We start from the raw sequence: 57,671 nt of genomic DNA, 5'->3' as shown, positions 1-57,671 counted from the left end.
ATCGGTAAAATCTTCAGTACTCAATGGATTTGGAATTGGATTTTTACCTTATACATCCATAAAAAAAGAGCTGTATAACAAACAGCTTAAACAAATAGATATTATAGATTATTCTATAGAATATGACATGTACTTAATATATGATAAAAATATTCAAGATGAAACCCTATATAATTTTGTTGAATACTTCAAGAGGACTGCTAAAAAGAATTTATGTTAATCCTTTGTAATAAAAATTTCCCAAACTCCATTTATGACTTCTTCATGTGATATCTTATATTCTTTAAAGTTATTTACTATAGATTCCAATACACAGCTATGATCTGTAACTACCTTTATGGTTTCTCCAGAGGTAGTTTTTTTTAAGGCTTTTCTTGTCTTAATAATAGGTATTGGACACATATCTCCAAGGCAATCTACTGTCTTCATGGGAACGCTCCCCTCAATATAATGTTACTGTTGCTATAAATATTATAATACAACTTTGCCATATCTACGAGTTATATAATGTTATTTGATGAATTTAATAATGTCTCAATTTCATCTACAGATAAAGGCTTACTCAATAGATATCCCTGTCCCAAGTGACAGCCAAATTGCTTTAGACACAACAACTGTTCATTGGTTTCAATGCCTTCTGCTACCACTGTTAAACTCAAGCTTTTTGCCATTGCAATAATTGATTTCACTAGATTTTGTTTCTTTTTAATGTTCAATAGATCATCTATAAATATTTTATCTATCTTCAGCTTGTCCACCTCAAAGAGATTTATTTGACCAAGGGAGGAGAAACCCGTGTATAATACAAATAAACTCCACTCCGTAATAATAAACTTCGCTCTATAAAAATAAAGTTCGTTCCAAAATCCCGTAGTAAGTGCAAGAGAAATCTTCATTTGCTGCGGGATTTGCTTTTTATTAGGATAAAGGGACATGGGGCAAGGGCTAAGATTGTTATGGTCAAGAGATTGGAGATAAGGCTAAAGCATTGATTTTAAAGGGATTGAGAGTACTATATTGATTTAAATATTGATACCGGAATTGATAAAAAGATTAGAAGAAACACATGAGAAAATGCAACCTTATACCTTTTCCCTTGCACCTTACCCCTAAAAAGAACCAACTTTATTTTAAAAATTGTTACAAGAAATAAGGAATAAAAGTAAATAAATGGGATGAAAATATGGAATTTTAGAGCGGACTTTATTATATGGAAAGAATTAGGGAAATGGGCATAAGGCGAGAAGGGATAAGGGTTTGAGGGATTTCGGTTTGGAGCGGAGTTTATTTTAAATATACATAGTTAGGGGTAAGGATTTTTTGGGATAAGGAATAAGGGGGAAGTTATATAATAATAAAGTTGACTCTGTGATAATAAAGTTGATTCTGTAATAATAAAGTCGGTTCTATTAGTAAGTTAGTTCTGAAATATAAAGTCATGCCATTGAAAGGTTATAAGGGGGCACAGCAATAGGATTAAGGATATAAATTACAGAAACTGGACAGTTGTTTCATAAGCGGTAAAGTTCTATCAGAATGAAAATAAAGTTGTATGTAAAAATAGTTACGGTTATTAGCATTGGTTTAAAAATCATAAGGCATATATGATATTTTATAAATAAGATTTAAAGTATAATGGAGATAGGATGACAGATTATTCTTATAGAATTATATATTATAGGAAGTAACTGTAGACATTTAATGTTTTTGGAGGGAATGAATGTGAATTATTATTTTATGCCTTTAGAGGAACAGCCTGATTATGGGTATGGAATGATTGGTTCTATATATTATGCAGCAGCCAATGATTTGTGTAGTTCGGAGAAGTTTAGAGAAGATTGGTATTTGGTTCTACCAGTTAATTTTTTAAGAAGACATTGTATAGAACTATTTTTAAAATCATGCATCATTCTGTTTCATAAAAAATTCAAACTAAATTTTGATAATGACAAATGTACTGGAGAACCGAAAATAAAACTTAATAATGGAACTTGGATATTATTGAAGACTACGCATAACATAAAGGATTTATATAATTATCTTGATTTTCTTATTAAAAGTAATAAGGATTATTTGAGTAAAAATACTACAACAATATGGAAATTTAACGATGAATTTGAAAAATGGATAGACAAAATAAATGGGTATGATAGTGTAAGTGATTATTTTCGATATCCTATTAGCAAAGACAAAAATAAGGATAAAAATAAGAATTTTTTTAGAGAAAATACAATGCAGGGAATTCAAAAAGAAATAGAACAGGGTAAAAAAACAATTACACTAATTATTGAAGATAGTAATGGAGATGCTAAAAAAATATACTCTAATCATAAGCCTGATAAAATAGTAGATTTATTTAAAATTTTGCAAAAAACATCTGATGAATTGAGTGGATTTCATACGGCAGTGCGAATGGAGTTATTTAATGGTTTTTAATTGCTTCATATTCATAAGTCTTGATAATTATAGTTGTATAACCCTAAAAACTCGTGTCACGAATAAAAAAGTTGTGTTATAAATAAAAAAGTCATGTTAAAAGTCATGGTGAAAATAGGGCAGAAAGCCTTATTGTAGCCATGATTTTTGTTTTAGGATGAGTAGGGTAAAGGGGTAAGGTATAAGGTTAAAAGCATTGATTTTATTGGATTTGAATAGAGTATTGATGAAAGATATTGATAAAAACTTTTCCCTTTTCCCTTGAACCTTATCCCTATTTCTGACACGACTTTTTTATCTAAAATGAGAGGGAAAATAGGAAAATATTAGGAGAAAGAGACAGGGAAAAGGGGTGATTTTTGACATGACTTTTTTATCTGGAAGAAAATAGGTAAATATGGTTAAGGATAGATGGGACAAGGGGTTGAGGGGGTGTTGGGTTTTGACATGAGTTTTTTATGTGTATACAATTACAAGTGTATAATTCAAATAAAGTTGACTCCATTAAAATAAAGTTCGCTCCATAAAAATAAAGTTCATTCCATAATCCCGTAGTAAATGCAGGATAACCCCTGTTTTGCTGCGGGGTTTGCTTTTTTTACAGGGGAAAGGGCTAAGGTATAAGGACTAAGTTATTAGATTTTTCATTAGAATTTTGATTAGAATTATTTGTTGGTTACAGCCTTAAAACTATTGATTTTAAAGGGATTGAGAGAAGTATTGACTACTGTATTGAAGATAATATTGATATAGCAACTGAAAGGGTGAAATAAAACCTTAACCCTTAACCCATGAAACTTATTCCTATTTTCCTTTCAACATATCCCTATTTGGAACCGACTTTATTTTAAAAATTACTACAAGAATTAAGGAATAAATGTTATTAAATGGAATGAAAATATTGAATTTTAGAACCGACTTTATTATATGGAAGAGATTAGAAGAATAGGGTTAATACTAGAAGGCATAAGGGTTTGAGGGAAAGTGGTTTGGAGCGGAGTTTATTTTAAATATACAATAGGACTAAAATAACAATGCTTTTATTGACAAAAGCAAAAATTTACATTAGTATATGCATATAATTGAATATAATCATATAGAGGTGATAAATTGGATTTTATAGAAATCTTTAAAGCATTGGGAGATGAAAACAGAATTAGAATACTCAATTTGTTAATAAGAGGGGAACTCTGTGTGTGCGAGATAGAAACAGTGCTGGATATGACGCAGTCCAATGCTTCAAGGCATCTAAATAAATTAAAAACTTCAGGAATTATAACCAGTGAAAAGAAATCGCAATGGGTCTACTATAGAATAAATAATAATTTTATTGAAGAAAACAACCTACTGTATGAATATATTAAGAACAAGATGGATGAAAAAACACAATTGAAAAGAGATATAGAAAGACTAAAAAAGTTTAAAGAAGGTAACTTTACTTGTGAGCACCTGCGAAATGATAAAAGTCAGGTTTTTAAGTATCTGCAGTGTCAGTGTGATAATACAAGAAATGAGAACTAAACAGAACTTCGTCTTAAACAAATTATATGATTATAATCGAATATAATCATATAAATAAATCATATTTATTATAAACAGATTGGGGGCATAAAATGTGAGTAGTAAAGAAGTAATACAAGAAAACAAGGGATTAGGTTTTTTTGAAAAATATCTCACACTTTGGGTGGCAGCCTGTATAATAGTGGGAGTTGCAATAGGACAATTAATTCCTATAATCCCTGAAACTTTAGGCAAACTTGAATATGCTAATGTATCCATCCCTGTTGCCATTCTTATATGGCTCATGATATACCCCATGATGCTTAAAATTGATTTTTCAAGCATTGTCAGGGCAACAAAAAAGCCAAAAGGACTTATAGTAACTTGTACAACAAACTGGCTTATCAAGCCTTTTACAATGTATCTTATAGCTGGGTTTTTCTTGAAGGTAGTGTTTAGTAGATGGATTGAACAAAATTTAGCGATTGAATACCTTGCAGGTGCAGTACTGCTAGGAGCTGCACCATGTACAGCTATGGTGTTCGTATGGAGTTATCTGACAAAAGGCGATCCTGCTTATACATTGGTGCAGGTAGCTATGAATGACTTGATTATATTGTTTGCGTTTACACCAATTGTCGCATTCCTATTAGGTGTAAGTAATGTAACCGTTCCTTACGACACGCTGGTATTATCAACAATCTTGTTTGTTGTTATCCCATTGGCAGGAGGATATCTTACTAGAAGGAACATTATTAAACGCAAGGGTATAGAGTATTTCGAAAATATTTTTCTCAAGAAATTTGATAATGTAACTATTGTAGGTCTTCTTCTTACATTAATAATTATTTTCTCTTTCCAGGGTGAAATTATTTTAAGCAATCCTTTGCATATTGTATTAATTGCCGTACCATTAATTATCCAGACATTCTTTATATTTTTCATTGCCTATGGCTGGGCAAAGGCATGGAAATTACCTCACAGCATTGCAGCACCTGCTGGAATGATTGGAGCGAGTAACTTCTTCGAACTTGCGGTTGCAGTGGCTATTTCTCTATTTGGACTTGAATCAGGTGCGGCTCTTGCTACAGTTGCAGGGGTCTTAACAGAAGTGCCCATAATGTTGACCTTGGTTAGAATTGCAAATAATACAAGAAAGTGGTTTCCTGAAAAATGAATGTAGGATAAACAGCAAATGAATGATGAGAATAGTAGAAGCAATCGATATACACACAAATATTAAATATGTTAAAAGCAATTATATAAGATTCAAGCAAATAATATTCCGGTTAAAGTGATTAATCATTTTAACCGGTTTTTATATGCCGTAATATCAAGTTTCTCTGAAAACTAAATTAAGAGAGGTAATTGTATTAGATCTATAGTAACACATAATAAAAAGGTCTCAAATAATTAAATAGAAAGTCATAAATATATAGACTAATATCCATATTGCTATTTGAAGAAATATTGACATTATATAGATATAAACATATATTATATATAGATAAATATCAATATACTGAGGTGTTGAGATGAAGTTAAATTATGATGAAGGTGCGAAGATTATTAAAGCTCTTGCAGATCCAAATAGGCTTAAAATAATCGATATTTTATCCTGCGGAGAAATGTGTGCCTGTGATATTTTGGAACATTTTGATTTTACACAGCCGACACTTTCACATCATATGAAGGTTCTGATGGACTGCAATATTGTAGAATGCAGAAAAGAAGGGCTATGGAGCTATTATTCTCTAAATATATCTAACTGCAATAAGCTTATATTGTTTCTTATGAATCTTATAACAGATACTGATGAATGTATCTGTAAAGATAAATCAAAATGTAAATGCTAGTAGAGGAGTGTATGATTATGAAAAAGATGATGATTTTTGATCCAGCTATGTGTTGTCCAACAGGAGTATGCGGGCCAAGTGTTGATCCGGAGCTTTTGAGAGTTTCTACAGTATTAAATAATTTGAAAAAAAGAGGAATAGTGATTGAAAGATACAATCTGACTAATAATCCACAGATATTTGTTGAGAATGAAGAAGTAAATAAAAAATTGAATGATGAGGGAGTGGATGTACTTCCAATTACAATGGTTGATGGAGTTATAGTAAAAACCAAAGCCTATCCGACCAATGAAGAATTTTGCAGTCTATTAGGTATATCAGAAGATTACTTAAAAGCAACTGAGAAAAAAGTGATTAAAAGATGCTGCTGCAAGAGTGGATGCTGCTAATTTTGAAAGAGGGATATGGATGTCAATTAAAGAATTTAGTGTGACAGAAATAAGATTGACAAAGTATATTTTTTTTACAGGAAAAGGTGGGGTTGGTAAAACATCATTAGCATGTGCTACAGCAGTAGCTTTAGCCGATGAAGGCAAAAAGATTATGCTAATCAGCACTGACCCAGCTTCAAACCTACAAGATGTCTTTGATGTTGAATTGAATAACAAAGGTGTTGCTTTAAAAGATGTACCTAACTTAGTTGTTGCAAACTTTGATCCAGTGGAGGCAGCTGCTGAATATAGAGAAAGTGTTATAGGACCTTACCGTGGCAAATTGCCTGAAGCAGTTTTGAAAAATATGGAGGAACAGCTTTCTGGATCATGTACTATTGAAATTGCTGCATTTAATGAATTCTCAAACTTTATAACTGATGAAAATGCAGCCATGGAATATGATCATATAATATTTGACACAGCTCCAACAGGTCATACTCTAAGGATGCTTCAGCTTCCTTCAGCGTGGACTAATTTTATTAATGAAAATACTCATGGTGCTTCATGCTTAGGGCAGCTTTCGGGACTTGAAAATAAAAAAGAAGTATATAAAAATGCAGTAGAGAATCTCGCAAACAAAGAAAAAACTACACTTATAATTGTATCCAGACCTGAAAAATCACCACTAAAAGAAGCGGAGAGAGCATCTAAAGAGCTTCAGGATATAGGAATAAATAATCAGGTTTTGGTAATCAATGGTGTACTGGAAGAGCATGATGACTACCTTTCCAATGCTATTTATAAGAAACAGCAAAATTCCCTGAAGAATATGCCACAAGCACTTAGAGCTATAGAAACTTTTAAATTACCTCTAAGACCTTACAATGTAACTGGTTTGGAAAATGTAAGAGCTTTTTTGAAAAGTGGTAGAATTAATTATGATAATGAAATGCTAAATGATTACGATATACAAAAATTAAAGAATGTAATTGAAGATTTGTATAATAGAGATAAAAAAATAATATTTACAATGGGCAAAGGTGGAGTAGGAAAAACGACAGTAGCAGCTGCAATTGCTTTGGAATTAGCCAAAAGGGGCAAGAAAGTTCATTTAACAACTACTGACCCTGCAGCTCATTTAAAGTTTGTATTAGATGAAAGCTATGGCATTACCATAAGCAATATTGATGAAAAAGCAGAACTTGAAAAGTATAAAGAAGAGGTATTAAGCAAAGCTAGAGAGACAATGAGTGAAGATGATATTGCTTATATAGAGGAAGACTTAAGATCGCCTTGTACTCAAGAAATTGCAGTATTTAGAGCTTTTGCTGAAATCGTGAAAAGGTCAGAAAATGAGATTGTAGTAATTGATACAGCGCCAACAGGGCATACGCTTTTGCTTTTGGATTCCACTCAAAGCTATCATAAGGAAATTCAGCGTTCACAGGGAGATATTCCAGAATCAGTTAAAAAACTTTTACCTAAACTGAGAGATGAATTAGAAACAGAAGTGATTATTGTAACTTTAGCTGAAGCTACTCCGGTTTACGAAGCATTAAGACTTCAAGAAGATTTAAACAGAGCTGGAATTCATAGCAGATGGTGGGTAATAAATTCAAGCTTATATGCTGCGAAAACAACCAATAGTATTTTAAAGGCAAGGGCAAGCAATGAAGTAAAGTGGATTAATAAGGTAAGTGAAATATCAAAAGGGAATTTTGCAGTTATAGAATGGATTCCAGAAGAAGTAAAAGGCGAAAAACTTAAAGATCTTATAGATTAGAATAGTAAAGGCATTACATTGAAATGTAATGTCTTTACTAATTACGAAGGAGTCTGGTTTTGAAGATGTAAATATTGAAATTGCACATATATACACTAAGGATGTAATAGAAAGCATTCTTTCTAATAAAGAGATATTCATAGATCCCGATGATGCATCAAATATTGAGTCCTTAGATGGAGCATATGCAGGTGACCTGATAAAGGCCAGAAAATAGGGGGTATTTATTGTTAACTATAATGTAAGAATAGCACATCAACATGATATACCTTTCATTACTAAAATATACAACGAAGGAATTGAAGATCGGATAGCTACACTTGAATCAAAATTAAAAACAGAAGAAGAAATGCTTGATTGGCTGAAGGACAGAAGTGGTAGGCATAAAGTATTGGTAATAGAAGATGAGAAAAATACAGTCCACGGGTGGGCTTCACTAAATGTTTTCAATTCAAGATGCTGCTATTCTGGCGTGGTGGATATATCAATATATATTTCGAGAAAAATGCGTGGCAAGGGATTAGGAAAGCTGCTTCTTAGATCGCTTATACAAACAGCTAAAGATGAAGGTTTTCATAAGCTTGTTTTAAGCACATTTAAGACCAATGAAGCAGGACAAAAACTTTATAAATCTCTTGGATTCAGAGAGGTTGGAACTTATGAAAAACATGGAATTTTGGATGGTAAGTGGATTGACATTACAATAATGTAACTAATACTTGATGACTAGTTTATAGTTACTATTATGCATAAATATTCTTTCGGATAGTATGAATGGAATGTGAAATTCTCTTGTAGTCAACATATTCATTGTTCCTTTTGTATTCGATCAAGAATCTTGAGCCAGACCTTCTGTCTCTAAATTTAGCATTATTCGTGTAAAGGTAGTTACAAAGTAGATATTCTATATAGATTGTTACTTGTAATACTGCTATGACAGGCGGAGGTAATAGTATAGAAAACAGGCTGAGGAGAAGATTAAGATAGTGTTAGGAGGGTTCGATAAAAGGTGGCTGGTTAAAGTAGGTGCTATTATGAGTTATAAGTGCAAAACAAAGGTAAATAGTGCGAATTTGTATTTTATAACGAAGGAGTTAGAGATTATTTAAGCGTTGGAGGATGGAAAATGAAAAATCTCATTTTTATAAATGGAACTATGGGGGTAGGAAAGACAGTCACAAGCAGAGAGCTGCAAAAACTATTGCCAAATTCTGTTTTCCTCGATGGTGATTGGTGCTGGGACATGTCACCTTTTATCGTGAATGATGAAACTAAAAAGATGGTAATAGACAATATTAGTTATCTATTAAATAATTATATTTCGTGTTCAGTGTATGAAAATATAATTTTTTGTTGGGTAATGCATGAACAAAGTATCCTTGATGATGTATTATCTAGGCTAGACAAACATAGTTGCATATTATATAAATTTTCTTTGGTATGTTCAGAGCAAGCGTTAATTTCACGAATTAGAAAGGATATAGAAATGGGAATAAGGACTGAAGACGTTATTAACAGAAGTATATCAAGATTAAAAAATTATTTTGAAATGGATACAGAGAAAATTGATGTAAGCAAGGTTTCTGCTAAAGAAGCAGCTAAAATAATATTTGGGTACATTAAGAAATAGTTTCATAACACGCTATGAAGAGATTGTGGTATGACAAAGCATGAGTCTGTAATAATAGGAGATAACGTGTATGAGCAATACACTGATTTGTTATTATTCACTATTGGGAACTATAAATTATCAAGAAAATTAAGTAATAAATGTTATTAAGTGGAATGAAAACATTGAATTTAGAGCCGGAAAATCCCTTAATAAATGCAAGAGAATTCTTCATTTGCTAAGGGATTTGCTTATTTTCAAAAAAAATACATCTGGATAAGATTAACATAACAATATTTACATAATCCAATTTTCTGCTTTCCAAATGGAATGAAAAAAGGTAAACTAATATATATCAAGCTATAATTATGTAAAATAAAATACTGACAGCACATCTATATCATCCAAGTAACATTTTTCTTTAATTCATTCTATTAGTACAGGAGGATTCAGCTTTGAAAAATTTAATTAACATGTGGAAACGGTTAAGCCTGGTAAAGCAGATAATAGTAGGCTTGATTATCGGTATTATTTTGGCATTAACAATTCCTGAACAAGCAAAATTTGTTGTTATTTTTGGGTCTTTATTCGTTGGCGCTTTAAAGGCATTGGCGCCTGTACTGGTTTTCTTCTTGGTTTCATCAGCTCTTGCTCAGCATAAAAGCGGTCATAAAACCAATATGAAAGCCATTGTTGTGCTTTATGTTGTAGGAACATTCCTGGCTGGTGTTGTAGGTGTTCTTGCAAGCTTTATGTTCCCAATAAAGTTGACACTAGTATCAGGAGTTGAAAGTGTGTCAGCTCCGGGCGGAATTACAGAAGTCCTTAAGAGTTTGTTGATGAATCTGGTTGACAACCCTGTAAAAGCGATATTTAATGCCAACTACATTGGTATATTGGCATTTGCAGTATTATTCGGCATAACATTAAGAAAAGCAGCTGATTCAACTAAAACATTTATGGCTAACGTTTCTGATGCATTGGCAGATATGGTAAGAATAGTTATCAGCTTCGCTCCACTGGGTATCATGGGATTGGTATTTGACTCCATTGCAACAAGCGGTATAGAGGTATTATTAAGCTATGGACAATTAATATTAGTGCTTGTTGGCGCTATGGCCTTTGTAGCTTTAGTAATGAATCCTATAATTGTTTTCTTAAAGATACGTCAGAACCCATATCCCCTTGTGCTCAAGTGCCTGAAAGAAAGTGGTATAACAGCGTTTTTCACAAGAAGCTCAGCTGCCAACATTCCGGTTAACATGAGCCTGGCTGAAAGACTTGGTTTGGATAAGGACACCTATTCAGTGTCTATTCCTTTGGGAGCTACTGTTAACATGGCAGGTGCAGCTGTTACAATTTCTGTATTGACCCTTGCAGCTACTCATACACTTGGAATTTCTGTAGATATACCTACTGCAGTAATACTAAGCGTATTATCAGCTGTAAGTGCTGCAGGTGCTTCAGGGGTAGCAGGTGGATCATTGCTTCTTATTCCTTTAGCATGCAGCTTGTTTGGAATTCCCAATGACATTGCGATGCAAGTAGTTGGTGTAGGATTTATAGTTGGTGTTATACAGGACTCATGCGAAACAGCAGTCAATTCATCAACAGACGTGCTGTTTACTGCAGCTGCTGAATTTGCTGAATGGAAAAAGCAGGGCAGGAAAATAGTAATCAAATAGGTAAGAATAGAGCAATAATATATAATCAAGATAAGGGCGGTTATTTAATGAGAACCGTCCTTCATTTTGCAGACATATTTAATTTAATAAATTTCCAACAGAATCAAATTGCACTTATATTGAACTCCTTTGGATGTTTTCTTCACAATTACATTTTAGAGGCTTTTTAATGTTCCAAAATCCCGCAGCAGATGGAAGAGAAATTTTTATTTGCTTCGGGGTTTTGCTTTTATTGTGATGTTTGCGACACCATGATTAAAGCCTTTAGTCTGGATATAGTTGATATTATAGGTAATACATATAATAGATTGACAAGCTATAGAATTTATCAATTTAACATAGAAATAAAGCTCTAGTATAATTAATTACATTATCGAGAGCAGGAGGTTGTATTATGAAAAGCAATAATAGAATACTTATATTTTCAGCTTTAGGTATTGCTATAAATATAGTCCTTGGAACAGTATCAGGGATGTTAAATATTCCGCTATTGTTTCTGGATACCATAGGAACTATATTTGTTGCAGTAGTATATGGACCTTTTTATGGTGCCTTAACAGGAGGACTCACAAATGTAGCCTTGGGAATTATACAGAATCCAAAAAATATACCTTTTGCATTAGTAAATATTGTAGTAGGAATTGTAGTTGGTTTAATTGCAAAGAAGTGGAAGTTTGATCTGAAGGCTGCGATTATTACAGGAGCAATACTGGCTGTAGTTTGTCCGCTCATAGGAACACCTATATCAGTATATGTATATGGAGGACTTACCGGAGACTTTAACGATGTATTCTTTACCTGGTTAGTGCAGACAGGACAGAAAGTTTTTACAGCTGCATTCATACCTAGAATAACAAGCAATATAGTAGATAAGATTGCAAGCTGTGTAATAGTTTCATGGATTGTTGCGAGAATTCCAAAAAACTATATACAAGGAGTCATGTAATGGAGAGAAGCAAAAAGGTAATCTTTACATCTCATTGCATATTAAATCAAAATACTGTGGTACCTCCTTTAGCAAGGGCAAAGGGACCTTATAGAGATATAGTAGAGGTTATATTTAACAATGGGATAGGTATACATCAACTTCCATGTCCGGAATACAGATACCTAGGATTGAAAAGAAAGCCTATGACCAAAGAAGAGTATGATAATGAGGAATTCAGGAAGTTATGTAAAGACATATCAAAAGATATTGTAACTGTAATGAAAGAGTACTTAGATAATGGTTATTATATTATCGGTTTAATAGGTATAAACGGCAGCCCAACCTGCAGCATTATAGGTGATAGGGGAATACTTATGGAGGAGCTATTATCTTCATGCAGGGAGGCAAACATTGAACTCAATTTAATAGATGTGCCAACGGATTATCATGATGGTGAAAATGAAAAAGGTTTTATAGATAGATTTAAGGAGTTTATAAGCAACGCATGTTGATATATTATGCAATTCCAGTCATGATAATAAACTTGGTTCTAAAAAAGTTCGTTGAAAAATCCCGCAGCAGATGCAAGAGCCATCTTCATTTGCTGTGGGAATTTTGCTATATGGGATAGGTAAAGCTGGGTATAAAGGTTTAAGATAAATCATGCAAGGAACTTATAATGGTTACTAAAGTTTATGGATAGAGTTATGTTGACAAAAATGTTGTTACATAGTATTCTAATTATATGCATTAATAGCAGATTATCATGTTCTAATATGTAGAACCATGAATAATTATGTGTTTCGTTTTTGTTTTGTAAATGGCGATACACTGATATTTAAGTCATGCTTATTTCATGATGGAAAACGGGGGAATAAAAATGAACTATACAGTTATTACTGCTGCTGAAAAACCGGAACATAAGAAGACACATGATCATATAACATGTGAAATATGGCCTGAATTTATTTTAAATGATCCGATTTCAAATGCTAATTTTAAAAACATATACAAAACGTTTGCTGAATATCAATTTTCCATATTAATGGATGACAGTATAGTTGGATTTGCAAATGCTATTCCCTTTTATTGGGATGAAGATTTAGGCAACCTGCCGGAAGAAGGATGGGATTGGGCATTACTTAAAGGGTTTGAAGATAACTCAAATAATAAGAATCCCAATGTTTTGTGCGGTCTTCAAATTGGCATAGACAAAAAACATCAGGGGAAAGGATTAAGTCAACTGATAGTTAAGGAGATGAAATCCATCGCTATTAGAAAAGGATTTAAATATCTGGTTATTCCTGTAAGACCTAATATGAAAAGCAAATATCCTTTGATACCCATTGAAGATTACATTCAGTGGAAGGATGGCAATGGACTGCCCTTTGATCCATGGCTAAGAGTACATGTTAGACAAGGTGCAGAAATAGTAAAAGTATGCCACAAGGCCATGTATATTCCGGGAAAGATAGAGGATTGGGAAGAATGGACAGGTATGAAATTTATGAGCAGTGGAGATTATGTAATTGATGGAGCGTTAGTTCCCGTTAAGGTTGATGTAGAGAATGATATTGGCGAATATGTTGAGCCCAATGTATGGGTTTCATATAAGCTAAGTGAGTGAGAGAAAAAAGAGTAAACAATTTTACATGGAAGGCATATGTTTGGAAAAAAATATTGCATGGTATATTAATAAGAGGGTTGAAAGAACCGTGGGAGATTCCATGACTCTTTTTGAAACAGGAGTCATGGATTTTTTTCGAAAAGGCAATTTTGTCTTTATTGATAAATATAGAGAAGGTATAACCATTGAAGAAAAATTGACATTTACATAAAAAACTTTTCTGCCGATATCTTAATGTGCAGTACGAATGCTATAACTGAGAGTGGGGAATTGCACAATATTGATGGCAATGGAAGCAGAGTTGCACCAATTATATATGGCCCAAAGCAAGTTATATTAGTTACAGGCGTCAATAAAACAGTTCGCGGTATTGAGAAGGCAGAAAAAGAATTAGACAATATGCTGCTCTCATAGATGCAAAAGATTGGGTAAGGATACGACTTGTACTACTTTAGGTTACTGTATAGATTGCAATAAGTCCAAATAGAATATGAAATGATTTTGTAATCATAAGAGGGTAATTTACCAAAGGAAGGATAAAAGTAATCATTGTCGGAAAGCAATTGGGATATTAGCAAATTGGTCTACACAATCCCGTAATGGATTAGTTATAAATTCTGATCTATTACGGGATTTTTATAATGTTTAGGACAGTATAAATTTAATTTCTTACAGGAATGAAGCTGTAAATATGATATTAAGGCGAGTATATGTATAAATTTGATGGATATTGAAATATAAAACAATGAAGTAAAATATTATAAATTACCAATTAATATAGTAAAATTTACTGGGAGGTATATGAAAATTCAAATTGGGAGGGTTGTATATGACATTAAAAACTTCAGTAAATACAGAACTGCAAAGGAAACCGGATATCATGGCAAAGTTTATTTTACTAAATCTTTTGGGTATTTTTATGTTTTTTATCCCCATCAGCATTGGAGGATCAAAGTCCATACCCATTGATCACATTGTTACATTCATTCGTCAGATTCCTCATTTTGGTGCCATTTATGCAGGAATAGTGATCATCATAGGAGCCATATTGCCTTTTATAAGAAAAACATGGAACAAAGATGTAATCACTACGATCTTTTCGGTTTTTAAGGTATTAGGAGTTGTTGTGTATTTTATGGCTGTATTTGAACTGGGGCCTGAGAGAATACAGAGATCAGATATGCTGCCCTTCGTCTTTGATAAAGTAGTTATTCCTGTAACCATGTTGGTACCTGTAGGAGCTGTATTCCTTGCATTTTTGATTAACTATGGACTTATGGAATTTATAGGTGTATTTATGAAGCCAGTTATGCGTCCCATATGGAAGACACCAGGGCGGTCTGCTGTTGATGCAGTGGCATCCTTCGTAGGAAGTTATTCAGTAGCGTTGCTTATAACAAACAGAGTATATAAAGAAGGCTATTATACCAATAAGGAAGCCTGCATTATAGCAACAGGTTTTTCCACGGTTTCTGCTACCTTCATGGTTGTTGTAGCTAAGACACTTGGACTTATGGATAAATGGAATACTTACTTTTGGGGCACCCTTGTGATAACCTTTATAGTAACAGCATTGACTGCCAGGATTTATCCACTGTCTAAAAAGTCCGATGGAGGATATAACGGCATGGAGGTCATACCCGAGCCAATTCCTGAGAAAGGCAAATTGTTTTTAACTGCTTTGCATGAGGGTCTTAAAGCTTGTGCAGCAGCTCCAGGGGTTGGGAAAGGTATTGTAACCAATTTCAGAGACGGTGTAAGATTGGCCCTTTCTATAGGACCTACATTGATGTCCATAGGTTTCTTTGGCCTTGTGCTGGCTGAATACACCCCTTTATTTGATGTCATTGGGTATATATTTATGCCCTTTACGATGCTTTTGGGATTTGGAACAGAAGCAGCACTTCTTGCCAAGGGATGTGCCATAAGTCTTGCAGAAATGTTTCTTCCTGCAAGCATAGTTGCTTCTGCTTCTCCAGCAGTTCAAGCAGTTGTAGCCGTTGTATGCGTGTCTGAAATACTGTTCTTCTCTGCTTCAATTCCATGCATTTTATCTACAGATATAGATATTGACATCAAGGACTTATTGATAATATGGATTGAAAGAACTGTCTTGTCGCTGATTTTGGCTACTCCTTTTGTTCATTTGCTTGTTGTATAAAAATAAATATGTATTCGTTTAAAGTGCCCATATAATGGGCATTTTTTCTTTTCAAAATCATCTTATTTGGCTATATATGCATATACATTCTTTACTATGAAGTACATCTGTGCAGATTTAGTTATGTGGAATTTAAAAAGTAGGGAAAAAGAACTGGATTAATATAAATTGGTTGGTTACAAAATCTCATAATGGATGGGTACAGTCAATACATAAATTGTTATTATAACCAGTGTAATGTCATTGAAGAGGAGGAAAAACCATGAAAATAAATGATTTTAGACTTGAATGCTATTTTGAAAAGTATGAGTTCACAGCACCTTATCTATTGACCCAATCTGATTGTGAATCTATGACAACTAAGGAACTGCTTTCTTTAGAGCCTGGCGCAGAAGAAGCATATCTTAACCAATGGTTGGGTTATACAGAGACTTGGGGAGACCCGGAGCTGAGAGAAAAGATTGCTTTATTGTATAAAAACATGACCGCTGAAGATGTGCTGGTTTTCCATGGAGCTCAGGAGGCTATTTTTGGATATATGAATGTGATGCTAAATGAAGGAGATCATATGATTGCCATGTATCCAAACTATCAATCCGCTTATGAGATAGCAAAATCAGTTCCAAACTGCGAATTGTCCTTGTGGCATATAAGGGACGATGGAACTAAATGGGTGGTTGACTTTGATGAACTTGAAGCACTGATAAAGCCCAATACTAAAATCATTGCCATTAATTCTCCCAACAATCCGACGGGATATACTTTCACAAATGAAGAAATAAAGAAGTTATGTGAAATTTGCAGAAAACATGATATATACCTTTTCTCTGATGAAGTGTATAAGGGATTGGAACTGGATGGGGATAAAAGAGACTGGATGGCGGACCATTATGAAAAGTGTGCATCATTGGGCGTTATGTCTAAAGCATATGGCCTTGCCGGACTCAGAGTAGGTTGGCTGGTATCAAAAGACCATGAGACATTGAAAAAGGTTGTTAAATTCAAACATTATATGAGCATTTGTGATTCAGCTCCAGCTGAATTCTTGGCTAAAGTTGCCCTTAAGCACAGTGATGAGCTGTTGGAGAGAAGCAAAAATATCATAAGAAATAATATGAAGATAGCTGATGAGTTTTTTGACAGATATCCATATCTATTTGAAAAGAAACCCATAACTTGCGGCCCTGTTGCATACCATAAGCTGTTGGTTGATATGCCTGTTAAGGAATTCTGCCAGCTTGCAGTTGACAGAAAAGGAGTGCTATTGCTGCCTTCCTATATTTATGAAATGGATGGGCAATACTTCAGAATGGGATATGGCCGCAAGAATATGCCTGAAAGTCTGGCCAAATTCGAAGAGTTTTTGATAGAAGAAAAATTTGCTAGGTAATTATGCTGCGGCATATAAGCTGATGCTGTTTGGCTTATTTGTCGCATTTACTTATCAGGAGGTAATTATGGAAACTTTATTGTTGAGTTTAAAGGATGTAAGACAAGCACTGTCAATGAAAGAAGTTATAAGTGCCATCGAAGAAGGTTATATAGCATATTATCGAGAAAAGGTGCAGCAACCAGATATCGTATCTATAGAAATACCGAGAAACAATGGGGAAACTGATATAAAATCATGCTATAATGAATTAAATGAGATCATATCCGTCAAAGTTGCTTCTGGGTTTTACAATAACGGGAAAATAAACCATCTTCCATCAATGATTGGCACCATACTGTTATATGGCGGAAGAACAGGTGCTCCTCTGTGCATTATGGATGGCAGTTTAATCACCGGGATCAGGACGGGAGCGGCAGGAGCCATTTCATCTAAATTACTGGCAAGAAAAGACTCAAAGACTGTAGCAGTGTTTGGAGCCGGCGGTCAGGCAAGAATGCAAATTTATGCTCTATGTGAAGTAATGAATATAGAAGAAGTAAGAGTCTATAGCAATAATAAGGAAGAACTTCCTAAATACAAACAGGACATTGAAGAAAATACAAAGGTAAAAGTTATCTTATGTGATACAGTAGAAAAGGCTATGGAAGGAGCAGATATTGCAATATCTACTACGCCTTCAAAGAAATATTATATAGATAAATCTTGTGTGAGAACGGGTATGCACATTGTAGCTGTAGGAGCAGATATGCCTGGGAAAAATGAATGGGAGCCCGAAGTGTTTAGGGGAGCTAAAATTGTGAATGACAGCATTGCTCAATGCATCAGCAGAGGAGAAACCAGAAATGCAATTATTGCCGGGGTAATTAAAGAAAGCGATATATATGGAGAAATAGGTCAGCTTCTGGCAGGTGAAAAGCCACTAAGAGAAAATGATGATGAAATCACTATTTTTGATACCACTGGAATGGGAATTCAAGATAATGTAACTGCGGTAATGGTTTATGAACTGGCAAAGAGAAAAGGGTTAGGAGAATATTTTGAGTTTATTTAATATAGAAGAGGTGAGTCGGATGAGATTTTATATTGTTGATGCTTTTTCAGATCAAATTTTCGGAGGTAATCCTGCCGGAATCGTGTTAATAGATGAAAAGGATGACTTTCCAAGTGAAGATATCATGCAAAAGACTGCCGCTGAACTGCGTTATTCAGAAACTGCATTTATAAAAAAAGTCAGAGAAAAAGAATTTCATACCAGATACTTTACACCTGCGGCGGAGGTGGACCTTTGCGGCCATGCAACCATAGGTGCTTTTTCAGTGTTGTTGAACAAAGGTATTGCACGGACTGGGGATACATATATCAATAACACAATAGCTGGAGCATTGAATATTGAAATAGGTCAAGAGGCTATTTATATGGATATGGGAGAACCAAAGGAAATTTTTAAAATATGTGAAGAAAAAGATTTAAAAGAATTATATGATATCATGGGATTATCCCACGAAGATCAAGGTCTGTTCAATGGTAAGAAACTGATTCCTCAAGCCATATCCACAGGATTGCCGGATATCATGCTCCCTGTTAGGGATGAAAATCAATTGAATGCCATTTCTCCCGATTTCAAGGCCCTTGCAAAGCTTTCTGAAGGATATAAAGTTGTTGGGGTACATGCCTTTACATTGAATACAAAAGATGGAAATATCCATTGCAGAAATTTTGCACCACTGTACGATATTGATGAAGAAGCGGCAACAGGTACATCCAATGGTGCACTAACCTATTACCTATATCTAAACAATATTATTGGCAACAATAGCGTCAATCAATTCATACAAGGTGAAGCCATGGGGCGTCCTTCAAGAATCATCAGCAGACTTTTATTAGATAATGAAAAGGTAAAGATACAGGTTGGAGGAAATGCTGTGATTCTTGCGTCTGGAAATATAAATATTTAGGCAGGAGTATGTGGTATGGCAGACAAATCAAAAGAGAAAAAAACCGTTGTCATTGACTGGACTCCGGATAAAAACGGCAAAGTGCCTATGTACAAGCAAATCGTTAATTATATAAGTTCAAAAATATCAAGCGGTGATTGGACCATTGGCAGCATATTGCCATCGCAGCGGGAATTGGCAGAGATATTTGGAGTCAATAGAAGTACAGTTGTAGCTGCTTTGGAAGAACTTGAATCTTTTGGAGTTCTCAAAGGCGAAACAGGAAAAGGTACTACAGTCATCAGCAATACCTGGTCCCTTCTGATTTCGTCTGCTACTCCTGACTGGGGAAAGTATTTGCGATCAGGTATTTTTAAGGAGAATATGCCTACGATCCAAGCCATCAATAAAATGGAATTTGAAAAGGGAATTATCAGGTTGGGGACGGGAGAATTATCGCCTGAGTTATATCCTACTGAGATGATGAAGGATATCTATATGAAGTTATCTCAAACAATTCCATCCTTGAACTATTTGGAACCTCTAGGATTGTTGGAATTAAGAGAAGTGTTGTGTGAACGGCTTAAGGAAAAAGGCATTGAATGCAAACCTTCAAATATTGTAATTACATCAGGATCTTTGCAGGCTTTGCAATTAATTTCAGTATGTATGCTTAAGCAAGGATCTACAGTATATTGTGAAGCACCTTCATACATTAAATCATTACAGATATTTCAATCGATGGGAATGAGACTTTTGGGAGTTAACATGGATTGTGAAGGAATTCAATACTGGAACATGGGAACGGTAAGGAAGAGCGGAGAAGATGCTCTCTTATATACTATACCATCCTTTCATAATCCAACAGGTGCTCTCATGTCCGAAGCCAGGCGGAAAGATTTATTTAAATTTTGCAGTGATAACAGGTTGCCTATTATTGAAGATGATGCCTATGGGGATATCTGGATAGATGAAGAGCCTCCGAAACCGTTAAAAAGTATGGATGAAAACGGAATGATTATTTACTTGGGTACTATCTCCAAAGTCTTGGCACCTGGACTTAGAATAGGATGGTTAGTAGGTTCTGAATCTGTAGTAGAGCGTTTAAGCGATGTTAAAATGCAGACGGATTATGGGGCAAGTTCTGTTTCACAATGGATGCTGAGGGAAATATTATTAAGTGCTCATTATGATCAATATTTGGATGAGGTTCGCAGAGTACTGAAAACAAGAAGGGATTTAATGATAGGAGCCCTAGAAAAATGTTTTAGTAAGCTTGCTGTCTGGGAGGTTCCAAAAGGCGGTTTTTACATATGGCTTAAATTTAATCAAGATATTGCCATGGAAAAGCTGTTCCATTTAGCTCTGAAAGAAGGACTTCTATTGAATCCAGGCAGTATTTATGACTTTAAGAAAAACAATGCACTTCGTCTATCATACTCATATATCAAAGAGCAGGATATAATGGCCAGCATCGAAAAACTATCTCGTATAGTTTTATTGTTAGCAAAAGATAAATAACAACAATTAAAAAATGTAATATTGAGTATTAGTTTGAGCCATTCACTTAAAGCTACCTGATGGTTCAAGATTCTCATGTCAATGAAGTATTCCTCCTAAAGTGTTTGATAGTGTTTGTTAGTTACAAACACTATCAAAGTCTACTAATATCAATTTTTACACTTTAGTTAGGAATTGTGAATATATCTATAATTGTATGCTATGGTCTATATATAATATTGTGATGCATCTACATGTAAATTCACTTCTTGGTGTGGATGTTTTCCATAATAATAACTTGGAACATCTCTAGCTATTGTTATCACTGATATAGCATCTAATGCAGCGTTTCTTCTACTGTTGCCGCATTTGCAAAGCCTGAGCAGCATTAACACGGATTATTACAAGTGACGTTCATATAACACACTTTAATTTTCATTAATAAGTTTGTTAATATAATCAAATCCAATTAAAGCTGCATTTTGAGGCGGTGCCATACGATATTCAAATATTAGATATTCCTTGTAATTTATCTCTTTTAACGCCTTTATTAGTGAAGGAAAATCAAAATGGTTTCCATCAGGGCACATTCTGTCTACATCAGATATATCAACTTGCCCAATTATATCCTTGTTTTTTACAATAGATGTATAGGCATCTTCATTTTCACTATATAAATGTATTGAATCCAATTGTAATTTGAAGTAAGGTGATTCAAATTTACGAATATATTCTGCCGTCTCTTCGACTTTTACAAATACATCTGAAAGATTATGGCTCATTTGCTCCAATATAATAACGACATCTCTTTCAGCTGCATAGGATAGAATTTCCTGCATGCTCTTATATAGCTGCTTATCATATTCTTCTCTATTAGAAGCATCTGAAGTCCTTCCACGAATTGCACCTATACCTACTTTTGCCTTATCAAGCGTATACGCTAAGTCTATATATTCTTTCATTCGCTGAACGGCCTTTTTTCTGTTATCTTCATTTCCTGATGCTATACACAAACCGTCTTTGGTATAACTTAAACCAGTTGCTATCGAGGAAACTGATAATCCATGTTTTCCCAATATATTCTTGATTTCTTCAGCATTTTCTTTTGAAGGTTCATGTATAGTTAATTGCAGAGCCTCATAACCAATTTTAGCTGCAATTGGTGCTACGTCTTCCAGTTTTCCTTGTAATGGAGCCGTTAAGCAATCAAATGTTCCATCGGCATGGACAACACTTTTTTTCATTTAATCACTCCTTTCAGATACTATATAATTTATTTGCAATTGGATTATATTGTAAAGTTACCGATCTTTTATAATCTATTTCTTTTAGTGCCTTTGCAGCTTCTTGGAAATTAAAATGCTTATCATCTGGAAGTAATCTTCCGAAATCAGATAAATGGAAAAAAATCTGATATATGGAATAAAGTCAAGCACTCTTTCGGATAAATACGCTAGCTCTGTAGTTACGGCTAGAACTTTTAAATTATATTTAAAATAACTCTAGGTCATTCTATATAACTTCCTCATACATAAAAGGCATATTTAGATTAATAGGAGTATCTGTTGATATTACACTAAATTTCATGCTCAATTATCTTTTAGGTATATCTTATGTTACCATAGTTTCTAGAAGGTTACTCTTCTACCTTCTTCAGCAGATACATAGGCAGAGTACAATACTTTCATTGTCTCATAGGCTAAATCAAAGCCTGATTCTGGCTCCTTATCATGCGCAATTGATTCTGCAAAGGATTGAAGCTCTCCCGTATAACCTCTTATGATTTCATCAGAAACAAAAACTTTATTCCATCCTAATTTAGATGGTAATAGTTCAGCATAGTACACGTTCTCCAGTCCTTTTTCATCTGCCATATATGCATCCAACAAATCATTTTGTGTTAGATGACATCTCATACTGCTGTCATTTGTGAATATCTCTATTTCATTTTTGGAACCACCTAAAATAGAATCTGATGAAGTTGCAAGACATTTAGTGCCATCACTGAAGGTAATCATTACACTTGCTAGATCTTCAACATCCTCTGGATGAGATTTTACATACTTGTGTTCTTCCTCTGTTAAGCATTCAGTTATAAAACCACAATCAGCTACTATGCTTTTAATAGTTATATTTTCTCCACGAGCTTCTGCTTCTTTTTTCTTTAGCCACAACATTGCAGTAATTATATGGGTAGCATTTCTCATCATAGTACCGCCGCCAAATTTGTTCCATTTTCCTGCCAATGGTGAACTTGAACCTATAATGAATTCATCTCCACGCATAAATGTTATTTTGCTCTTCTTATTGGTTAATATTTCAGCAGCCCTTTGAACAGGTGTGGCAAATACAAAGTTTTCAGCATAAAAGAATTTCTTTTTGCTTTCCTCAATTACTTTTTTTAACTCTTCCATTTCCTGTAAAACTTTTTCATACATAACTGATTTAGGAACTGTTTTTCCGACATTTTCTTGGCCAGGCTCTCCAAAATAGCCAGTTAATGGTTTTTCACAAATTACATGTTTTCCAGCCTTTAAAGCTTTTATTGCCATTGGTATATGAAGATTAGTTGGGGTTAAAATATCAATTACGTTAATCTCTGGATCGTTTATTAGTTCATCAAAATCTGTGCAGGCTTTCTCAAAGCCATATCTATCCCTTACAGCTTCTGCCTTACTAAGAGTTGTTCCACATATTGTCTTTAGACGAATAGGTAAGCCACATACCTTTTCAAATCCATTTCCATGCAAGAATGCAGCATAACCACATCCAACCATACCAATTACAATCTTTTCCATATAAATATCCTCCTTATAGTTTTATATTTATAATTAACTCGTTGTGCTAGCTTTCAATTACAAAAATCTAGGCATGAAAAAGCTCCAACATATTATTTAACGCTATCATTAATAGCGATAAAAATGATAGGCTGTTACATATATGTTGGAGTATGATAGAACGTATTCTATCGAATAAATTAAAGATTTAGGAGACTATGTAACTGTCGCTTATGTCATAATTGACGACATTTACCGGGAAGTAACTCCAACACATATTAAAAATCGTTGTAAATCAATACTTCAGATATGAGTGATAGTGAAATAAATACCTTTAGCATGGTTTCTGTAATAAGAAGAATATGAGAGACTTGTTTCCAAGGCTCTACAGTACAATCAAATCTTACTATCTAGCACTAGAGGTTAATTATTGTTGCTAAATCATCTGTGATATATCACAGAATTAATTATATCATATGCTTTAGTTTTTGTTAATTACATTTTGTATATTCATAATTTTATTTTTAAACCCAAATTGATTGTTGATTTACAAAAAAATTGACAACTAATTTATGAGTAAAACGGAGCACCAATAGATAAGAAAGGTGTTGCCCATAATATGATACTTTGATTAACTTTACTAAATTTCTTCTAGTAATACAATGTCAAGGGTGAAGCTGGATTCTCTAATGTTATCCTTGACATTGTAAGTCAGCCAGCTGTACAATGGTTTAAATGGAATAAAGTCAAGTATGTAAGGTTACCGTTTGTTATAATATGGTATTCATAAAGATAATCAATAAGATGAATATTATCAAAAGATAGTAAAGTACAAGGATAGGAATCTATGACAACTGCATAGTTGCGAGTTTATGGCATTATTGTGCAAAGGAGGCGAAGACGCATGATAGAACAACTTGATTTTGCAGAACCGTTTTTTAGTGTTGATTATGTAGAAAATGAAGATGAATATTGGGTAGAAAAAAACAGTATAATTATAAATCTAGCTGAGCGCAGTCAGACAATTATGTATATCAAGGGTATTCCAATTATGCCTCTTAAAGGCACGATAGCAAAAGGCGTATATGTGAAAAATATTGGACAGGCACTTGTTGTGAAGGATTACGAAAGATGTGATTTAAACGATATACAAACTATACAGGCAATAAAGAGAACGTGGAAATCCCTTTATGAGTGCTCAGGGTTAGAAAGGCATAAAGGACTTCCTTATTACAAATCCCCAAAATTTAAGGTTGGAGAAGGAAGGAATCATATAGAAGTTAATTTTTGCTTTGTATCCGAACCACTTGCACCATCCGGTCTTCACCAGTTGCATGACCGGGATTTTGACGAGGTTCATGCACAAATAAGAGGATTCGGAATGATGCAGAAATTTGTGGAAAATGACCCGAATACCTATTTCGGTGAGTATATTATGGCACCAGGAATTGTGCACGACAAATTCTATGACGAAACAGGATATTATCCCTGGCACCAATATCAGAGCATAACTCCTTGCGTGTATTGCCCAATAGAGATAGATAGGTAGAAAAATAGATAAGAAAAATATATATGGAAAGAATAAAAATAAACTGATAAAAGAGGTTTTGTTATGAAGTTTAGTGTATATGCAATAGATCGCGATCTTCCACCAAGTTTCCCCTTTCCTTTGCGTGGGAGTTCTTATGAGCAATGTGCTGCCATAGCGAAGGAACTCGGATATGATGGTATTGAACTCCAAATCCAAGATCCGAGCTTCTACAATGGTCGCCAATTGAAATCAATGTTTGATTATTATGGAATTCAAGTTTCAGCAGTTACAACGGGATTGGCATATCTGTTTGAAGGAATGAGTATGACTCATCCTGATAAAAAAATACGTGCGGCAACAGTTGAGAGACTCAAGCGTCAATTAGACTTAGCAAAAGAACTAGATTCTCAGATACTGGTTGGATTTATTCGAGGTCGAAAGCAACCAGACTGGACGGACGAAATCTTCGAAGAAATACTTACTGAAAGTGTTGCCCAGGTTTTAGAATATGCTGAGGAAATACAGACCGTTTTTGTTATGGAGCAAATTAATCGTAATGATGGTGACGTTTTTTGTTCTACTGAGCGTACTATGGAATTTCTAGAAAAGTTTAATTCTGATTGGCTAAAGTACAATGGAGATACTTACCATATGGCAACAGAAGATTCAGATATTCCTGCAGCGGTGAGACGATCATTGAGTAAATTGGTGTTATTTCATGTATCAGATGTGGGAAGAAACCTGCCTGATGATAAGCACTTTAACTTTTATGAACCAGCAAAAGTTCTTAAAGAAGTAGGGTATGACCAATGGGTCTCCATTGAATGCAAGCCATTACCGACGAGTTACGAAGCGTGCAAACAGGGCATTGAGTATCTTAGGAGAGTATTCCTTTAAAGCTATTTCAATAAATGATTTTAATTGATATGAAAAATGTAACAATGTATAGAGAACCCATAAAATGTTTATCATTTTAATCTTAATAAAGTATTAACGAGAAGGCGAAATGATGTCATGAGCTACTTTTTTCCTTGACATTATTTCGCTCGTTTTTTTGTAATTGTAAAGAGTTGGAATACGGTTCTTAATCAGTTTTTTATTACCTTTTGACTTACCAGATTCTTATGGAAACATACTATTAGCCTTTGTTATTTTCCTTAGCTGCCATTGAAAGTCTTATATTATGTTGGTTGTATACATTATAGTTTTCTTTTCAGGATACTTAAAGAATGTAGATAATATATCCTGATTCATTTATCTTTTAATCCTTTGTTTTTCAGATCATTCAGTCCTCTTGCCAAAATTCTTAAAATATTCTCAGAACCATCTATATTTACCCCTAAAATTACATTTACAGCTTTACTTTTTAAAGGGATTATTTTATTATGCAAATGTCAAGAAAACGAGAAAAAGTTAGTAAAATCAATGATTTTATAATATGAAATGTACTCATTAAGCAAAATAATTTTATACTTGACTACATGCTATAGAAAATGTATTGTTAAAATGTATGTTTTATATCATAACTGTTCATGAATCGAGGTTATTCAACATGTCTAAGCGAAACGATAATAAATTAATTGCTTTAAATTATATAAAAGATCAGATAATTACATGTGCTTTACCTCCAGGGTCTGTAATTCGAATTGATGAAATTGCTGCTGAACTTAATTTTAGTAAAACTCCTGTTAGGGAAGCTTTATTAGAGCTTCAATATGAAAATTATGTTACAGTTGCTCCTAGGAAAAAAACCTTTGTTTCACCTATATCTTTGGAAGACTTAAAAAACATTTACGAAGCAAGACTTATTAATGAAGTTGCACTTTTTAAATTACTCGATATTAGTAATGTAGCCAATAGTAAAGACAAACTATTAGAATTGGTAGAAAGATGGAACAGTATGAACTTATCCGATAAAAACAAGGATACTTATACAATGTTTTTAAGGGAAGATTTAGACTTTCATGTTGCGCTGATTAACTTGTCTAAGAACCCTCATTTATCCCATTTTTGCCAAGAGTTACTCTATAAATCCCAACGATTTTGGTACTTAGCTTTATATAAAAATGATTTGGATTTGGTTCGTAAGCAACACATAGCAATATTAGAAGCACTTCTTGAATACGATTTTAAAAAAGTTTCTAATTTAGTAGAAGAGCATATACTGATTTCTAGGTCAATGTTAAATAAACTCTAAGCCTACAATAGTCTTATGGATTCAGTTGTGTCTTGCAATATGAGATAATTACTATTTTTCTTTAGCCAAGATATAAGGCAGAGAGATTAAATTTGCTGGTATTATATGTTATTCAAAATAAGAGACATAACAGTAAAATATGTGTAGTAAATGTTAATTTTTTACGGGGAGATGGATTTGATATCAGGAATCAGCCATATTACTTTTATTGTTGAAGATCTAGAGAAAGCAACAAAATTTTTTAAAAAGGTATTCGATGCTGAAGAAGTGTATTATAGCGGAGATAAAACATTTTATGATATGTACCTTGAAAGAATACAAAGGCTGGGATTGGAAATAAAAGAGGGAAGAAATAGAATTGATGAAGAAGGCCGTTCGATATATTTTTATGACTATGATAATCATCTCTTTGAACTTCATACAGGAACATTGGAAAGCAGACTTCTTAGTTATAAGGAGAGGCAAACAGATTAATTCATAAATGAGTTATATAAGATTATGATGATTTAAAGGGGGATTAAGATGGCAAAGCATGAGTTTGGAATAATAGAATCATTTGAAGAAAATAAGTGGTATAGCCATTATGAACCTGAAAAATATAACTGTATTTCTGTCAATGGTTATTTAATAGAAGAATTAATTGCCATGTATAACGAAGAATTAAAGGCAATAAAAACATATTTTCAGGTTACAACACAACCGGCTGCCGGATTAGATTATTGCGGTGTGACGATTATACCCCCAGAATCTCTCATAGAATTTAGAGATGTAATAACAAAGGCCAATAATTGTTTCAAGTCAAAAGAATTTCAACTTCTTATCGAAAAAATTACTGAGGCAATAAAAGAAAACAAGTATTTTATTCATTATGGAATTTGACAGCTTAGTTGGACAATGGGGAACAGGTAATTATGGCATATTACTTCCCACAGCAAATACAGTGTTATTACTGTTTTGCTGTGGTTTTTATTTACAAAAATAAAACACCATATTATAATATACATATACCCCGTTATGGTATAAAAGGTTATAGGAGGTATGCCATGAATAATTACTACATTAAAACCAATAGGACATTTACTAACATAAGAAAGCATGGCTGGTTTTTCACAGTATTAGTAGCCTTAGGTGGTCTGTGGGAACCCAAATTAGGCTTGTTGGTAATCTTAATCATGTTAGGCCTAACTATTACTTCTTTTTTTGCAGGAAGGTACTGGTGCGGCAATTTTTGTCCCCATGGGTCCTTATTTGACAGGATAGCAATGCCTATAAGCCTAAATAAGAGGATACCTGAATTCTTAAAATCCAAATATATGGTTATAGGTTTTTTCATATTTTTTATGTTCAATTTTTCAAGGAAGATAATCGATGTTTTGAAATTATGGGGAAGTTATGATTTTCTTGATAAACTGGGCTTTGTTTTTGTTGCAACATATTTAATGGTATTGATAACTGGGGGGTTATTTGCAGTAATAATTAACCCAAGAACTTGGTGTCAATTTTGTCCAATGGGTACAATGCAAAAACTTGTTCATAAATTGGGAAAAAACACTAGGATCACGGAAAAAACAGAAAAGAAAGTCACCATAAAAGATATAAGCAAGTGTCTCGCTTGCGGCAAATGCACAAAGGTGTGTCCATTCCAGCTAGTACCCCATCTTCAGTTTGGCGAATATAATCAGTTTCATGATATAAATTGTATAAAATGTAGTACGTGTATTAAAAACTGTCCTGCAAAAATTTTATCATTGAAAACAAAGGAAGAAGCAATACACATGATAGATGAATGACGAGCTTGACAAGTTAAAGACCCAGCAGTAAATAAATTAAGATGTGTTCATTTACTGTTGGGTCTTTTTTTGCTGAAAATTAAGTATAGGGACTAAAATTCTAGTTTTATAGTTATTATAAAATGGGAGCATAGAAGTAAAATGCAAGAGGTAAATGTAAATTCTATTTTATGAGATAATGAGTTCGAATCAGAGATTAGCCTTATAACTTTTATTATTAAGGATTTAGAAAAAGCAACAACATTTTTTAGGAAGATATCTGACACCAAAGAAGTGTACTATAGCGGAGAAAAGTAATTTCTCATGGCATATATTAAATAATTATCCCTGAAAGCATAAATCAAACTCTAGCTATGGAAAACTTCCTACTTCTCAAAGAAGAGTTAAGTGATGAGAAAGTAAGGGTTGATTGCTTAAGAATATTACTGGCTGGAAGTATAATTATCTACTTGAAAACATAACAATTAAGATTACAAATAAGAAAAGCAAGTGTGCAGATTTAGCTATAAAATTCATTGAAAGATAAGATTTGATAAAGAGGTTGGTTTTAAGATAAAAGAGATGTTATCTTTCTTTCCATGGCTGCAGCTCCAAATATGAAGGTGGGAGCGTTAACCAAAAGATCAGATTACAGATTATCAGAGGTTTAATAATACAGCTAGTAGAGCAAGAGATAATATGTTTTGTATCTCTCCATTCAACAGGGCGATTTGGATTCTCAATGTGTATGCTATCGTTTACTACAACAAGATATGGGACGTCAAAGGATTCTTGAAAGGTTAAGGTGGACTTTCTGGAGAGTAAGAGGAAGATCTTTCTATAGAGATCCAGAAAAAGCTATGGCTTAATTGTGGTCAAAGTCGGATGAGATGGGTATAGAACCGATTTCTTATATATTTTGGAACTTAAAGGACTTATAAATTTATAGTATTAATATGTATTTTGCAGGCGTTTTATTATTAAATCGTTTACTCAATGGACCTGAAAATATATGATATAATTATTGAATAAAACAAAGTAAAAGTGGAGGCAATTATGATAACAGGTGAATTAAGAAATAAGGTGGATAGAATATGGGAGATATTTTGGACAGGCGGTATTACTAATCCATTGGAAGTAATAGAACAGTTTACATATCTTCTTTTTATTAAGCAATTAGACGAGATAGAAGCAATAAAAGAAAATGAAGCACACTTTTTGGGTGTAGAACACAAAGAGTTATTCCCAAGCGATTCACCATATCTGCGTTGGAGTAAGTTCAAAAATCTGGAAGCATCAGAAATGTACAGAATAGTGCAAAATGAAGTATTTCCTTTTATAAAAACTTTACATCAAAATGGAAATTCAGCTTATTCTAAGTATATGGGAGATGCTATATTTAAAATTCCAACACCTCAAATGTTATCCAAGCTTGTTGATGGTATTGATGGCTTGAATATGCAAGATAGAGACACTAAAGGTGATATTTATGAATACCTTTTATCAAAAATAGCTACTGCAGGTACTAATGGACAATTTCGTACACCTAGACATATTATTAAAATGATGGTAGAACTGGTTAAACCAACACCAAGTGATATTATTGTTGATCCTGCTATGGGAACTGCAGGATTTCTTGTTGCTGCACAGGAATATTTAAGGGATAATCATGCCGATTTGTTTTTAAATGCAGGACTTAGAGAACATTTTAATAACACTATGTTCTATGGATTTGATATGGATAGGACTATGCTGCGTATTGGTGCCATGAACATGTTGTTGCATGGTGTGGACAACCCTAATATCGAATATAGAGATAGCTTATCTGAACAGAATACAGATAAGGAAAAGTATACTCTTGTACTTGCTAATCCTCCATTTAAGGGATCTTTAGACTATGAAGCAGTAAGTTCAGACCTATTAAAAGTAGTTAAGACAAAGAAAACGGAATTACTTTTTTTGGCGCTAAATTTAAGGATTCTAAAAAAAGGTGGTAGAAGTGCTACCATTGTCCCTGATGGGGTTCTTTTTGGCAGCAGTAACGCTCATAAAGAAATCCGCAAGGAATTAATAGAAAATAATAAATTGGAAGCCGTTATTTCCATGCCCAGTGGTGTGTTCAAACCATATGCAGGTGTGTCTACAGCTATACTCATTTTTACTAAGACTGGTACTGGTGGCACGGATAAAGTTTGGTTCTATGATATGAAGGCTGATGGCTATTCCTTGGATGATAAGAGACAGCCTGTTGCAGAGAATGATATTCCTGATATTATACAAAGATTTAATAATCTTGATGGCGAAAATGATAGAAAACGCACAGAACAAAGCTTTTTTGTTGATGTTGAGGAGATAAGGAATAATGGTTATGATTTGACTATAAATAAATATAAAGAAATTGAGTACGAAAAAGTGGAATATGATCATCCAACAGTGATATTGGCGAGGATAAAAGATTTAGAAGAAGAGATTATAGCAGGTATTAAACAGTTGGAGGATATGATTAATGAATAAAGTTAAAGATTATTTTACTTTAATTAGAAATGGGGCAAGCATTAAACAGAATAATAATAAAATAGGTTATCCCATTACACGTATTGAAACTATATCAGATGGCTATGTTGATAGAGAAAAAATGGGTTATGCCGGAATAAAAGATCTTTCCAAATATGAAGATTATATATTGGAAAGTGGTGATATTTTAATGTCACATATAAATAGTGTAAAACATCTTGGGAAAACAGCACTTTATGAAAAAATAAATGATGAAAAAGTAATACACGGAATGAATTTACTTGTTTTACGACCGAATAAAAAACTAATAACAAGTAAATATGCGTATTATTACTTTAGAACCCCGCATTTTAAAAGACAACTTCCCAATATTACAAAAAATTCTGTTAACCAATCTAGTTTTACTGTGACTGCTTTAAAAGAACTATATATGTATGTACCTTCTATTGAAAAGCAGAATAAAATAGTAGAAATTCTTGACAAAGCTCAACTTCTAATAATCAAGCGTAAGCAACAGATAGAAGCCTGCGATGAGCTAGTTAAATCCCAATTTGTTGAGATGTTTGGTGATCCAGTTACTAATGAATACAAGTGGAAAGTCAAAAAGTTAAATGAGGTATGTACGAAGATTACTGATGGAACACATGGTACACCACCTAGATATCCTGAGGGATATCTGCTTATCACAGGTAAAAATATTAGAAGTACAGGAATTGATCTTAATGATGTTGAATTTGTATCAGAAGAAGACCATAAGATTATTTATGCTAGATGTAATCCTGAATATGAAGATGTACTTTATACAAACATTGGTGTAAATTATGGAATAGCAGCTATAAATACTTTAGATTTTGAATTTAGTATGAAGAATGTTGCTTTATTGAAACCATGTAAAAGTGTTTTAAATCCATATTATTTGTGGCAAGTATTAAATTTATTAAGAAATGGTATATTAGAACAAAACAAATGCGGAGGAGCACAAACATTCATGGCACTTTCAGCAATTAAAAATATTTCTATACCAATGCCAGATTTGCAAAAACAAAACCAGTTCGCTGCATTTGTCCAACAAGTTAACAAATTAAAATCTTCATTACAGCAAAGTCTTACCGAACTGGAAACTAATTTCAATGCTCTTATGCAAAAAGCTTTCAACGAGGAATTATTTTTGTAAATACAATAGCAAAGGAGGGTATATATTGCCTACGAACTTTGATTTTCTGAAAAACAAACAGCAATATAATAGTTTTGCTGATAGCGCTATTGAAGCAGAGAAAAGCTTATTGGTTTCTCCTGCCACCTGTGCTATCTTAACTAGGCGCGCCTTAGAATTAGCAGTAAAGTGGGTTTACAGCTTTGATGAGGATCTAACCATTCCTTATCAAGATAACATATCAAGCTTAATACATGAACCAACCTTTCGTCAGATTATTGAACCTAAATTGTTTCCGCTGCTTAAGTATGTAATAAAGCTTGGTAACACAGCAGTTCATACGAACTCAATCATTACTAGAGATGAAGCGATTCTATCTTTAAGAAATCTTCATGAATTTATACGATGGATAGACTATTGCTATTCAGACGAATATACCTGTGGAGATTTCGACGAGTCATTACTTGTGGAAAGTACAGAACAGCGTAAGAGACCAGAAGAGCTGCGAGATTTATACGAACGTCTTAGCGCAAAGGATAAAAAGTTAGAAGAATTGCGCAAAGAAAATGAAGAGCTTCGTCAAGCTATGACAGCACATCGAGTAGCTGCTTATAGAAATTATGATTTTAAAGTTGATGAGATAAGCGAAGCATTAACGAGAAAAAAGTATATCGATGTTGAATTAAAACATGCTGGTTGGAACATTGGTTCTGATTGCTTGAAAGAAGTTTCTGTGAAGGGTATGCCAAATCCTAGTGGAATAGGCTATGCAGATTATGTGTTATATGGAGATAATGGTAAACCATTGGCGGTAATTGAAGCTAAGAAGACAAGCGTTGATTCAGTAGTCGGATCACAACAGGTAAAACTTTATGCAGATTGTTTGCAAAATGAGTATATGCAACGACCCCTCATATTTACAACCAACGGCTATGAGATTTATTTTACAGATGATGTGGATGGTTGTCCGAGCAGAAGGGTTTCTGGGTTTTTCACAAAAGACCAGTTACAGCTTATAGTGGACAGAAGAACTTTAAGGAAACCGTTAAACAATGTTGTTATCAATGATAATATTACAGACCGCTATTATCAGAAAGAAGCTATTATGGCTGTATGTGATGCTATTGAAAAGAAGTATAGAAAATTTCTATTAGTCATGGCTACCGGTAGCGGTAAAACCAGAGTTGCAGTATCAATTGTAGATGTTCTCACAAGGCATAATTACATAAAGAATATACTTTTTCTTACTGATCGTGTAGCTTTAGTGAACCAGGCAAAAAAGAGCTTTAGTAGCTTGTTACCTAATCTTACTCTTTGTAATTTGCTTGATAGCAGAGATAATCCAGAACAGGCAAGAATGGTATTTTCAACTTATCCAACTATGATGAATGCAATAGATGAAGCAAAAACGAATTATGGCAGTAGAATTTTTACACCAGGACATTTCGACTTAATAATTATTGATGAAAGTCATAGAAGCATTTATAAGAGGTATAAGGATATATTTACTTATTTTGATGCTATGCTTCTCGGTTTAACAGCAACACCTAAAGACGATATTGATAAAAATACTTACTCAGTTTTTGATATGGAGAACGGAGTTCCTACTTATGCTTATGAATTGGAACAGGCAGTTCGTGACGGTTATTTGGTGGATTATCGTACAATAGAGATCAAGTCAAAAATAATGGAAGAAGGTATACATTACAACGATTTGACAGAAGAAGAAAAAGAACAGTATGAGAAAACTTTTGAAGATGATGAAAATATCGATGATACCATTTCAAGTAGTGCCATAAATGAATGGCTCTTCAATGCTGATACTATTGATATGGTACTAAATCAGCTGATGGAGAAGGGAATTAAAGTTGAAGGTGGGGACAAATTAGGTAAAACAATTATATTTGCAAAGAATAGTCTTCATGCTCAAGCTATTGTAAACAGATTTAATGTAATTTACCCTGAATACGGAAGTGATTACATAAAGCAGATAGATTATAGTATAAAGTATGTAGATGCACTGATAGATGATTTTAGTGCCAAGGAGAAAATGCCGCAGATTGCTGTTTCTGTTGATATGCTTGATACAGGTATAGATATTCCTGAAATTGTAAATCTTGTATTTCTTAAAAAGGTTCGTTCGAAATCCAAATTTTGGCAGATGATTGGAAGAGGTACAAGATTATGCAAGGATCTATTTGGAGTAGGTGAGGATAAAGAGGGATTCCTTATCTTTGACTATTGCAATAACTTTGAATTTTTCCGTGTTGATCCTAAGAGTAAAGAAGTTGGGATAGCCGAATCACTTACTGAAAAGATATTCAATACTAAGGTAAGTATAGTTCGTGAACTGCAGAATATAAAATATCAAGAAGAAGAGTATATCAAATATCGAAACCAATTGGTGGAAGATTTACTTTGCAGTATCAGAGCTTTGAATGAGGATAGTTTCAGGGTAAAACTTCATTTGAGATATGTGGAGCAATTCAAAGATAAGTCAGCATGGCAAGCATTAGATGTAACTAGTGTTAATGATATTAAAGAGCACGTTGCTCCGCTTGTCATGTTTAATGGGGATGAACTGGCAAAACGCTTTGATTATCTTGTTTACACTGTTGAGTTGGCCTATTTGCAAAACAAAAATGCTACAGTTCCCATTAGATCAATCATCAGTACGGCAGAGGAATTATCCAAGCTTGGTACCATACCTCAAGTAAGAGAGCAGAAACACGTCATAGATAAAGTGCTTAGAGATGAGTTCTGGGAAAATGCAGATATCTTTGAACTGGAAAAGGTACGTGAAGCTTTGCGCGAACTTATTAAATATTTAGAGAAGAAGAAGCAAAAAGTGTACTATACCAATTTTACTGACCAAATATTAGAAGTAAAGGAAGGAAAAACTATCTATTCTGTAAATGATCTCAAAGATTACAGGAAGAAGGTTGAGTACTACTTAAAAGAACATGAAGACGTATTAGCTATTTATAAGTTAAGGCATAATAAACCACTTGCAAAGAACGACTTAAGAGAACTAGAAAGAATTTTGTGGGATGAACTTGGATCAAAAAAAGACTATGAAAAAGAGTTTAAAGATACTCCGATTACTAAGCTTGTAAGAAAAATTGTCGGCCTTGATAGAGCTGCTGCAAATGAAGCGTTTAGCCAGTTTCTAAATGAAGAACGGCTAAATGTTGACCAGATTAAATTTGTTAAACTTATCGTAGATTATGTTGTAGCTAATGGTATGATAGAAGATAAAAGAATTCTTATGGAGGAACCGTTCAGAAGCCTTGGAAGTATTACCTCATTATTCAAAAATAACATGGATTGCGCTAAGGCTATTATGGACGTTATTGACGAAATAAACAAAAACGCAGAAATTATAGCTTAATATGATTATTAATGAAAAAGCCACATAACTTCTAAAAGTGGCTTTTTTCGTACTCGAAATAAAACCAATCTAATGATAATTTATATTTAAAATTTGCATGTTCAAATTTATGAGAATGATTTCTCTTGTAGAAAACAATTATGATATATGGAAGTTAGGATCTCGAGTTACTGGCAAATCTCATGTATGTAATGAGATATTTCCATACAGCTTCTTGGTAACAGAGGGCAAACAACACTAACCAATATATACCCAGATGTGAAATACCGAAAATGCACACTGAATTTTTACAGATGAATATGGATTTATTGCAGAATTATATATCTGGGTTTATGAGAAAGATAAGGAGACACTCTTTTTCAGATACATTGGAATAGCAAAAGGAATTATTGTTGAAATTAATAGAAGTAAAAAACTAAAGGAATTTATTAGTGAAAGTTACAAGATAAATTAACAGCTTAGTTTTGATAATGCACTTATGTGAGTTAATATGAAAAAATTAATTGCGATATAATTGAAAGAGCATTTAGTCCGTATACCTAAGAAGAAGTAGAAAGAAATTCAGAATTAAAATGCCGTTATTATACTACTCAGATGGTTTCTGATGAAAGATTCACTATGAAGATAGAAAAATTTTAAGGCGGAAAACTGATGATTTTGAAAAATGTGAATATGCTTTTGTAGCAGTTTAGAATTGTGGAAAAGATGTCTTGGTACAAATATATAATTTTTAAGTTTATAAGGTTGTTTGATATATTTTATTCTAATTCATGACAAAAATTTAAATTTGGTTTCCGTAGGTAAATTAGAAACTACATATTTGGATTGAAAGGTCAATGATTGCTTTATGTTCAGTATTGACAAGAATTAATTCAGTGATTGGATAGCAAGAAATAGATAGCCATGATGTGTTATGCTTTTTTTGGATATTTTGTTGCATTGTAATCTAGTACAAAAAAATAACATAGAGTATGAATGCTTTGAATAAACACGTAGTATTCGCATAGCATAATTTTTATTTAAGAAAATTACCTATTGACTATCACCTTGGGAGTTGGCTTATGATTATTATGAGGTGATAAGTATGCTGATTAAAGATGTTTGCAGAGAATGCAAACTGACGAAGAAAGCAATTGAATATTACGAACAGCAAGGATTGATATCTCCAAAGGTTGAGAATAACGGTTATCGAAATTACAGTAAAGAAGATATAACTGTTTTAAAAGAAGTTGGCGTTTTAAGAAAGTTAGGTATTAGCATTGCTGAAGTCAAAGATATACTTGACAGCAGCAATAAATCTGCTGCCATAGCAAGATGTAAATATAAGCTGGATCTGGAAATAGAAAGAGCAATGGCTAGAAAGAATTGTCTGGAAGGGCTTATAGAGGATTATGACATTGAACGAGCAATAACCTATATTGAAGAAAACATTGAGAAGCATTTCACGGTAAAAGAGAAACTGTTGGAAGCATTTCCAGGGGAATATGGCATATATGTATGTGTACATTTTGGCTATTTCCTCAATGAGAAAATAGATACCGAGGGAAAAAAAGGGGCATATTATAAAATTGTCGATTATTTGGATGAACTTCGAGAAGTAAAGCTACCAGAAGAATTGAAGGAATTATTTAATCAAAGTTTTGGACAGCTGAAAGAAGTAAACATGGAGGGAATGAACTTATCCATAATAGATTCAGTAAACAATATAGATGTATATTTGGAAGAAAACAGGGAGGTTATTGGGAAATATTTGGAATATAGAAACTCGGATGAATATAAAAGCTCGCCGGCATATAAAATACGTCAATTGCTATTAAAGTATCTGCAAGAGAACGAATATTACGATATATTTATTGAAAATCTAAAAATATTGAGTGATTCTTATAGGGAGTATTTTGAAAAACTCCAGGTTGCTAATGAGGTAATTATAAACAAATATAATACATCATTTTTATCATGAAATTAAACATATAGGTTCTAAATATAATGTTATATAAAAGAAGATTTATATATAGCCATTGAGGATTAAGGAATATGGTAAATTATATCTTAATCCTTAATTTTTTTTGCTTAAAACATTATTTGCAAAGCCAAAATCATTTCTGATACATCTAATTATATAGAAAGGGGAAATGATGGTGGTTACTGAAACTGAGACAATAAAACTTGTTAAAAAAGCGCCAAAAGGGGATGATGGCGCCTATTTGGAATTGTTTGTGAAATATGAAGAGATGATTTATCGTACTGCTTACTTATATGTTAAAAATGAAGAAGATGCTTTGGATGTTGTTCAGGAAACTGCATACAGGTCTTTTAAATCTATAAAGAATTTGAAAAAACCAAAGTATTTTAAAACTTGGCTTACCAGAATAGCAATTACCTCTGCTCTGGATGTTCTTCGCAAAAGAAAAAATATGGTTTTCATAGATGAATATAAGGAGGATATGGCAAGTGTTGAAGATGAGACAGCAGAGATTACTACTTCTGTTTCATTACTTGAGCTGCTTAAGTCATTAAAAGATGATGAGAAGTCTGTTGTAATTCTAAAATACTATTATGATTATACATTCAACATGATATCAGAAATATTGGATATGCCATTGGGGAGTGTAAAAACTATTATTTATAGAGCCTTAAAAAAGCTTAGAATTGAAGGGAAGGAGAATCTCTATGAGTAATCAGATAAAAAGAGAAATTGACAATGTTCCAATACCAAGCGATATAAGAAATAGAAGTGTATCAGGAATCCAAATGGCTAAACAGGAGTTAAAATACGAAAAATCAAATAATAAAGCTAGAGGTACAAGAAAAAAGTTAATTGCAGCGGCTTTGTCAGCAGCTATAGTTACAGTAGGGATAGGCAGCAATTATACAACGCTTGCCGGAATGATAGGAGGATATTTTCAGGATATAAGGAACTGGAAGGGTGCAGTAGTTGGATTAAAATATATTGATGCCACAGAAGAAATATTAATAGAAGCAGATGAAATAAATATGGATTCTGATAATATTACTGTTGGTATGAAGGTTAAACTATTAAAGGATGATGTTGCTCCTTACAATATTACACAGGTAATTACATTTGGAGAATACAGTGTTGTAACCGGGTCGGGCTAAAAAATAAATAACGAGGATATCAGGATTAAACCAAGAAAAGAACAATCATATACGTTTGAAATATCAGATATGGATAAACTTTTCTCACAGAAAGATGATTCAGAGACAGATGTAAAGACATTTGAAGGTGATTTTATATTTGACGCTAAATCATTGGAATCGGAAGATTCAATCGTGATTAATGTAAAATCATTATATAGTCAGGCAAAAGGAGAAGCACCATTAGAAATCACAGGTAATTGGACAGTACAAATTCCATTAATAAAGTAACCGTTTCACAAATAACTGGATGTATATATACTTCCGGTTATTTGTCGTTATTTTTACTCATCATGCGTCAATTCTTTTTTAAATCTTGTCATTTTGCTGCCATTGCTCCATAGAAGCATCACAGGCGGAAAGTTTCTGCAACCCCACAAATATTTCTATGGCAATACTGAAGGCCAATTACTTTGATTATGTTGGCAAGAAAGTTACAGAAGCTTGTAGAGATAATCCATAAGATTCTACCGGGTCTTTTGATGTAAGTTTATAATATGTTGGATGAAGTGGCTAAATGAAATCAAATTATTATAATAATGACTGGAATATAGTGGCGATATATTGTATAATTTTTTCATATGAGGTAAAGATTATAGTTTTTATAAATGAAGTTAATATTACTGTTAACATCTCGTTTTACTTCCAAGATTTTCGGCATGACTTAAATTGCTTTGTACAAAAACCCTAATGAAACACTGGATGAGGTAGAAATCATAGGTTGTGATAATGGAATTGATTGGACTGTTTTGTATGAGGATTGGATGGTCAAGCTTATTGCTGAGAAGGAAAATATTGTATATGTCGATTATCTTCATTACAAAGGAGAAGTTTTGCGTTTTGCTGATATAGTAGAAAGCTATTATAAAAAGTCTTTGAACAATAATATGCCGGAGAATGAATTTGAAAGAAAAGGATATATAGCGTTCTGGAATGAATGGAAAAGGAGGAAAGCTGGTGGAATATAACATATTATTTATGGTCCATAAGAATGCTGTTGCATCTAATAGTATGGCACCAATTTTTGATAATTATGAATGGTGGCTAGATTTGGCTGGAAAAGCCCTTGATGAAGCAGAAGAGTTTGAAATGAGACTTTGGAAAGATGATTTGGAAGGCATTGAATCCGGCCAAAGGTTTGGTGAGAAAGTACCCAATTATGAAACCAAGGAAGTAGTTTTTAGAGGAAAAATAACTCCTCAATTTAAGCAAGAGATTTTAACTAATTATTTAGCTAAAAAAGGGCATATAAAATGGTTTACCTTATTTCTAAAGAAGGATAATGAGTATATTTTCTCCAGTGAACACTATGGAGATGAAACCTACGTTTCCGCTTATACAGAAGAACAGGTGCAAGCTGTTCAGGAATGGGCTAAGAATTATCCGATTATTTGGAGAGTAGATGTTTTTGAATGTGAATAAATGATACATTGTGTAACATTAAATTAAGTAGTAAGGGGAGAAAGAAGTGAATTTTAAAGAAGTATTAAATCTTCATCTAAAGGCTATAGAAAATAAAGATTTGGAGACTTTCATTACAACAATCAGTAAGGAAGACGTCACACTAATTATGCCAAATGGAACATTGATTAATGGCAGGGAAGAGTTTATTGAGTTTCATAAAGATTGGTTTTCGGATAAAGATTGGACCTTAAATTACGAAATATTAAAAATAGAAGAGGGAGAAGAAGCATCATTTGCATTGTTGAAAGTAAATTACAAAGATATTGATTTTAACGGCAATGAATACTCACTGAATTACTATCTTACATTGCTATTTAAAAAGATTGATGGGGAATGGGGTCTGATTTATGATCAAAACACTCTATTCAACAATAAATAGCAAAAGGATAGGATAATTATTTAGTCAACGGAAAGGTAATAAAACATCATACACTTGCAAATGGTGATAGTTTGACAGGACATGAAAGCCAATGGTAAGTGATTTGTATGCAAAAGTAGGTTCATCTCAAAGCCTCGCATTAAATATGAGAGAAAATCTCTATTTATATCGAGGCTTGTATTTTTTATAAGCCATAGACCAGCTAATTAATGTCAGGCATATTTTAGAAAGTATAATTTTACCTTAATATTAGTTTTCCATAATGGGTTTCGAGAAAGGCTTCCTTAATTGTTATAAACGCTCCCAAAGGAAGCCTTTCTTATGTCCCAAAATTTTTTGTACAAGTGTTAACATTTTTGTACATGCATCAATATATTGTACTGAGAGATGAAGCAATAGCTTTAATCTCCAGAATAAAAATTGTTTTGAAAGGAGGGATATCATGACGCCTAACGATAAAGCTTTTGAAAAGGATCAACAGATTCTCGTTGATAAAGAATATGAGGAAGAAGAGCAGGAAATTGAGCAGAAGCAAGTAAATAAGCAGATAAACTACAATCCTTTTGTTCAGAAAATAGTTATAAAGCAGACTCAGGGTCAGAAAGCAGAAAACGAGGTAGAGAGTGAAGCAGAAGCTAAAGCAGTAGCAGAAGCCGAAGTTGAAAATGAGGAAGGAAAGCATGGAAGACCATATTGATAAAAGAGAGAATAAATAAGGAATATAACAAGTTCATATTATGAAAGGAGGGTAAATGGATGGTAGAAATTAAAGATAATAAGCTTAACCTTGATTTGGCTAAGCAGATTGATAAGGATATAGATGTTGAGAAAGAATTTGAAAAGGATAGTCAATTCAGCAAACAGAGGCAATTCAATAAACAATACAACTACAACTGGTTTGACCAGAAAGTTATAGTGAAGCAGCTTCAGGGTCAGAAAGCAGAAAATGATGCCGACAGCGATGCAAATGCCAAGGCTGAAGCAGAAGCTGAAAATGAGGGAAAAAGATAATTAATTATATTTTCCTCTCCTAATATAAGTGATATTTGAGCTAGCGCTAGCTTCACAAGGAGATGAGCAATGCTATGAAGGATATATATGAGCCGCTTTTACTTGAAGATAATGCAGATAATAATATTGAAAAAAGAATAGTCAGCACCGGAACCAATAACAAGCTCCAACATCAGCAGAGCTTGCAAAGTAATAAACAGGATTTGGACCAAGCGGTGGAACTTGATGTAAAGCCTTCACAGCTCAATTTGCAGCGCATAGATGTGACAATAAATAATAAAATTGAAAATTATTCGGGGAAAATAATTGGTTCCGTACTGAGAGAAACTGATGGGCAACAAGTGGCAAATGCGATTATCTTATTGTACTTTGGATCTGGTACAGAGTTTCCTGTTTATAGAACCACGTCAGATGAAAACGGGAACTTTTTTATAAATGACCTACCTCCTGGATTTTATACAATTGTTGCCACATTTAACAATATGCAATGCATATCCCGAAATTTAAAGGTTCTTCCGGGTGAAACATGTGAACAGTCTTTATCATTGGTACAAAGAGTAAATTATACTTATAATCAAAGCAACTGGTAGGGCGATATAAACATCTTCTTTTGTTAGAAAGTACAAGATAAGGACAGTTTCAACTTACTATAATTATAAATTACCTTTTTATCTACTTTCCTTCATGATTTGTCGAAAGGTTTCCTTAATTTGGAATTATCCTATAGGAAACCTTTCTTGCTTATTATATGAATCATCACAGTAAGAGGATACATAATTTGATGTGATTTAAAAATATTTAGGGGTCAATAAAGCTCTGATTGACATGACAAGATATACAAGTTGTGGACAGCATTGGAAAAAATATTGGAAATACTTGACTGAAAATTTCAACAAGTTTATAATATGGATAACAATTATTAATAAGAAAGGCTATTATTGTAATTTTTAATAATAAGGATTCTTTTTTTGCAGTACATTATGTCAAGCCCATATAAAAGTAGAATTTTGCTTTTATATGGTTTATAAAAAGTTGCCAAAATGCTATATTATCCCTAAGAATGATAAATACTATATTGAGGTTGATTTGCATCCAATGGGCACTTAAATATTGCCATTAATATATTAAATAGGAGGATGAGAAACATGCCTAATTTCGCAAATCCATTTCAGGGCAATGTTAATCGTAAACTCACCAAGGAAGAGCTTATACAGGCAATTCGTTTAGATATTGCCGGTGAACTTGAAGCCATCTATCTTTATGATGCGCATGTTCAAGCAACAGATGATGAAATAGCTAAAAAAGTCATTGCAGACATACGTGATGAGGAGAAAGCTCATGTGGGAGAGCTGATGGAACTTCTTAGAATCCTTGATCCTAAAGAAGCTGAGTTGTTTGCTTCCGGTCAGGAAGAAGTTAGAGAGATGCTTGAAGATTTAGGAATTACCCTATCTAAGGATGAAGAAAAGAGCAGCAATTCGATTTCTCCTACCGTAGGAAGTCTTATTGACAAGTAAAAACATAAGATATCGAGAAGGAGGTTTATATTATGAGTTATTTATCAAGGGAAGCTTCTACCCTATCAGATAAACTCTGGGAAAAGATAGATTCAGCAGTTATTGACGCAGCTCGTAGGGCCCTTGTTGGCAGAAGATTTCTTCATATATTTGGACCTCTCGGAGTTGGAGTAAACTTCATAGCAATCGATGATGTGGATGAAATAGATGAAGTGTCACAAGATGGTATAATTATTACAAAGGGTAGAAGACTCGTTGAAATACCTACTATTTATGATGATTTTACATTGCTTGCAAAGGATTTGGAACACAGCGACAGAATGGGATTTCCTGTTGATCTTTCAAGGGCAATGGCAGCAGCAGAAGCTTGCTCATTGAAGGAGGATAGATTAATTTTCTTTGGGGATAGTGAACTTGGCTATGAAGGATTATTGACTGCTCAAGGTATTAATAGGATTTCTAAAAAAGAGTGGGCAGAGGGAGAAAATGCTTTTACCGATGTAGTTTCCGGAATGCAATTATTGACAGAAAATGGCATATACGGTCCATATGCTCTTGTAGTAAGCCTTGATCTTTATACTCAATTGCAGAGATTGCAACCTGGAACAGGATTATTGGAAATAGACAGGATCAGTAAGTTGGTGGACGGAAGAGTATTCAAATCTCCTGTATTAGGAAAGAATAAGGCTATACTTGTATGCCCCGAGTCAAGAAATATGGATCTTGTCATAGGACAGGATATGGCAGCAGCATACCTTGAACAGAAAGAACTTAATCATGTAATAAGGATATTGGAAACTGTTTTATTGCGCATTAAACGCAAAAAAGCCATAGTGGTTTTTGAATAGATGATAAAATAAAAAAAGGAGTCCATAATCATGGCCATGATAGAAGCCATGATTTGGACTCTATTTTGCTAAGTTGATTATATAATAGAGTCTATGTTTTTGGAAAATATATCCAACAATTCATTATCAAATTGCCCATGAGAATTTTTCATAATATCTAGTGCTTCATCTATAGAAAATGCTTTTCTGTAAGGCCTGTTAGAAGTTAATGCATCATATACATCACATATGCTTATGATTCTTGCCACGAGAGGTATTCTTTGCTTCTCCAACTTCATGGGATAGCCATTTCCATCCCAGCGTTCATGATGATATAATGCTGCATGTTGCATTTCGATGGGCATTAAATGCTTTTTCAATAGATTATATCCTAATTTGGAATGTTCCATCATTATACTGAACTCATCTATATCTAGACTACCTTTTTTATTTAAAATGTTTATATTAACTTCAGTCTTTCCAATATCATGCAGCAATCCTGAGTAATATATTGTCTCTGAATTTATGTTGGCAGCTATGATTTTATTGAACCTATTTGAGTATTTTGCCACACTCATGGAATGGCGATATGTATTATCATCAAATTTAAGCCTTTCTATCAAGCTGTGAAGTTTTGACAAAGAAACACCTTTCAACTGTGGGATGTCATTAACAACCTCCAAAAATATTCACCTCAAAATCAATTATTGTACTCAGTTATGGTACGTTCCTATAAATTATTAAAACCATGGCGCTATATTTAGCCATGGTTTAAAAAACCTATCTTGGCAACCCGACTGTCATAGTGTTATAACACCTTAGACTCGTAGCTTTGCGTCCCTACCTTTCGATAGGTTTGCCTTTATCATATAGCTTTACCTATATATATTAAATTATGTTATGTTTTTTCTATATTATCAGTATTTACATTATATTTCCATTTCTTTATTTTGTCAACACATGTCTATGATTGCTAGACAATGTTTTAATTAGCATTTTTATGCAAAGAAATAAAAGTGAAGTATAGACATTGTAGAAATCATGCTATTTTAGTAGAATTAGAATTAACAGTATCTCGGTATAGAGCTTATAATATACGCAGAACTAAAGATAATAGCAGGGGGAGCATATATGACAATAAAGATTGAGAAACAGCACAATATTCTTTTGCATAGATATGAGACTCTTTTTATTAACAGCCCCGATGGAATAGCCTGCTTCGACAAAAATCATATTATATTAGATGTAAATGATAGTTTTGTGAAAATTTTTGGCTATTCAAAAGATGAATGTATAGGCAGGAATTTGGATGACTTGGTAGTACCTAAAGAGATGAAGCGGGAAGTACTAAATATGACTAATGAGTTGTTTGAAAAAGGCATATTAAATTTCGAAGCTACCAGATATACAAAGACGGGACATCCAGTTATTGTCAATATCAGAGGTATACTCATGAAGTTGGATGGTGAAATACTTGGAGGTTATGCTATATATACTGATATAACGGAAAAGGTAAAGTATAAAAATGAGTTGGAAGCCACTATAGACCAATTAATGTCCAGCGAGGAGGAGTTAAGGGCTCAGTATGATGAGATACAGGAATATACTGAGAAAAATGAAGAGCTGAGGCAAAAATATGAGATTGCTATAGAAGCTACTGGCAGTTTTATATGGGAGGTTAAAATCCACCAAAAAACTATCAACTTCTCCAAGAACTTTATAGACTTGGTGGGATATGATGCCATTCAAAAAGAAAGCATTTATGAAGTTATAGAGAAAGTCGTATATGAGGAAGACAGGTGTATATTGATTGACAGTATCAACCGATATTTAGCAGTAAAAGATGGAAATATAGACACCCAAATAAGAATCATAGATAAAAATGGGCAAATTCATTGGTATCTGGTAAGAGGGAAAACCATAAAGGATAGAGATGGGAATCCTAGAAGTGTTCATGGAGTATTGGTGGATATTACAGAAATAATGCTAAAAGAAGAATGTGTTACATACATGGCAGATAGGGATCCTCTCACCGGGCTATATAATAGAAGGAAGTTTTCGGAAGTTCTAAGAGATGAGCTGAATAACAGCAGAAAAGGTGCTATTTTTTTATTGGATATTGATGATTTCAAAAACATTAATGACATATTGGGACATGTTTATGGTGATGAAGTGCTAAAAAGAGTGGCTAGCATGATGAAGGATACGTCATGGGAGAACATGATTGCCTTTAGGTTTGGAGGAGACGAGTTTCTGGTCCTTCTTAAAGAACATGAAACTCACAAGATAGAAGAATATGCGGAAAGGCTTATAGGTTTCTTTAGGGACAGGATAATTGTGGATCAGATGGAAAATAGCATAACAGTAAGTGTAGGGATAGTTCAATATCCAAATGACGGTAATAACATTGATGATCTTCTAATTAAGGCAGACATAGCCATGTATAATGTAAAAAGAAAAGGTAAGAACAATTATTTATTTTTTGATGAAAAAATGAAAGAGAAATTTAATAAAAAAATAAGGATAGAAAATATATTGAGAAAAGCTCTAAAAAATGAAAGCTTTGTATTGTACTATCAACCCATAATAGAAACCCGTACAGGAAAAGTTGCATCCTTTGAAGCCCTTCTGAGAATAAAGGATTTCAATATTTCCCCAGAGGTTTTCATTCCAATAGCGGAGGAAACAGGTCTCATAATACCGATAGGCAAATGGGTAATTAAAGAGGCAATAAAACAAATGAGAAGATGGAGAGATAAAGGTCATAATTCTTTACCTATATCAATAAACCTATCTCCAAGGCAGTTCTTTGATATAAATCTCATTGATTATATAAAGAAAACTCTTGAGGAGTATGATGTAGATCCATCCTTTTTGGAAGTAGAGATAACAGAAAATGTTTTTGCAGAGAAAAAGTTTGAGACTGTTAATATATTAAACAGGTTGAAAGCTTTAGGAGTGATGATTTCCTTAGATGACTTCGGTACAGGTTATTCTTCTTTAAATTATCTGACCTTTATGCCTTTAGATAAGGTAAAGTTGGATAAAAGCCTCAAAGATAAATTTATAGAGTTGGAAAATATAAAGATAATGGATAGCCTCATAGCTCTAGTTCATGGATTAAATCTGAAGGTTGTTACAGAAGGGGTAGAAGAGGTGGAAGAGTTTAGAAGGATGAGAAGAGCAGGCAGCGATTATCTTCAGGGATATTTGTTCAGTAAACCAATAACAATAGAAGAAATTGGAGAAATTCTTAACAAAGATTATACTAAATTACTGCCTAAATAGAAGAGAGAAGTGCCTTATTTGTGACATGCTATATGTTGTATAGGTGCATATGGTCTAAGGGATATTGAGACTTCATATTGGTAATTTTAATATATGAGGAATTGAACAAAAGCATTAATAAAAAACAGAGATAATATTCAATTATTTTAAGGTAATGAGAGTATTGAATAATATAGGGGTGTAAACTATGCTTGATATAACATTGCTGGGAAGCGGGGGAAGTATGCCTATGCCTCATAGATTTCTATCATCCCTCCTTATCAGTTATAAAGGACGAAAGATATTAATAGATTGTGGGGAAGGCACCCAGGTAGCCATGAGAAAGATGAACACAGGATTTAAAAACATTGATATAATTTGTATTACCCATTTACATGGAGATCATGTATTCGGTTTGCCAGGACTAATATCTACCATGAGAAACAGTGAAAGAACAGAGAAGATTGTAATAGTAGGACCGGAGGGGACTCGCGGAGTTCTTAGGGATCTCTTGAGTCCCATTACATATATGCCTTTTGAGCTGGACATAATTGAGAATCCCAAAACTCCTCTGGAGATCATTAAGTCTTCAGTAGGGCTTCAGTTTCACGAGTATCATGAATCAGAAAATCAGGAGATAATATTCTCAACTTTGGCTCTTGAACATTCATCACCATGTTTGGGATACTCTTTTTATTTGAAAAGGAAACCGAAATTTTCTGTGGAAAAGGCAGAATTAAATAAAGTACCCATGGAAATATGGGGAAGGCTTCAAAAAGGGGAAACAGTTGTATATGATAGCGTGGTCTATGAGCCACATATGGTTTTGGGAGAGAAGAGAAGAGGTATAAAAGTCAGTTTTGTATCTGATACAAGGCCCACGGAAGCTATACCTGATTTTATCAGGGATAGCGATCTATTCATATGCGAAGGAACCTATGGAGATGATATGGACAGCGAAAAAGCCCAACGAAATAGGCATATGACATTTAAAGAAGCTGCAATGCTTGCAAAAGACGGGGAAGTAAGAGAATTGCTATTGACTCATTTCAGCCCGTCCATGGATAAGCCCGAAATGTACAGGCAAAATGCAGCAGAAATATTTGCAGATGTGATAATTGGCTATGATGGATATATGAAGACAATATCATTTAAGGACGAATAATAAGAATAGATTTACATTTTTTAAGGTGTAACTTTTGCACAATTCCTAAATAGGTTATTAGTGAGGAAGGCATGTTTCCAAACAATAATCTATAAACATGTAAAACAAAAAGAGCAATTGATCTGATTCTGACCATTTGTCATGTTGCATGCGACAGCCTTAAGGCAACAGCAATCATTCGTGACTTTAAGGCACAAGCTACACAAGGATTGTTAGAATGCAGAATCAGACCAATTATTGTATCTTTATTAGGAGAGCATGTACTAAGAGAGGCCAATCACTATCTTCGACTGTTGAAAATCTATTTGCATAGTTCTATTAAGTCACTGCTGCATCATATGATATTATATGTTTCAATGGTACGACAGTGAGTATCTTATTGAAATATTTTGTCATTTATTTTATATTCTGTTTTTTCTGTTATGATTGATTTTCATCTATTTTGTCATTTTATATATGATTTTGCGCAAATTTTGCCATTAAAAGCAAGTTTAGTATAAAAAAAGCAAGATATATGTTATAATGAATACATTATAGGGGTTAAGATGAATGATAAAGGGGTGAATCATGATTGAAAAATCTACATAAGCGAATGGTGGCTTTTATGCTGGTTTGTTTCTTGGTACTGGCTTCGGGTGTATATGCAGCTGATGCATTGTATCGTTTAATGCATAATGACCATGATGCATTAGTAATTGGTGAAATAATAAGCATAGAAGGAAATAATACAATAGTGAAAGTAGAGAAGAGCATAATAAGTTCTAAAGATATAAATGCGAACAATCCCAGAAAGCAGTTGCAGCTTAAGGAAGCAAAGATAATAGAACCCTTTGGGTATAACTTCTTTTATAATGAGGATGGGAGCAATATGATTGATCCATCTGTTGGGGATTATGTGTTGATTTCACTTATGAAGTCAGGAAACGGTCTTAAGGTGGCTTGGGGTGCCTATAAGGTGGATAGTTTGGATTATAAAAGCTTATCTATAGTTTTACCTGAAGGGTGTCCCGTATGGGCTAAGATGGATGCTGCCGCCATTAAAGCTTTTGTTAACAGTGATGGAAAAATAACCGAGTTTTCATTTGACGGTGATGCAAATATAGTGCGTTCAGGCGAGAATATTATTTTTGACGGAAGTAAAGAGGATGCAGCAGATGCTATGTCCGAAGATATAAAAGACACTGACAAAGACGAATATAATGATGAATTCCAATCATCCATAAACATAATTGGTGGATCTGACGGACCGACATCAGTATTTATTTCCGGAAATCCATTAGTAGCATTGATAATACCTATAGTTGCAATTGTTATTTTATGTTTAGCCGCAGGATATGTGGTGAAGAAAAAAAGAAAATGATAAAGTAAAAGGTCAGGCTTCAAGGGCATGTTAAAATTACAACCTGACCTTTTTTATTGCTTTACATCAAATATCATCAATACTGTATTGAGTTTTCTTCCGGGAGATGTGATCATTTTGCCTTTGGCATAAAGAGCAGACGAAGCTCCACCGTCAAGATTCATGGCCTTTACGCAGCCTAGATCTAGCATCACTTGAGCCAGCTCAGTCATGTTCAAACTGCCACCGGTTACCAATTTAAGTCTGTTATCCTTGGTAATGCCTATGGCAGATCTTAGAGCTCTGTTAACAGTTATTTTGTCCTCCTTAAATCCTTGTGCTGCTGCATCTGCTATAATCATTCCATCTTTCACCAGGTATGGTCCTGCTGAAATCATATGCTCAATTTTTTGTATATCTATTATTAGTGTTTCCATATTTTCGGTTATTGCTTCCGCTAAAGCAGCACTGTTATCTGCAACAGCTTTCTTAATTATATTATCAGTATCTATAACTAAAGTATCTTTATGATAAAAGTCAACTGTTTTACCTACGTCGAACCTTTGATTTATATAATCGTCATTGGCTGCATCCTTGCCATAGTATATAACAAACCCATCTTTAGGTATGGAAATACTTGTGGTTTTTAATTCTATTTTACAAACCTTTTTATTTGAAATAATTATTGCTTTTCCCTCTGGCACAGATAGAGATTCTCCTCTTTCCGGAGTATATAGATAAACTCCTGTAGAATCTATAGGTTTAGAGTTTATATACCAGACATTAAAAAGGTTAAAGTCCATACCGTTCTTGGCATTATCCCAATAGTTTTTAGTTTCCCTGTCCACACATCCATACAGAAGAGTCTGTTTAGCTGATAGCGTAGAGGAAGCGGTTTTTTCTTCTTTTTTTTCTTTGCCATCTTCCAAGGCAGGTATGGCTTTATAACTTAGCTCAACGGTCCTTCCTATTCTGAATCTGTCGCTTATGTACTTATCATCGGCGGCATTTGGTGCATAATAAATCAAATATCCATTTGAAGGTATCATGATTTCTTTTGGGTTTTTTGCTATCTTTGTAATCTTGTTGTCTATAACTTCTATGGCTGTGCCCTTTTCAAGTCTGATACTGATGCCTCTTGCAGGAGTGTAGATATATACTCCTGTGCTGTCTTTTGGAAGATTATTGACATACCACACCTTGAAAAGATTGAAATCCATGGCTTGCCTAGTATTATTCCATTCGTTTTGCCTTTTGCCATCCAAGTATCCGTCTATTTCCACTTTGAAATAATCCATATCCACTTTATTTTTATCTTTAATAAAAAGTGATGCATTTTTACCTTCCATGTATGTAAATTCATTGTCTTTAATAATAGAACCGTAGGGTTCCAGTGAGCTATATGCATCGAAGAAATTAGCGTTTATCGCTGCTATAGGCTTTTTTCGATTTATCATAGATATAAAATCTTCGGATCCGCTTACTTTGTCGTTTGCAGTAACTACCTCAAGCACTATATCAGGGCTGTTTAAATCTACGGTAACTACATTCACTGTTTTGTATGAGTTGCCTATTTTATATGTATGAGTGCCTATCCCAATATTTTCCGGAGCAGAATATACAGTAGTTTGAGTTGTGACTATGATTGATGTTGCCAAAACAAGAGCGAAAATTTTCTTCATAATAGCCCCCTATGATTATCTTAAATATTTGATTATAATTATACCATATAAAAAAGAAAAACAGCTCCTAATGTCGAAAAATATATATTGTTGTAAAAAAATGAATGCAGACTTGAGTTATTAATATTATATGGATATAATATTGCCAAAATATATTGGGGACACTTGATGAAAATACTTCATAAAGTCAATGAAACGGAGGCGGAGAAAATGATTAAAGTTGTATCCAAGCATTATGTCAAAGAAAATAAGATTCAGGAGTTTGTTGAGAATGCTGCAAGAATGGTTGAAGCTACAAGGAAGGAAGAAGGTTGTATCAGCTATGGATTGTTCCAGGATGACAATGACCCTAAGATACTCACATTTATAGAAGAATGGGAGTCTAAGGAGGCATTGGAAAAGCATAAGACTACAGAACACTTTACAAACATTGTGCCTATTTTAAAAAAGCTTGATGAAAAGCCGGGCGAACTCAATATATATAATCAAGTGCTATAGGAAAGACATTGGAGAGGAAAGATTATTAATGAAGCCATAGATGGCATGGTTGATAGAGAATTCAGTGCTGATGCAGGTCTTAATTTGCTCCAATTTCATTAGGAAGAACAAGGATCAGATTTGAATAAATAATTTCAGTCTGATTCTTTTTTTGATCATAAGAAACCTTTCATAGATAATGTATTGAAAAGTTCAGCAATATATATTACATTATAAAATAGTTTAATAATTAAATTATTTAGAGGGTGAATTAATGAAAATATGCATTGATATGAAGGAGTTGGATAAGGTAGCCTATGAATTGCATAAGAAGCTCTTTGCCAAGATCACTGAAGGCATTGACATTCCTGTAACAAGTACCCAGATATACATGTTGTTTTACATAAGAACCCAAGAGCAGTGCATGGTAAGCGACATTGCAAACTATTTGGGAGTTACTATGGGAGCTGTCACAAGCTTGGTTGACAGATTATTCGATTTTGGTCTGGTGAACAGGTATAGAAGTGAAATAGACAGGCGACAGGTGATAATAAAACTTAGCGAGAAGGGAGGAGATTTGCTGAAAAAAATTGATATGAAACGAATGGAATTATTCGACTATTATACAAAAGATGTAGATAAAGAAGATCTAAACTATCTAAATGATGTTATGGATAAGATAATCATGAAAATTCTCAATTCATAGAAGCATTGTTGGATATAAGCATATGTGTAAAAGGATTAGGAGGACATATACAATGAAAAGAAATTTATCACTTGCTGTACTAATTGTATTAAGCATTAGCCTAAGCATAGGATGCAGCTCTCAAAAAGAAGTTGAGACAGCTGATGTTATAATGGATCAGCCTATAACAGTAGAAGTAGAACAAGTTACCATTGGAAATATTGAAAATTATATAAGTTATAGTTCGAAAGTTAAGCCGGTTCAAGAAATAATGGTGCTGCCAAAAGTACCAGGTAAGGTTGAAAAAATCAACTTTGATTTAGGTGATAGAGTCAAGAAAGGGCAAGTATTGTTCGAACTGGATAAGACAGACGCATTGCTTCAACTGAATCAGGCTGCGGCAGCAGTTGAAATGGCAGAATTGAATCTGAAGATAATGTCTGGTACTGCCCATGAGCAACAGATGCTACAGCTTAAGTCTGCTGTGGCTTCTGCAGAGATTAACTATAATGATGCCAAAACAAATGTTGACACAATAAAAACTTTATATGAAGCAGGGGCAGAAACAAAATTTAACTATGATAGAGCCCTGTCTCAGTTGGAACTTGCAAGGCAACAATATGAGACTGCCAAAGCAAATTTGGAATTGATAGAACAGAAGAGTCATGCTGAAAGTGTTGAAACAGCTCAAGCCCAATTAAACCAGGCTAAAGTGTCCTATGACATTGCAAAAAATGCTGTGGATAATATGAGTGTCAAATCTCCTATAAGTGGAGTTGTATCTGCTATGAATATCAAGGTTGGGGAGTATGTAAGTACTGCATCTCCATCATTTATAATTATCGATGATTCTAGTTATATTGTGGAAGTGGATGTAAATGAGGATGTTATTGGCAAAATTCATGTAGGAGATAAAGTAAATGTTTCCATAGGAGCCATATCGGAAGGAACATTGTCTGGAACCATAACAGCAACAGCGCCTTCTGCGGATATATCCAAACAGACCTTCTTAGTAAAAATCACCTTGGATAATCCGCCAGACGCCATAAAAGGTGGAATGTTTGCCCAGATTCAGTTCATTGTGGACAGGGCAGAAAACTGCACATCAGTTCCTCTGACTTCTGTTATAGAGGAAGAAGGTAAAAAATACGTATTTGTAGTCGATGGTGATAAAGCTAGAAAGAAGGAAGTTGTTACCGGCATTTTTAATGATAAGGAAATCCAGATAATAGATGGACTGACTGAGGGTGAAAAGGTTGTCGTAAAAGGTCATGATTTCTTGAAAGACGAATCAACAGTAGTGATTTCAGCTAATTAAGAGGTGTAAATATGAGAATACATGAAGTATCTGTAAAAAGACCGGTAGCCATACTGATGTGTGTGTTGATAGTGCTTGTGTTGGGTGGGGTATCTCTTTCCAAGATACCTGTTGACTTATTGCCTGATATCAGCTACCCTATTGCAATTGTTTCGACAACCTATTCAGGTGTTGCACCCCAAGAAATTGAGAGCATTGTGACAAAGCCTATAGAGAATGCCATCGCTACCGTAAATAATGTGAAATCTATTCAATCCATATCCAGTGAAGGCAGTTCCACAGTCATAGTAGAATTTAACTCTGGTACGGATATGGATTTTGCCACTTTGAACATGAGAGAAAAAATTGATATGATCAAGGGTTTTCTTCCTGATGATGTAGGGGATCCGGTGGTAATGAAGATGGATCCTAGTATGCTTCCAGTAGTGACCATAAGTGTTACCAACGGGTCAGATGAAATCAAATTGAAGAGCTTTACAGAGGAGAATATCAAACCAAGACTGGAGAGACTATCTGGTGTAACTTCCGTAAGCCTTGCAGGTGGAAGAACTCAGGAGATACAAGTAAATGTGGATCCTCAGAGAGCTTCAGGTTATGGAATATCTCTAAACCAGATTATGACCATATTGCAAACTGAAAACCTTAACCTTCCTGGTGGAACTGTAGAGTATGGAGGGAAAAAGCTTTTGGTCAGGAGTACAGGGGAGTTTCACAGTATTGAACAGATTAAAAATATCCCTATCTCCATGGCCAATGGGACCACCATATATGTTCGTGATATAGCAGAAGTGGTGGATACCACCAAACCAATAGAGTCCTATAGCAGAACCAATGGCAGAAACAGTATCAGCCTTAGTGTTCAGAAGCAGACAAATGCCAATACTGTCACTGTTGCGAGGGCAGTAAAGGAAGAAATAGAGAAGATTATAAAGGAGTACCCTGATTTGAACATCGATGTAGTTTTCGATCAGGGACAGTATATTGAGATGTCAGTAAGCAATGTGGCAAACAATGCAATATTGGGTGGAGTACTTGCAGTGCTCATATTGTTTGTTTTTCTAAAAAATATAAGAACCACACTGATAATCGCTACTGCTATACCCATATCCATAATAGCCACATTTGTAATGGTGTATTTTGCAGGCATATCCCTCAATATAGTTTCCCTTGGAGGTCTTGCCCTTGGAGTAGGAATGCTGGTTGATAATGCCATAGTTGTATTGGAAAACATATATAGACATAGAAGTGAAGGTTACAACAGGATAGAGGCTGCATTATATGGGACCAAGGAAGTAGGCAATGCCATACTAGCTTCTACAATGACCACCATAGTAGTATTTCTTCCTATTGCATTTACAGAAGGAATTGCAGCTCAGTTATTTAAGGATATGGCTCTCACCATAACCTTTTCATTGGTGGCCTCTTTAATAGTAGCATTATCATTTATACCTATGCTAAGCTCGAAGTTTTTAAAAACAATTGAAGCTAATGAAGGTTCAAGAAATAAGCTGCTTAATATAGTCATGAACAAGTGGGATAATGTAATAAACAGCTTAGATAAATTCTACCAGAGGATATTGAAATGGGTATTGAAACATAAGGCAATGACGTTGGTTATAGTTCTTTCAATATTCATATTCAGTCTTACTCTAATCCCTTTTATTGGTTCAGAGTTTATGCCTGCAATGGATCAGGGAATGTTCACAATAGATATTGAAATGCCAAAGGGAAGCTTACTTGAGAATACCAATGAGATTGCAGAAAAGCTGGAAGATATGCTTTCTAAGATACCTGAGGTGGAAACTGTTTATGTCAGTGTCGGTGGTTCAGGAGTTATATCAATGACAAGCGGTTCCAGCAGTGATACGGCTTCCATAAGTGTCACTTTGAAATCTTTAAAAGATAGAGAAAGAAGTACTTCTGAGGTTGTAGAAGAAATACGAAACTCTGTTAAAAACATTGCTGGTGCCAATATAAGCATAACAGAGCTTTCTACAAGCTTTGGGGGAATGTTTGGAGGCGATTCAGTTTCCATACAGATAAGTGGTCCTGATTTAGAGAAACTGGAGGATATTTCTAAAGATGTTGTACAAATTGTATCAGCTACTAAGGGTACCAGAGAGGTGGAGTCCAGTATTTCCGAAGGTAGACCGGAAGCTCAGATATATGTAAATCGTGACAAGGCATCGGCTTACGGACTATCTACTACCCAGATTGCATCTGTTATAAGGACTGCAGTAGAGGGTAATGTGGCTACCACTTACAAAGTAAATGGTACAGAAATAGATATAAAGGTTCAATATCCGGAAGACAAAAGAAATACTTTGGAGCAACTGAAGTCCATATCCATATTGTCTCCATTAGGTATGAAAATTCCATTGCTGGATGTGGCCCAAGTCAAGCTTGAGCAAGGCCCTACAAGCATAAGCAGAGTAGATCAAGAACGCTATGTGACGGTTACAGCTGATGTTTTCGGTAGAAGCTCGGGAGATGTAAATGAAGAGCTGGAAGAGAAGTTAAAAACCTATAGTTTGCCAGAAGGTTATTCCATTAAGTTTACAGGTGAAAATGAATTAATGGTAGAAGCTTTCCAGGATCTCACCTTGGCTTTGATATTGGCAGTAGTATTGGTGTACATGGTAATGGCAATACAGTTTGAATCATTGGTTCATCCATTGACAATAATGTTTTCAGTGCCTGTTGCTTATTCTGGTTCCTTATTCGGTCTCGCTATTACAAGAACGCCCATCAGTGTTCCTGGATTTATCGGAGCAATAATGCTGGCAGGTATAGTTGTTAACAATGCCATAGTTTTGGTTGATTATATAAATACTTTAAGAGGAAGAGGATTGGGAAGGGATGAGGCAATCATCAAAGCAGGACCTACCAGGTTAAGGCCTATACTTATGACTACCTTGACCACCATATTGGCATTGATACCTTCAGCCATTGGATTAGGAGAAGGAGCAGAGGCTATGGCTCCATTGGCCATTGTAGTGATGTTTGGCTTGACTACTTCCACCATATTGACATTGCTTATAGTGCCGGTAATATATTGCTTTTTTGATAATATTACAATGATATTCAAGAAAAAATCAAAAAATCCAAAGGCAGAGTTAGACGTAAATCCATAGAAGCATAACAGGGTCAGGTTTCTATTAACCTGACCCTGTTCCATGTGCGCCCAGCATGGGCGCAAGCTAGTCGGTGAAAGTCCGATACGGGGGTTGATAGCGCCAACCGTTAGCTTAAGACAAGGGTGTCCA

54 protein-coding genes, 3 pseudogenes and 1 riboswitch (1 of these 58 running past the window's edge) are annotated in these 57,671 nt (G+C 34.0%); of the genes and pseudogenes, 51 read left to right on the top strand and 6 right to left on the bottom strand.

The features are described 5' to 3' along the window. Positions 1-220, top strand: the 3' end of a protein-coding gene (locus tag BUB48_RS13630) for a LysR family transcriptional regulator (RefSeq protein WP_073026779.1). It extends 674 nt beyond the left edge of the window; only the last 220 of its 894 coding nucleotides appear in the window; its start codon lies beyond the left edge, outside the window; its stop codon occupies positions 218-220. Here the strand turns inward: BUB48_RS13630 and BUB48_RS13625 are convergent. Together BUB48_RS13625 and BUB48_RS13620 are read right to left on the bottom strand one after the other, a co-directional pair. Beyond that, positions 217-429 carry a sulfurtransferase TusA family protein gene (locus BUB48_RS13625; RefSeq protein WP_073026778.1) on the bottom strand — a complete coding sequence of 71 codons (213 nt, stop codon included), beginning with the start codon at positions 427-429 and terminating at the stop codon, positions 217-219. The genes BUB48_RS13630 and BUB48_RS13625 overlap by 4 nt on opposite strands. Before the next feature lie 71 nt (positions 430-500). Then, the gene (locus BUB48_RS13620; RefSeq protein WP_073026777.1) at positions 501-896 is read right to left on the bottom strand and encodes an EAL domain-containing protein; all 396 of its coding nucleotides are present in this window, start codon (positions 894-896) and stop codon (positions 501-503) included. Positions 897-1,722: 826 nt separating this feature from the next. On the opposite strand from BUB48_RS13620, the gene BUB48_RS13615 reads away from it, so the two are divergent. The 19 genes and pseudogenes from BUB48_RS13615 (at position 1,723) to BUB48_RS13525 (ending at position 20,807) form a co-directional block, all read left to right on the top strand. Further along, positions 1,723-2,436 (top strand): hypothetical protein, encoded by a 714-nt coding sequence (locus BUB48_RS13615; protein ID WP_073026776.1) that lies wholly within the window; start codon positions 1,723-1,725, stop codon positions 2,434-2,436. 1,110 nt (positions 2,437-3,546) lie between these two features. Further along, on the top strand, positions 3,547-3,957 hold the full coding sequence (locus BUB48_RS13610) for an ArsR/SmtB family transcription factor (protein WP_073026775.1): 411 nt from the start codon (positions 3,547-3,549) through the stop codon (positions 3,955-3,957). Between the two features lie 94 nt (positions 3,958-4,051). Continuing rightward, positions 4,052-5,113, top strand: a complete 1,062-nt coding sequence (gene arsB, locus BUB48_RS13605; protein ID WP_073026774.1) for an ACR3 family arsenite efflux transporter — start codon at positions 4,052-4,054, stop codon at positions 5,111-5,113. Between the two features lie 358 nt (positions 5,114-5,471). Continuing rightward, on the top strand, positions 5,472-5,792 hold the full coding sequence (locus BUB48_RS13600) for an ArsR/SmtB family transcription factor (RefSeq protein WP_073026773.1): 321 nt from the start codon (positions 5,472-5,474) through the stop codon (positions 5,790-5,792). Between the two features lie 17 nt (positions 5,793-5,809). Beyond that, positions 5,810-6,181, top strand: a complete 372-nt coding sequence (arsD, locus tag BUB48_RS13595; RefSeq protein ID WP_073026772.1) for an arsenite efflux transporter metallochaperone ArsD — start codon at positions 5,810-5,812, stop codon at positions 6,179-6,181. Positions 6,182-6,200: 19 nt separating this feature from the next. Beyond that, complete coding sequence (arsA, locus tag BUB48_RS13590) at positions 6,201-7,949, top strand: arsenical pump-driving ATPase (protein WP_073026771.1); 1,749 nt, start codon at positions 6,201-6,203, stop codon at positions 7,947-7,949. A gap of 28 nt (positions 7,950-7,977) precedes the next feature. After that, positions 7,978-8,166 (top strand): hypothetical protein, encoded by a 189-nt coding sequence (locus BUB48_RS13585; protein ID WP_073026770.1) that lies wholly within the window; start codon positions 7,978-7,980, stop codon positions 8,164-8,166. 9 nt (positions 8,167-8,175) lie between these two features. Then, positions 8,176-8,661, top strand: a complete 486-nt coding sequence (locus tag BUB48_RS13580; protein ID WP_073026769.1) for an arsinothricin resistance N-acetyltransferase ArsN1 family A — start codon at positions 8,176-8,178, stop codon at positions 8,659-8,661. Between the two features lie 414 nt (positions 8,662-9,075). Continuing rightward, positions 9,076-9,579 (top strand): AAA family ATPase, encoded by a 504-nt coding sequence (locus BUB48_RS13575; protein WP_073026768.1) that lies wholly within the window; start codon positions 9,076-9,078, stop codon positions 9,577-9,579. A gap of 434 nt (positions 9,580-10,013) precedes the next feature. Continuing rightward, positions 10,014-11,243 (top strand): serine/threonine transporter SstT, encoded by a 1,230-nt coding sequence (sstT, locus tag BUB48_RS13570; protein ID WP_073026767.1) that lies wholly within the window; start codon positions 10,014-10,016, stop codon positions 11,241-11,243. A 394-nt stretch (positions 11,244-11,637) separates the two neighbouring features. Beyond that, positions 11,638-12,189: a CD3073 family putative ECF transporter S component gene (locus tag BUB48_RS13565; RefSeq protein WP_073026766.1), complete on the top strand. Its 552-nt coding sequence runs from the start codon at positions 11,638-11,640 to the stop codon at positions 12,187-12,189. Then, the gene (locus tag BUB48_RS13560) at positions 12,189-12,683 is read left to right on the top strand and encodes a CD3072 family TudS-related putative desulfidase (RefSeq protein ID WP_073026765.1); all 495 of its coding nucleotides are present in this window, start codon (positions 12,189-12,191) and stop codon (positions 12,681-12,683) included. The genes BUB48_RS13565 and BUB48_RS13560 overlap by 1 nt, the downstream gene beginning before the upstream one ends. A gap of 368 nt (positions 12,684-13,051) precedes the next feature. Continuing rightward, a complete protein-coding gene (locus BUB48_RS13555) occupies positions 13,052-13,798 on the top strand; it encodes a GNAT family N-acetyltransferase (protein ID WP_073026764.1) in 747 nt (248 codons plus the stop codon). Positions 13,799-13,838: 40 nt separating this feature from the next. Next, positions 13,839-14,319: pseudogene (locus BUB48_RS19185) on the top strand (lactate utilization protein). Positions 14,320-14,627: 308 nt separating this feature from the next. Then, complete coding sequence (locus tag BUB48_RS13545; protein WP_073026763.1) at positions 14,628-15,959, top strand: YjiH family protein; 1,332 nt, start codon at positions 14,628-14,630, stop codon at positions 15,957-15,959. 262 nt (positions 15,960-16,221) lie between these two features. After that, positions 16,222-17,349, top strand: coding sequence for an aminotransferase class I/II-fold pyridoxal phosphate-dependent enzyme (locus BUB48_RS13540; protein WP_073026762.1), 1,128 nt, complete (start codon positions 16,222-16,224; stop codon positions 17,347-17,349). Positions 17,350-17,416: 67 nt separating this feature from the next. Next, positions 17,417-18,403, top strand: a complete 987-nt coding sequence (locus BUB48_RS13535) for an ornithine cyclodeaminase family protein (RefSeq protein WP_073026761.1) — start codon at positions 17,417-17,419, stop codon at positions 18,401-18,403. A 19-nt stretch (positions 18,404-18,422) separates the two neighbouring features. Continuing rightward, positions 18,423-19,307: a PhzF family phenazine biosynthesis protein gene (locus BUB48_RS13530; RefSeq protein WP_073026792.1), complete on the top strand. Its 885-nt coding sequence runs from the start codon at positions 18,423-18,425 to the stop codon at positions 19,305-19,307. Positions 19,308-19,322: 15 nt separating this feature from the next. Next, positions 19,323-20,807, top strand: a complete 1,485-nt coding sequence (locus BUB48_RS13525) for an aminotransferase-like domain-containing protein (protein ID WP_073026760.1) — start codon at positions 19,323-19,325, stop codon at positions 20,805-20,807. A gap of 407 nt (positions 20,808-21,214) precedes the next feature. Here BUB48_RS13525 and BUB48_RS13520 read toward each other — a convergent pair whose 3' ends face one another. Both BUB48_RS13520 and BUB48_RS13515 read right to left on the bottom strand, forming a co-directional pair. Further along, positions 21,215-22,030, bottom strand: a complete 816-nt coding sequence (locus BUB48_RS13520; protein WP_073026759.1) for a sugar phosphate isomerase/epimerase family protein — start codon at positions 22,028-22,030, stop codon at positions 21,215-21,217. Between the two features lie 384 nt (positions 22,031-22,414). Beyond that, entirely contained in the window at positions 22,415-23,584 is a 1,170-nt protein-coding gene (locus BUB48_RS13515) for a Gfo/Idh/MocA family protein (RefSeq protein ID WP_073026758.1), read from the bottom strand. Positions 23,585-23,762: 178 nt separating this feature from the next. On the opposite strand from BUB48_RS13515, the pseudogene BUB48_RS18620 reads away from it, so the two are divergent. The 23 genes and pseudogenes from BUB48_RS18620 to BUB48_RS13405 all read left to right on the top strand — a co-directional run. Next, positions 23,763-23,946 (top strand): annotated as a pseudogene (locus BUB48_RS18620) (IS982 family transposase); the annotation flags it as partial. A gap of 521 nt (positions 23,947-24,467) precedes the next feature. Next, positions 24,468-25,112 carry a hypothetical protein gene (locus BUB48_RS13510; protein ID WP_073026757.1) on the top strand — a complete coding sequence of 215 codons (645 nt, stop codon included), beginning with the start codon at positions 24,468-24,470 and terminating at the stop codon, positions 25,110-25,112. A gap of 63 nt (positions 25,113-25,175) precedes the next feature. Further along, positions 25,176-25,991, top strand: a complete 816-nt coding sequence (locus BUB48_RS13505; protein ID WP_073026756.1) for a sugar phosphate isomerase/epimerase family protein — start codon at positions 25,176-25,178, stop codon at positions 25,989-25,991. Positions 25,992-26,646: 655 nt separating this feature from the next. Next, complete coding sequence (locus BUB48_RS13500; RefSeq protein ID WP_073026755.1) at positions 26,647-27,291, top strand: GntR family transcriptional regulator; 645 nt, start codon at positions 26,647-26,649, stop codon at positions 27,289-27,291. Between the two features lie 177 nt (positions 27,292-27,468). Then, the gene (locus BUB48_RS13495; RefSeq protein ID WP_073026754.1) at positions 27,469-27,765 is read left to right on the top strand and encodes a VOC family protein; all 297 of its coding nucleotides are present in this window, start codon (positions 27,469-27,471) and stop codon (positions 27,763-27,765) included. A 48-nt stretch (positions 27,766-27,813) separates the two neighbouring features. Next, positions 27,814-28,170 carry a hypothetical protein gene (locus tag BUB48_RS13490; protein WP_073026753.1) on the top strand — a complete coding sequence of 119 codons (357 nt, stop codon included), beginning with the start codon at positions 27,814-27,816 and terminating at the stop codon, positions 28,168-28,170. 164 nt (positions 28,171-28,334) lie between these two features. Further along, the gene (locus tag BUB48_RS13485; protein WP_073026752.1) at positions 28,335-29,081 is read left to right on the top strand and encodes a 4Fe-4S binding protein; all 747 of its coding nucleotides are present in this window, start codon (positions 28,335-28,337) and stop codon (positions 29,079-29,081) included. 1,035 nt (positions 29,082-30,116) lie between these two features. Continuing rightward, positions 30,117-31,574, top strand: coding sequence for a type I restriction-modification system subunit M (locus BUB48_RS13480; protein ID WP_073026751.1), 1,458 nt, complete (start codon positions 30,117-30,119; stop codon positions 31,572-31,574). Further along, entirely contained in the window at positions 31,567-32,748 is a 1,182-nt protein-coding gene (locus BUB48_RS13475) for a restriction endonuclease subunit S (RefSeq protein ID WP_073026750.1), read from the top strand. The genes BUB48_RS13480 and BUB48_RS13475 overlap by 8 nt, the downstream gene beginning before the upstream one ends. A 25-nt stretch (positions 32,749-32,773) precedes the next feature. Continuing rightward, positions 32,774-36,118 carry a DEAD/DEAH box helicase family protein gene (locus BUB48_RS13470; RefSeq protein ID WP_073026749.1) on the top strand — a complete coding sequence of 1,115 codons (3,345 nt, stop codon included), beginning with the start codon at positions 32,774-32,776 and terminating at the stop codon, positions 36,116-36,118. Positions 36,119-36,215: 97 nt separating this feature from the next. Further along, positions 36,216-36,359: a BREX system Lon protease-like protein BrxL gene (locus tag BUB48_RS19180; RefSeq protein ID WP_084524643.1), complete on the top strand. Its 144-nt coding sequence runs from the start codon at positions 36,216-36,218 to the stop codon at positions 36,357-36,359. Between the two features lie 843 nt (positions 36,360-37,202). Then, positions 37,203-38,078, top strand: a complete 876-nt coding sequence (locus tag BUB48_RS13460) for a MerR family transcriptional regulator (protein ID WP_073026748.1) — start codon at positions 37,203-37,205, stop codon at positions 38,076-38,078. Between the two features lie 172 nt (positions 38,079-38,250). Beyond that, the gene (locus BUB48_RS13455) at positions 38,251-38,796 is read left to right on the top strand and encodes a sigma-70 family RNA polymerase sigma factor (RefSeq protein WP_073026747.1); all 546 of its coding nucleotides are present in this window, start codon (positions 38,251-38,253) and stop codon (positions 38,794-38,796) included. Continuing rightward, complete coding sequence (locus BUB48_RS13450; RefSeq protein ID WP_073026746.1) at positions 38,789-39,235, top strand: hypothetical protein; 447 nt, start codon at positions 38,789-38,791, stop codon at positions 39,233-39,235. The genes BUB48_RS13455 and BUB48_RS13450 overlap by 8 nt, the downstream gene beginning before the upstream one ends. Before the next feature lie 69 nt (positions 39,236-39,304). Continuing rightward, entirely contained in the window at positions 39,305-39,505 is a 201-nt protein-coding gene (locus tag BUB48_RS13445; RefSeq protein ID WP_073026745.1) for a hypothetical protein, read from the top strand. Positions 39,506-39,948: 443 nt separating this feature from the next. Beyond that, positions 39,949-40,242 carry a hypothetical protein gene (locus tag BUB48_RS13440; protein WP_073026744.1) on the top strand — a complete coding sequence of 98 codons (294 nt, stop codon included), beginning with the start codon at positions 39,949-39,951 and terminating at the stop codon, positions 40,240-40,242. Beyond that, on the top strand, positions 40,232-40,696 hold the full coding sequence (locus tag BUB48_RS13435; protein WP_073026743.1) for a hypothetical protein: 465 nt from the start codon (positions 40,232-40,234) through the stop codon (positions 40,694-40,696). Before BUB48_RS13440 ends, BUB48_RS13435 begins: the two co-directional genes overlap by 11 nt. Before the next feature lie 46 nt (positions 40,697-40,742). Then, positions 40,743-41,117: a YybH family protein gene (locus BUB48_RS13430; protein WP_073026742.1), complete on the top strand. Its 375-nt coding sequence runs from the start codon at positions 40,743-40,745 to the stop codon at positions 41,115-41,117. 442 nt (positions 41,118-41,559) lie between these two features. After that, positions 41,560-41,814: a hypothetical protein gene (locus BUB48_RS13425; RefSeq protein ID WP_073026741.1), complete on the top strand. Its 255-nt coding sequence runs from the start codon at positions 41,560-41,562 to the stop codon at positions 41,812-41,814. Between the two features lie 59 nt (positions 41,815-41,873). Continuing rightward, positions 41,874-42,128 (top strand): hypothetical protein, encoded by a 255-nt coding sequence (locus BUB48_RS13420; protein WP_073026740.1) that lies wholly within the window; start codon positions 41,874-41,876, stop codon positions 42,126-42,128. 74 nt (positions 42,129-42,202) lie between these two features. Next, positions 42,203-42,718 (top strand): carboxypeptidase-like regulatory domain-containing protein, encoded by a 516-nt coding sequence (locus BUB48_RS13415; protein WP_175548426.1) that lies wholly within the window; start codon positions 42,203-42,205, stop codon positions 42,716-42,718. A 555-nt stretch (positions 42,719-43,273) separates the two neighbouring features. Beyond that, positions 43,274-43,645 (top strand): demethoxyubiquinone hydroxylase family protein, encoded by a 372-nt coding sequence (locus tag BUB48_RS13410; RefSeq protein WP_073026739.1) that lies wholly within the window; start codon positions 43,274-43,276, stop codon positions 43,643-43,645. A 32-nt stretch (positions 43,646-43,677) separates the two neighbouring features. Then, complete coding sequence (locus BUB48_RS13405; protein ID WP_073026738.1) at positions 43,678-44,493, top strand: family 1 encapsulin nanocompartment shell protein; 816 nt, start codon at positions 43,678-43,680, stop codon at positions 44,491-44,493. 77 nt (positions 44,494-44,570) lie between these two features. On the opposite strand, the gene BUB48_RS13400 is transcribed toward BUB48_RS13405, so the two are convergent. Further along, positions 44,571-45,155: an HD-GYP domain-containing protein gene (locus BUB48_RS13400; RefSeq protein ID WP_073026737.1), complete on the bottom strand. Its 585-nt coding sequence runs from the start codon at positions 45,153-45,155 to the stop codon at positions 44,571-44,573. A 101-nt stretch (positions 45,156-45,256) separates the two neighbouring features. After that, positions 45,257-45,343, bottom strand: a riboswitch (cyclic di-GMP riboswitch). Positions 45,344-45,603: 260 nt separating this feature from the next. Between BUB48_RS13400 and BUB48_RS13395 the strand changes: the two genes are divergently transcribed. The 4 genes and pseudogenes from BUB48_RS13395 to BUB48_RS13380 all read left to right on the top strand — a co-directional run bounded on the left by BUB48_RS13395 (position 45,604) and on the right by BUB48_RS13380 (position 50,264). Next, positions 45,604-47,760, top strand: coding sequence for a sensor domain-containing protein (locus BUB48_RS13395; protein WP_073026736.1), 2,157 nt, complete (start codon positions 45,604-45,606; stop codon positions 47,758-47,760). Positions 47,761-47,947: 187 nt separating this feature from the next. Continuing rightward, on the top strand, positions 47,948-48,904 hold the full coding sequence (locus tag BUB48_RS13390; RefSeq protein WP_073026735.1) for a ribonuclease Z: 957 nt from the start codon (positions 47,948-47,950) through the stop codon (positions 48,902-48,904). A gap of 95 nt (positions 48,905-48,999) precedes the next feature. After that, positions 49,000-49,275: pseudogene (locus BUB48_RS19175) on the top strand (DUF2935 domain-containing protein); the annotation flags it as partial. Between the two features lie 200 nt (positions 49,276-49,475). Next, complete coding sequence (locus BUB48_RS13380; RefSeq protein ID WP_139249994.1) at positions 49,476-50,264, top strand: hypothetical protein; 789 nt, start codon at positions 49,476-49,478, stop codon at positions 50,262-50,264. A gap of 53 nt (positions 50,265-50,317) precedes the next feature. Here the strand turns inward: BUB48_RS13380 and BUB48_RS13375 are convergent, their stop codons facing one another. Then, positions 50,318-51,925 (bottom strand): phosphodiester glycosidase family protein, encoded by a 1,608-nt coding sequence (locus tag BUB48_RS13375; protein WP_073026733.1) that lies wholly within the window; start codon positions 51,923-51,925, stop codon positions 50,318-50,320. Between the two features lie 168 nt (positions 51,926-52,093). Between BUB48_RS13375 and BUB48_RS13370 the strand changes: the two genes are divergently transcribed. The 4 genes from BUB48_RS13370 (at position 52,094) to BUB48_RS13355 (ending at position 57,539) form a co-directional block, all read left to right on the top strand. Continuing rightward, complete coding sequence (locus BUB48_RS13370) at positions 52,094-52,423, top strand: putative quinol monooxygenase (RefSeq protein WP_242944221.1); 330 nt, start codon at positions 52,094-52,096, stop codon at positions 52,421-52,423. 253 nt (positions 52,424-52,676) lie between these two features. After that, on the top strand, positions 52,677-53,108 hold the full coding sequence (locus tag BUB48_RS13365; RefSeq protein ID WP_073026732.1) for a MarR family winged helix-turn-helix transcriptional regulator: 432 nt from the start codon (positions 52,677-52,679) through the stop codon (positions 53,106-53,108). Between the two features lie 52 nt (positions 53,109-53,160). Next, complete coding sequence (locus BUB48_RS13360) at positions 53,161-54,405, top strand: efflux RND transporter periplasmic adaptor subunit (protein ID WP_073026731.1); 1,245 nt, start codon at positions 53,161-53,163, stop codon at positions 54,403-54,405. 11 nt (positions 54,406-54,416) lie between these two features. Further along, on the top strand, positions 54,417-57,539 hold the full coding sequence (locus BUB48_RS13355) for an efflux RND transporter permease subunit (RefSeq protein WP_073026730.1): 3,123 nt from the start codon (positions 54,417-54,419) through the stop codon (positions 57,537-57,539). Positions 57,540-57,671 lie beyond the last annotated feature (132 nt).

The sequence above is a fragment of the Lutispora thermophila DSM 19022 genome (assembly GCF_900142105.1).
Lineage (GTDB): Bacteria > Bacillota > Clostridia > Lutisporales > Lutisporaceae > Lutispora > Lutispora thermophila.
Note: the sequence above shows the minus strand (reverse complement) of the source record. Positions and strands in the feature narration are given on the sequence as shown.

Coding starts and splice junctions, on each gene's coding strand:
- BUB48_RS13535 (WP_073026761.1), top strand. CDS start 17,417: ATGGAAACTTTATTGTTGAGTTTAAAGGATGTAAGACAAGCACTGTCA.
- BUB48_RS13455 (WP_073026747.1), top strand. CDS start 38,251: ATGATGGTGGTTACTGAAACTGAGACAATAAAACTTGTTAAAAAAGCG.
- BUB48_RS13500 (WP_073026755.1), top strand. CDS start 26,647: ATGTCTAAGCGAAACGATAATAAATTAATTGCTTTAAATTATATAAAA.
- BUB48_RS13415 (WP_175548426.1), top strand. CDS start 42,203: ATGAAGGATATATATGAGCCGCTTTTACTTGAAGATAATGCAGATAAT.
- BUB48_RS13555 (WP_073026764.1), top strand. CDS start 13,052: ATGAACTATACAGTTATTACTGCTGCTGAAAAACCGGAACATAAGAAG.
- BUB48_RS13420 (WP_073026740.1), top strand. CDS start 41,874: ATGGTAGAAATTAAAGATAATAAGCTTAACCTTGATTTGGCTAAGCAG.
- BUB48_RS13395 (WP_073026736.1), top strand. CDS start 45,604: ATGACAATAAAGATTGAGAAACAGCACAATATTCTTTTGCATAGATAT.
- BUB48_RS13585 (WP_073026770.1), top strand. CDS start 7,978: ATGTCTTTACTAATTACGAAGGAGTCTGGTTTTGAAGATGTAAATATT.
- BUB48_RS13540 (WP_073026762.1), top strand. CDS start 16,222: ATGAAAATAAATGATTTTAGACTTGAATGCTATTTTGAAAAGTATGAG.
- BUB48_RS13520 (WP_073026759.1), bottom strand. CDS start 22,030: ATGAAAAAAAGTGTTGTCCATGCCGATGGAACATTTGATTGCTTAACG.
- BUB48_RS13625 (WP_073026778.1), bottom strand. CDS start 429: ATGAAGACAGTAGATTGCCTTGGAGATATGTGTCCAATACCTATTATT.
- BUB48_RS13425 (WP_073026741.1), top strand. CDS start 41,560: ATGACGCCTAACGATAAAGCTTTTGAAAAGGATCAACAGATTCTCGTT.
- BUB48_RS13480 (WP_073026751.1), top strand. CDS start 30,117: ATGATAACAGGTGAATTAAGAAATAAGGTGGATAGAATATGGGAGATA.
- BUB48_RS13565 (WP_073026766.1), top strand. CDS start 11,638: ATGAAAAGCAATAATAGAATACTTATATTTTCAGCTTTAGGTATTGCT.
- BUB48_RS13370 (WP_242944221.1), top strand. CDS start 52,094: ATGAAAATACTTCATAAAGTCAATGAAACGGAGGCGGAGAAAATGATT.
- BUB48_RS13560 (WP_073026765.1), top strand. CDS start 12,189: ATGGAGAGAAGCAAAAAGGTAATCTTTACATCTCATTGCATATTAAAT.
- arsA (WP_073026771.1), top strand. CDS start 6,201: ATGTCAATTAAAGAATTTAGTGTGACAGAAATAAGATTGACAAAGTAT.
- BUB48_RS13545 (WP_073026763.1), top strand. CDS start 14,628: ATGACATTAAAAACTTCAGTAAATACAGAACTGCAAAGGAAACCGGAT.
- BUB48_RS13490 (WP_073026753.1), top strand. CDS start 27,814: ATGGCAAAGCATGAGTTTGGAATAATAGAATCATTTGAAGAAAATAAG.
- BUB48_RS13390 (WP_073026735.1), top strand. CDS start 47,948: ATGCTTGATATAACATTGCTGGGAAGCGGGGGAAGTATGCCTATGCCT.
- BUB48_RS13515 (WP_073026758.1), bottom strand. CDS start 23,584: ATGGAAAAGATTGTAATTGGTATGGTTGGATGTGGTTATGCTGCATTC.
- BUB48_RS19180 (WP_084524643.1), top strand. CDS start 36,216: ATGTTCAAATTTATGAGAATGATTTCTCTTGTAGAAAACAATTATGAT.
- BUB48_RS13360 (WP_073026731.1), top strand. CDS start 53,161: ATGAAAAGAAATTTATCACTTGCTGTACTAATTGTATTAAGCATTAGC.
- BUB48_RS13445 (WP_073026745.1), top strand. CDS start 39,305: ATGGATAAACTTTTCTCACAGAAAGATGATTCAGAGACAGATGTAAAG.
- BUB48_RS13510 (WP_073026757.1), top strand. CDS start 24,468: ATGATAGAACAACTTGATTTTGCAGAACCGTTTTTTAGTGTTGATTAT.
- BUB48_RS13485 (WP_073026752.1), top strand. CDS start 28,335: ATGAATAATTACTACATTAAAACCAATAGGACATTTACTAACATAAGA.
- BUB48_RS13355 (WP_073026730.1), top strand. CDS start 54,417: ATGAGAATACATGAAGTATCTGTAAAAAGACCGGTAGCCATACTGATG.
- BUB48_RS13450 (WP_073026746.1), top strand. CDS start 38,789: ATGAGTAATCAGATAAAAAGAGAAATTGACAATGTTCCAATACCAAGC.
- BUB48_RS13620 (WP_073026777.1), bottom strand. CDS start 896: ATGAAGATTTCTCTTGCACTTACTACGGGATTTTGGAACGAACTTTAT.
- BUB48_RS13460 (WP_073026748.1), top strand. CDS start 37,203: ATGCTGATTAAAGATGTTTGCAGAGAATGCAAACTGACGAAGAAAGCA.
- BUB48_RS13365 (WP_073026732.1), top strand. CDS start 52,677: ATGAAAATATGCATTGATATGAAGGAGTTGGATAAGGTAGCCTATGAA.
- arsD (WP_073026772.1), top strand. CDS start 5,810: ATGAAAAAGATGATGATTTTTGATCCAGCTATGTGTTGTCCAACAGGA.
- BUB48_RS13405 (WP_073026738.1), top strand. CDS start 43,678: ATGAGTTATTTATCAAGGGAAGCTTCTACCCTATCAGATAAACTCTGG.
- BUB48_RS13505 (WP_073026756.1), top strand. CDS start 25,176: ATGAAGTTTAGTGTATATGCAATAGATCGCGATCTTCCACCAAGTTTC.
- BUB48_RS13525 (WP_073026760.1), top strand. CDS start 19,323: ATGGCAGACAAATCAAAAGAGAAAAAAACCGTTGTCATTGACTGGACT.
- BUB48_RS13475 (WP_073026750.1), top strand. CDS start 31,567: ATGAATAAAGTTAAAGATTATTTTACTTTAATTAGAAATGGGGCAAGC.
- BUB48_RS13410 (WP_073026739.1), top strand. CDS start 43,274: ATGCCTAATTTCGCAAATCCATTTCAGGGCAATGTTAATCGTAAACTC.
- BUB48_RS13575 (WP_073026768.1), top strand. CDS start 9,076: ATGAAAAATCTCATTTTTATAAATGGAACTATGGGGGTAGGAAAGACA.
- BUB48_RS13375 (WP_073026733.1), bottom strand. CDS start 51,925: ATGAAGAAAATTTTCGCTCTTGTTTTGGCAACATCAATCATAGTCACA.
- BUB48_RS13600 (WP_073026773.1), top strand. CDS start 5,472: ATGAAGTTAAATTATGATGAAGGTGCGAAGATTATTAAAGCTCTTGCA.
- BUB48_RS13530 (WP_073026792.1), top strand. CDS start 18,423: ATGAGATTTTATATTGTTGATGCTTTTTCAGATCAAATTTTCGGAGGT.